The sequence below is a fragment of the Mycobacterium sp. IDUB_37 genome (assembly GCF_055419245.1).
The window spans coordinates 1-57,373 of sequence record NZ_JBVAXG010000013.1; the positions used below are offsets into that span (position 1 = coordinate 1).

Consider the following 57,373-nt stretch of genomic DNA (forward strand, 5'->3'; position numbering starts at 1 on the left):
ACGCCACACCCGCCCATCACTACGCAACTCCAACCGCGGCGGCTCAGAATCGGGCGTTCCCACAGTGTCTTTCATCCATGTCTTCCGTCCGGTGCCTCCGGCACGCCAACCAAGCTGTCCCGGGTTACGAGTGCGAAGCCCACCACTTGTAGAGCTGATCGAGGGTCGGGCTCTGCGCCTTCCCGCCGACGATCGCATAAACCAGGGTCTGCTCGTTGGTCCACATCACCTGCGGGTCGGTGCCTTTATAGACGCCGCACGCGAGTTGACCCAGGATGGTATTCGGGTCCTGGGTGTGCCACCACGTGGCCGGTGATGACCTGTTCCCCGGGCAGTTCTGAATGGTGAAGGTAGTCAGGAATCCGCTGAACGCCTTCTTCACCGAGGCCAAGTCGGGGAACAGCCCGAAAGCCGACACCTTGGGGCCGTTGGCGTCGGTGTTCTGCCCGCAGGTCACTGAGACCAGGGCGCCCGCCATGGGCTTGCCGTCCTGTTTGCACGAACTCGCGGGGTAGCCCGGGGGCAGCAGTCCCATCAGCTTCGTCAGCGCACCCGGCGCGGCGGTGGTCGTCGGCACGGTCGTCCGAGTGGTGGTGGGCGTTGTGGTCCTGGTCGTTGTTCGGGTTGTGGTGGTCGGCCCGTCAGCGTGCGTGTTGTCGTCGTCCCTGGTGGCTGCCCAGATACCGATGCCACCCAGCAACAGGACCAGGACCAGCGCGGCCGCGCCGGCGATGACGGCCCAGTTGTTGCGGCGCGGGGGCGGTTGATTCCACGGCATCGGTGCGGGCAACGGTTGCGGCGCTCCCGGCGGACCGAACCCCGGACCACCGCCGCCCCAGCCCGGCGGTGGTCCTCCGGGTGCGGGCATGGGCCCACTGGGCTGCGCGATTGGTCCGCTGGGTGGCCTGATAGGTCCGCTGGGCGGCATGATGGGCCCGCTCGGCGGTCCGACGGGCCCGCTGGGTGGTCCGGCGGGGCCGGAGTTCGGAGCCCAAGTCTGAAAACCGGCCGGCCCAGGCCGGGCCGGGCCCGGCTGCGGAGTTCGCGCGGGCGCCGGTCTCATCGGGGCGTGGTAATTGGCCGGGCCTTCACGTTCGGTTTGCCGCGAACCGCCCGGCTGCAAAGGCGCCCGGTGCTCAATGGTTTTCGGCTCGACGAACGGCGCCGGCAACGGGTGTTCCTGGCTACGACGCACGATGTCGGCGACATGGTCGCGGTCGGGGTCGCTGAGCGCCGCCTGCGCTGCCTTCGCCAGTTCGCCGGCGCTGGCATAGCGATCTGCCGGCTTCTTGGCCATGCCGCGGGCGATCACCGCATCCAGAGCCCGCGGTATCCCCGGCGCCGCCGCGCTGGGTCGCGGGATCGGATTGATCATGTGAGCGCTGATCAGGACGCCGGCATTGTCGGACGGGTACGGCGCGCTGCCGGTCAGGCTCTCGTAGAGCACGCAGGCCAGCGAATAGATGTCGGCGCGAAAGGACACCTCGTCGTTGGTGAACCGTTCCGGTGCCATGTATTTCCAGGTGCCGACGGCGGTGCCCATCTGGGTGAGCTTCTCGTCGGAGTTCGCGCTGGCAATGCCGAAGTCGACCAGATAGGCGAAGTCGTCATGGGTGACCAGGATGTTCGGCGGTTTGACGTCACGATGCATCACGCCGACGGTGTGCGCGGCGTCCAGCGCCGAGGCGATCTGAGCGATGATCGCCACCGCCCGCGGCGGCGGCTGCGGACCGTACGTCGCGAGCAGGTTGTCGAGGTCACTGCCCTCGATGAGGCGCATCTCGAGGTACATCTGTCCGTCGATTTCGCCATAGTCGTGGATGGGCACCACGTGCGGTTCCTGCAACCGGCCCGCGATCCGGGCCTCGCGTTTCATCCGCTCGCGAAACACCGGATCCTTGCTGACGGACTCCGACATCAGTTTGACCGCGACTGTCCACCCCTTGACGGTGTGCTCGGCCTGATAGACCTCGCCCATCCCGCCTCGACCCAGCGGCCGGATGAGGTGATAGGGACCAAACATCTCCCCAGCACGCGAGCCTGACGCCTCGCCCATCGTTGCCCTCCCACCAACCGCAATCTCGCCGAGATTATCAACAACCGCAGCCACGCCGTGGGTTACGGCAATCACCGAATTCGGCAAATCGCGTCGTCAATCCGTCTCAGGTTGACGTTACGCAAACCGCTGATCGCAGGCTTGATCTCGCAACCCAGTGGGCGCAAACCTACGGGCCAGCCCGGTCAGCAATCGGCGAGTCGGGCTCGATCAGCCGTACTTGGCCCACCAGTTGTGCAAGTCGTCGATAGTGGCCGGGTCCCCGAACACGTCGCTGAGCATGAGCTTGCCCTCGTTGCTCCAGATCACGTTGGGGTGATCCTTATAGGTGCCGCAAGCGATCTGGCCCGCGGTCACCGTCGGGTCCTTGTCGTAGTGCCAGCCGTCCGGGGACGGGCCTTCGCCGGGGCAGTTCGCCAGATCCACCGCGGCGATGTCGTCACTGAAGGCCGACTTCAGCGCCGCGACGTTCGGAAACAGGCCGTAGATCGCGCGACTCGGTCCACCTTGGTTGGTGTTTTGCCCGCAGTCGACCATCGCGATGGTGCCGGTCCACACGCTGTTCGGTTTCGGCGTGGTTGCGGTGCACGTTCCGGAGGGGTAACCGGCCGGCAGCATCTGCAGGAGCTTGCTCTGCGGGTCGCCGGCCGGGGTCGTGGTCGCCGGCGAACCCTTGGTCGTGGTGTTGGGCTTCGTCGAGGTCGTGGACGACGCCAGCGACGACGAGGTGGTGTCGCTGCCCGCTTTCGGGGTGTCGTCACCCTTGGTGGCAATCCAGATACCGACCGCGGCGATCACTAGAACGACCACGACGGCCGCGGCGGCGGCCACGATGGGCCACGGATTGCGCTTCTTGGGAGACTGGGCGCCCTGGTTCCAGGGCGACGGACCGCCTGGCTGCTGGGGTGGGACGCCGCCGGGCGGCGTACCGCCCCAGTTGCCGCTCTGCAGGTACTGCGGTGCCTGCGTGGGCTGGCCCGAGGCCGGAATCGGGCCGCTTGCCGGGGCCCACGACGGTGTATTCGGGCGCTGCATCGGCCCGGAGCCGACCTGGTCGCCGTACGACGGCGGGGCAGAGTACTGCGGAGGCGGCGCGTTTGGCGGTTGGGTGCCGACGGGGAACGTCGGCTGCGGGGCAACCGCGGTGCCCGGCAGCGTCGATTCCCGACTGCGCCGCAGGATGTCCTCGAAGTGGTCTTGGTCGGGGTCGCTGAGCGCGTCGTGCGCCGCGCGCGCGAAGTCACCGGCGCTGGCGTAGCGGTCCTCGGGCTTCTTGGCCATGCCGCGTGCGATGACGGTGTCAAAACCCTTGGGGATGCCGGCGCGCTGCGCGCTTACCTGCGGGATCGGGTCCATCAAATGTGCGGTCACCAGCGTGGTCGCGCTGTCAGCGCGATATGGCGGAGCGCCCGTCAGGCACTCGTAGAGCACGCAGGCCAACGCGTAGATGTCGGCGCGGTAGGTGACCTCGTCGTTGGAGAACCGTTCTGGCGCCATGTATTTCCAGGTTCCGACGGCGGTACCCAGCTGGGTCAGCTTCTCGTCGGTGGTGGCGCTGGCGATGCCGAAGTCGACCAGGTAGGCGAAATCCTCGCGGGTCACCAGGACGTTCGGCGGTTTGACGTCGCGGTGCATGACGCCCGCGGCGTGGGCCGCGTCCAGCGCCGACGCGATCTGGTTGATGATGGCGACGGAGCGCGGCGGCGTCAGCGGTCCGAAACGCTTGAGAACGCTATCCAGGTCGGTGCCCTCGATCATGCGCATCTCGAGGTACATCTGCCCGTCGATCTCGCCGTAGTCGTGGATGGGCACCACGTGGGGCTCTTGGAGGCGTCCGGCGATGCGGGCTTCGCGCTTCATCCGCTCCCGGAAGACCGCATCCTTGCTGAACTCGGCGGTCATCAGCTTGACGGCAACCGTCCACTCCTTGACGGTGTGCTCGGCCTCGTAGACCTCGCCCATCCCGCCCCGGCCCAGCAACCGCTTTAGGTGGTACGGCCCGAACATCGACCCCACCCGCGAGTCTGGTGCCTCGCTCATCGTTGCTCCTCCTCAACCGACCCGAATCCCGCCGACCTTATCAACAGCCTCCGGATATCGCATTGAGCGCAACCACCGGGTTAAGCAGTCATGACGGTAACCGGGCCGGTAGGCCCCTGCCAATAACACTGCCGATAACTTCCGAAACCCCGGTCACGCAACACCACGACATCTCGTTGTGCAGTTGACCGTACCGGTTTGCTCGGACAAGCCCGGGCCACGCCGCTTCCGGTGGCCGAATCCAGCTCAAAAGCGTTGCACGACTGCACAACCGGCCGCAATCGCGAGAGCGTCGCCTCAGGCGTGTGTGTGCGAGGCGATCCGGAAGGTGAATTCGTGGTCGCAGATCCGGATGTTGTCGCCGTCGCTGATCGTGGCCGCGGCGCGAATCCGCTGGTGACGCACATGTACACCGTTCGACGACTTGAGGTCGTTGATGATGTAGTTGGTGCCGGTATCGATGATGACCGCGTGGTGGCGGCTGACATTCGCGCTGTCCAGGACGATGTCGTTGTCGCTGAGACGGCCGATCCGGGTGGCCGCCGAGCGCAGCGGGTAGTCGATGCTCGTCGCGACGTCGTGCAGGTAGGCGACGACTTTCTGGCTGGCGGCCATGGTGCGCTGATCGAGCACCGTGATGGTGCCGGCGGCGGTGACCTTGGCGTTCTGTTTGGCGTCCATCGGCTCCTGGCGCAGGATCCGCTCGTTCAGCGCGCGTAGGGTCGGGCCCGGGTCGATGCCCAAATCGTCGGCGAGCGTTGCCTTCACCCGGCGAAATGCGTTCAGCGCATCCGACTGACGGTCGCTGATGTAGTAGGCGGTGATCAACTGGGCCCATAACGGCTCCCGGTAGGGGTGCTCGACGGTCAGCGACTCGAGCTCGGTGATCACCGACGACGCCCGCCCGCATGCGATCTCGGCTTCGGCCTTCGCGGTGTGCGCGATGATCTTGTCTTCGACCAGGGCGGTGGCGAACGCCTCGACGAACTGAAAGTCGCGTAGGTCGTCGAGCACCGGCCCGCGCCATTCGTTCAGCGCCGCCGACAAGTGCCGGCTGGCTTCTTCGAACCGGCCGGCTGCCGCGGCGTGCACCCCCGCTGTCTTCTCGACGATGAAGCGGCCCAGATCACAGGTGTTCTCCGGGATGGTCAGCCGGTAGCCCGGAGGAGCTGCGGCCAACACCACGCGGGGATCGGCCCCGGCGCCGCCGACCAGCTTGCGCAGGTTGGATACGTAGGAGTGGATGCTCGCCCGCGCTCCTGACGGCGGCCACTCCTCCCAGAGGGCGGTGATCAGTGCGTCCACCCCGACCGGCCGGTTCCGGTTGATGACCAGCATGGCCAGTACCGCCCGCTGCTTGGGGGTGCCCAACGGCACCATGGCGCCGTCGATGTTCATCTCAAGCGGTCCGAGCACACCGAACTCGAGGTGTTTGTCCTCCATCGCGCTACCAGCCATTCCGGATCTTCCGATGCCTGCTTAGTTGCGGATGCGCCAGTGCGGCGCCATTCCTCGTCATTGTGTCGTCACTAGTTTCGGCGATCCTTGAGGATCTTGTCACTAGGGGGTCCTGTCCTGTGCGGTCTTTGCCATTCTGGGCCATTGCGGCGTCTAGATCGTGGACGTTCGCTCAACCCGCATCGCTTACGTCGCGGGTGCTGCGTCCTCGCGGTGTCGACCCTCGCGAATTGTGTTGGCTTTGCGGCGAATCCGTGTCGTCGGTCGGTGGCGCCGGTGACCACCTGAGAAATCTGCTACACGAATTGCGTTAGTGCGCATAGAGATAAATGGGAACGGGCAGCCACCCGGTGGTCCGGATGGCTGCCCGCCTTTGGTGGTGGCGCTAGATCACTTGTGGGTCTCTTGGGTGACGGTCATGAAGTTGTGGCCGGTGGCCCAGGCCTTGACGAAGACGGCCATCGGGATCTGCTCGTCGCGACCGTTGGGGCTGCCGCTGTCGTTGAGGTGCACGATGCCCTTGGCGGTGTCGACCCCGGTCACCACCACCGCGTGGTCGGCGTGCGGCTTGCCGTCACTGCCGTTCTCGACGGGCTGGTTCCAGATCATCTCGGCGTTGAGTCCGACGATGACGGCGTGGCCGCTGCCGAGGTACTGCTCGAGGCCCTCCATGCTGGCGGCCTTTCCGGCCTTGCCTGCTGTGTCGGCGTCGAAGCTGGTCGCGTGAATTCCGTAGTGCGCCAACAAGGTCGGCAGGTCGCCCGGGTTGGTGCCCATGCCCGAGTTCGGGTCGCTCTTGTCAGTGGGCTTGAGGTAGATCGAACCCGGGTGCACGACGCTGGGGGTGTTCTGGGCGACCTTGATGATGGACCGCTCGGAGGGGGATTTGCCGGTGATCTGGCCCACCACGTCGGCGCTGGACATGATGGCGCAGTCGTCGTATTTCTGGTGGACCCAGTACTTGGCCGCTGCGGTCGGGTCGCCGTACATGGAGCCCGTGCCGGCCTCGGCCGGGCTGGCCAAGCTCAACCCTATGGCGGCTGATGCCGCCGTAGCGGCGGTGGCGAAGAGGGCGGTCTTGGCGATCTGGGCGAATTTGAAGGTCTTCATGGTCGGGTCCTTGTCTCGTTTGGCTCTGCATCCGCTGGATGCGGTTGGCTTGTTGAGACAAGATTCCGATGGTGGCCTTTTTGTTATCTGTATGAATCCTTGGAGTGATCAGACTCGCCTTATTGACGCGACAAAACCCGAGCTCAAGGCGATATTTTGGCTGCGATCGGATCAGGCCGATCGGCTCAGTTGCAGGCCCAGGTGTCGATGTAACCTCCGCTGAGCTTGCTCAAAGCGTCCTTCATCGCAGCGCTCAGGTCGGGGCCGACGCCACCCTTGTATTCCTTGTCCTTGGCCGCGACGGCGCCGCATGCGGTGAAGGTGGTCAGCACCTTGCAGTCGGAAAGGCCGCAGGACTTTATGGCGGTGGCCTCGGCGGCCGCCTTCGTCGGGTAGGCATGCGACCTGCCCCACGAACCGGTGGAGGAGTAGGCAATCGCACCATAGGAATCGGCGGCCGCTGCGTTGGGAGCCAGCGCGACTGTCACTGCGGCGGCGGTAGCCACGCGGGCGACAGCGACCGCGAACCGCCGCAGGCGGGTGGTCATCGTCGTCATGGGGGAGTTCCTTTCGATGGCCGGCGCTAGACGGGCTTGGTCGCGGTGACTTGCTTGCCCCAGTCGGACATGGTCAGCGTCACCGAAGTGTTTGGGGTGGGCGCGATCTGGATCTGAACCAGGTGCGAAGACCCGTCCGAGGCCGTCCAGACGGTCGTCGGCACTGTCGAGATGCTCTCATCGGTGACGCGGGTGCCGGCCAGCGTCGCAATGTCGCTGGCAGACGAGTTTCCGGTGATCTTGGTGGTAGCGACGCCGTTGATCTGCGCAGAGCCGGCCACCGCACCGTTCTTGAGATTGGTCAACAGGTTGGCCAGGCCTTTATCGGAATCCAGCACCACTGACACGTTGTAAATCGAGGCACCGCTGCCGAAATCGGTGAATGCGCCGGGTTGTCCCAGATCGGCGTAGAGATGACCGTCGACGAAGACGAACTTCGCTTCCTCGCTGTTGCTGCCGACCAGGACCATCGCGACGCCGGTGGCGACCGTCTGCGGGTTGTTGGAGATATCGCCCTCGAGTTTGGTCACTCGCATGTTCGGCACGTCACCTTGCACCGCGACATTCAAATGCAGGCCGGTTACTTTGCGCATGACTTCGGCAGCCTGCTTGAGCAACGTTGCCGCCTCGCCGTTGGTGGCGGCGGCGGAACTCCCGGGTGCCCTAGCGCCGTCGGACCCGCGAGCGCCGCACCCGCCGACCGCGAGCACGACCGCGAGCCCGACAGCCGCGATCGCGGCAAATTGCCGCGGGCAGGCGCGAGGCAGAGGCTTCATCGACATCTCCTAATGTTGGCCCACAGCTGTGTCCTGCATAGCCACCGCCGTGTAGGACAGTCAACAGCCGCCCCCGAGCATAGTGAGCAGGGGGGTTGGCCAGGCCCAATCCGCTTGTTTCGCAAGATGTTTTGGCGCGCCGATCATGTGAGAATTATTTGAGAATGCAATGTGCGGTCCAGACCTGACGGGCCAGGGCGATGTCACGCCCGAGTCATCTCGTAGTACGCGCCGCGACGGGCCAGCAGTTCTGCGTGGCTGCCTTGTTCGACGATCCTGCCGTCCTCGACGACTACGATGCGATCAGCATCCCGGATTGTTGAAAGTCGGTGCGCGATAATGAAACTCGTTCGATCACGGCGCAGCTCGCGGGTCGCTCGCGCAATGAGTAGCTCGGTGCGGGTATCCACCGAACTGGTCGCCTCGTCCAGGATCAACAGCTGTGGGCGGGCAAGGAAGGCGCGGGCAATCGTAATCAGCTGTTTCTCGCCGACGCTGACTTTGCCGCCGTCGCCGCTGATCGGGGTCTGATAGCCGGCGGGCAGCGTGTGCACGAATCGGTCGACGTAGGCAGCCTTCGCGGCCGCCACGATTTCTGCCGGGCTCGCCTCGGGCCGTCCGTAGGCGATGTTCTCTTCGATGGTGCCGTCGAACAGCCAGGTGTCCTGCAGCACCATGCCGATGCGCGAACGTAACGCCTGCCGGTCCAACGTGGCGATGTCTGCCCCGTCGATCAGGATGCGGCCCATGTCGACGTCGTAAAACCGCATCAGCAGGTTCACCAGGGTGGTCTTGCCGGCACCGGTCGGCCCCACGATCGCCACCGTGCTGCCGGGCTCGGCCACCAGCGAGAGGTCATGAATCACCGGGTGACCCGGGTGGTAGCCGAAGCTGACGTGCTCGAACTCGACCCGTCCGGGTCGGTCGGGATCAGCCGGGCGGGCCGGGGCCGGTGCGGGGTTGGGGGACTCCTCTGGTTCGTCGAGCAGATCGAACACCCGCTCGGCGCTGGCAACTCCGGACTGCAGAGTGTTGTACATCCCGGCCACCTGGCCCACCGGGGTGTTGAACTGACGGACGTATTGGATGAACGCCTGGATGCTGCCGAGCGTGATCTGCCCGGCGGCTATCTGCAGACCGCCGACCACGGCAACCGCAACGTAGCCGAGGTTGCCGATGAATCCGGTCGCCGGACCCACCAGGCCGGAGAAGAACTGGGCGCCGAAGCTGGCTTGATAGACGTCGTCATTGAGCTGGTGGAACTGCTCTCGTGCGGCCGCCTGGTGGCCGAATGTCTTGACCACCGTGAAGCCGCTGTAGGTCTCTTCGATGTGGGCGTTGAGCCGCCCGGTGCTGGTCCAGTGCGCCATGAACAACCGTTTGGAGCGCCGGGTGATCGCCCGGGTCGCCAGCAGCGACAGCGGCACGGTCAGCACCGTGATGAGTGCCAATGGCAGCGAGATCCACAACATCATGGCCAGCACGGTGATCACCGTCAGCACCGCCGTCACCAACTGGCTGATGGTCATGGACAGCGATGACTGCATGTTGTCGATGTCGTTGGTGACGCGGCTGAGCAGTTCGCCGCGCTGGTGCCGATCGAAGTAGCGCAGCGGAAGCCGGTGCAGTTTGTCCTCGACATCGGAGCGCAGCTTGGTGATGGTCTTCTGCACGGTCTTGTTGAGCAGCCGTGCTTGACCCCAAAGAAGCAGGGCGGCAACCAGATACAAGGCGAAGGCGAGCGTCAACGTGCGCGCCACGGCGCCGAAGTCCACTCCCTGTCCCGGCACCACGTTGGTTCCTGACAGCAGGTCGGCGAACGCGGTGTCGCCACGGGCGCGGGCTGCCGCGACGGCCTGTGCCTTGGTGATGCCCGCCGGCAACCGTCGTCCGATCACGCCGTTGAACAGCAGATCGGTTGCGTGCCCGAGGATCCGCGGCACGGCGACCCCGACACTGGTGCCGACGATGCCCAGTGAGATGACGGCAACGGCCAGTCCCCGGTGCGGCGCCAGTCGTCGCACCAGACGACGCGCCGATCCCCAGAAGTCGCGCGACCGCATGTTGGGTGGCGCGATCGCCGCGCCGCGTGGCCGGGCGCCCATCGGTGCGCTCATTGGGCACCCCCGACTCCGGCGCTCACCGATTGGGACGCGGCGAACTCGGCATAGGTGGGGCAGTCGACCAAAAGGAAAGCGTGGCTGCCGACACCGACGATTCGCCCGTTGTCGACGACGATCACCTCGTCGGCTTGTGATGCAGTCGAAATCCTTTGTGTCACAACAATAATAGTGGATTCACCGGCCGACTCGCGCAGTGCGCGGCGCACCCGTACCTCGGTGTGCACGTCGAGCGCGGAGAACGCGTCGTCGAACAGATAAATGGCCGGCCGGCGGATGACCGCTCGCGCGATCGCCAGTCGTTGCCGCTGGCCACCGGAGAAATTGATCCCACCTTGGGCGACGCGCATCTGCAGCCCGTGTGGTCGTACGAAGTCCTCGGCAGCGGCGACGCGAAGCGCTTCCCACATTTCTTCATCTGTCACTGTCTGCCCTGGGCACGCGCCGTAGCGCAAGTTGTCGGCGACGGTACCGGTGAAGAGATAGCCGCGCTGGGGTACCAGACCGACCGCCGACCACAGTCGTTCGGTGTGATAGTCGCGGACGTCGACGCCATCGACGATGACGGTGCCGCCCGTGACGTCGTACAAGCGGCAGATCAATGACACCAGCGTTGACTTGCCCGAGCCGGTACTACCGACGATCGCGGTGGTGGTGCCAGGCAGGGCCGTCAACGAAATGTCCTGCAGGACGGGACAATCAGCTCCCGGATAGGTGAATTCCACGCCGTTGAGGCGGACGATGCCGGTGATGCCCTGCGGCGGAAACTGGGGCTGCGGTGGGCTGTCGATGGCAGTGCGGGTCGAGAGCACCTCGGTGATGCGCTCGGCGCACACCGACGCCCGTGGCAGGACGACGAGCGTCATCGTCGCCATCAACACCGCCATCAGAATCTGGGCGAAATAGGACAGGAAGGCGATCAGCGAACCCACCTGCATCTGGCCGTCATCGATGCGGACACCGCCGTACCAGATCAGAGCGACACTCGACAGGTTGATGGTCAACGTGGTCGCCGGCAGCATCAGGGCCTGCCAGTTTCCCGCGCCCAGTGCGGCATCCGACAGGGCCATGTTGGCCTTGGCGAATCTGTCCTGCTCAAAGCGTTCGCGGGTGAATGCCCGGACCACCCGCACGCCGGAGAGTTGGTCGCGCAGCACCCGGTTGATGCCGTCGATTAGGCGCTGCATGCTGCGGAACAGCGGCAGCATGTGCGAGACGATCCAGTAATTGGCCAACGCCATCACCGGGACGCTGACCAGCAGGAGCCAGGTCAGCGCGGCCTCCTGATGGATGGCCATGATGACACCGCCGACGCACATGATCGGCGCTGTGACCAGGACGGTGGCTGTCGTTTGCACCAGGAACACGATCTGACGCACGTCGTTGGTGCTGCGCGTGAGCAACGTCGCGGCGCCGAACCGCGCCGTTTCCTGCTCGGAGAACGTGATGACATGGTCGAACATCGCTGCGCGCAGGTCGCGGCCGAAACCGGTCCCGGTCCGCGAGCCCAGGTAGGTCGCCCCGACTGCGCACAACACTTGTAAGCCGGTGACCGCCAGCATGACCAGGCCCAGCCTGACGATGGTCGCCGTGTTGCCCGTTGAAACACCGTCGTCGATGATCGCCGCATTGACCGTGGGTAGGTAGAGCGACGCCAGGGTGCTGACCGACTGCAGCACCATCAGCACCGTGACCAGTCGGCGGTACGGCCGGATGTACTGGCGCAGCAGTGCCAGGAGCATTGGGTTACTGTCGCACATCAGATCGGCCACACCGGATCGACATGAGGCGCACCACCAACGAGCAGGTCGGCACCTAGGCCGTGCCTGATCAGGGGGATGAAATGCCTGATCAGGTGGCGTGTCGGTGGTTGACGTGCGGGGCGACGGCTACAGTGCATCGTGTGGAGCGGCAGCAGCCTCAGAAATGGGCAGGTAGTAGTGCGGCGTAATTCGGCTGTGCGGGTCTTGACGCGAGCCTCGGCGGTATTGGCTTTGATGGCTCTGGTCTTTGGGCTCGCCGGCTGCGGCGGTTCGGGCGACAACAACTCCGGCGGTGGGACCGTCCCGTCGAGCGCGGGCAACGCGGAGGGCAAGCACGGCCCGTTCTTTCCGCAATGCGGCGGCGTCAGCGACGAGACGGTGACGGGGCTGACCAAGGTCTCAGGGCTTATCAACACCGCCAAGAATTCTGTGGGCTGCCAGTGGCTGGCCGGCGGAGGTATCTCTGGTCCGCACTTCTCCTTCTCTTGGTACCGCGGCAGCCCGATCGGGCGGGAACGCAAGACCGAGGAACTGTCGCGTGCGAGTGTCGAGGACATCAACATCAACGGCCACGGCGGTTTCATCGCCGTCGGCAACGAGCCCAGCCTGGGCGACTCGCTGTGCGAGGTCGGAATTCAGTTTCAGGATGACTTCATCGAGTGGTCGGTGAGCTTCAGTCAGAAGCCCTTCCCATCGGCGTGCGACATCGCCAAGGAACTGACCCGGCAGTCGATTGCGAACTCGAAATGAGCATTGGGATGCGTCGTGAAAGCAGGCGCGGCAGAAGCGTTTTGACCGTCGCTGCGGCGTTACTCGCCGTGCTGGTGATGTTGACCGGGTGTTCGAAGTCGGTTGCCGGCACGCCGGTCCGGGCCGGTGGGGCCGGTGTCCCGCGCAACGACAACTCCCAGCGGCAGTACCCGAACCTGCTCAAAGAGTGCGAGGTGCTGACCACCGACATCTTGGCCAAGACGGTAGGTGCTGACCCGCTGGACATTCAGAGCACCTTCGTCGGCGCGATCTGCCGGTGGCAGGCAGCCAACCCGGCCGGGTTGATCGACATCACCCGGTTCTGGTTCGAACAGGGCAGTTTGAGCAACGAGCGCAAGGTTGCCGAGAATCTGAAGTATCAGGTCGAGACCCGCTCGATCCAGGGCATCGACTCGATCGTGATGCGACCCAACGATCCCAATGGCGCGTGCGGTGTAGCCAGCGACGCGGCCGGAGTGGTCGGCTGGTGGGTCAACCCCCAGGCACCCGGGATCGATGCATGCAGTCAGGCGATCAAGCTGATGGAGCTGACGCTCGCGACGAACGCGTAGTCGCGGCCATCTAGCCTGATCGCTAACGCGGGACGTGGAACTCCGCCAGTCGCGCACGGCCGGGTTCCAACTCAGCCCAGCTGCCAGGAACCTGCAGCACGGCGATCGCCGAGGTGGGGTATTTGTCGGAGATCCTCTGCGCCGCATCAATATTGCTGTCATCCGGGTCCGCGAGTATCAGAGCCAGCGAGGACGTCGTCGGTTCGTGCCCGATCACCAGCACTGTGCTGACCTCGTCGTCGACCTTATTGATCTCCTCGAGCACCGCTCCGGGAGCTGCCCCGTACAGCCGCGCGACGTAGCGCACCGGCGCGTCGATCTCGGTGCACGCCAGGGTCTCTCGGGTGCGGGTCGCGGTCGAGCACAGCACCGCGTCGACCGCCGGCACATTGTTGTGCAGCCAGTCGCCGGCCAGGCCGGCTTCTCGGCGACCGCGCGACGCCAGCGGCCGATCGTGGTCGGCCACCCCACTCGGGTACGCGGACTTGCCGTGCCGCATCAGCACAAGAGTGCGGTGTCGCTGTTCCATCCGACACACGTTAGCCACCCCGGAATCGGCGCCGCCACGGGTGCGTCCCTCTCATGGATCAGGTTTGTCAGGCGGCCTGTCTCAGGCCCAGCAAGTCGCCGAGGCGGTCGATGCCGTCTTCGAAGTTGGCCACCGCCGGGAATAAGACTGGCGCGGTTGGGAATTGGACAGCCTCAGCCCCGAACGGGCTGCCCGCGGGCAGGAACGGGTTGAATATCGGCGGAAGAATCTGGTTCCCGGTCACGCCGGTCATCCGGACGATGATCTGCGCAGGGATATTCAGCGACTGGTAAACGGCGGCGCCGACGTATGAGACCGGTACCTGCAAGACGCCTGGCACCGCATCGACGACGCTCTGTATCGGGTCGAAGACAAAGTAGGGAATCGAAGCCGCTACCGTGCGCACCTGCAGGGCCACGTTGACCGGAATGTCGGGGAAACCCTGTGCAGCGAAGTCGGCGGCGACCGCGCTGTAGAGATTGGCACCGGGGTTGACGTAGGTGCCGTCGAACACCGGAGACGTCAGGGGCGCACCTTGCATGTAGGCCGGCGTCGGAAGGTGGAATGCGTCCAGAATCGTCGGCGTCGTACTGACGATCTGCCACGAGTTGTTGATCCACCCGTCGTGGACATTGTTGCCGGCCTGATCCCACATGAGGAACGTCGCCGTCTCCAGCGGTGTTTGGAAGCCGTGACCCCGGTTGAACTGGTTTTCATTGATGTGACCGTGGTCGGTGACTATCAGCGTGTTGAATTCCTTGCCAGGGTTTGCCAGTTCCCAGTTGGATACCGCTCCCAGAACGCCAGTACCAGTATTGGGGTTCATGCCATCGCCGTAGTGGCCGAGGTTGGCGTCCATATTGCGCAGGGCCGCGGCGTATTCCGGGGAACCGCCACCGTAGGCATGCCCCATTTCGTCGACGCCAACGAAATACGAGAAGATCAGATTGCCTTTGGTCGGGTCTGCGTTCGCAATAGCCGTTTGCGTCGTTGTGCCGACCAGGTTTTGCGACGCTGCCCAGTAGGGGTCAGTGGCGGCGTCATGCCCGATGAAGATGATGTTGTCCGCATGGTGCGCGCCGGCGCCGGCGATATCGGTGATGACGGGCCAGTTGGCGATGACCGTCGTGTTGATCTGGTCGCCATAGGCGCCCTCGAGCTGGTTGTACACAGTCGGCCAGTTGTCGTACGTCCACGGGGTGAAGACGTTGTTGGTCACGCCGGCGGTCTCGCTCCACACACCCGTTTGCATGGTGGTCCATGAGGGGTTGGAGACCGAGGTGTGCCCGACGATCGTCGAGGCGGAGGTGGTGCTTTGCGTCATGAATAGGTGGAAGTTCGGTGTGCCGGCGGGGTCGGCCAGGATTCTGCTCAGGTTGGTGCCGTCGGTGCCGATCAGCAGGAAGTTCGCGTCTGGTGTACCCAAGGCGTAGGCGGCGGCCTGTTGTTGAGTCGCGAACATCACTGGCAAGAAATTTCCGGTTGCGCCATTAGCGCCCGGGGTGCCGAGCAAGAACGGAGTGCCGCCGAGGCCACCGGCCCCGCCCGCGATGGTTCCGCCGCCGTACAGGTTGCCGCCGAGTCCTCCGGTGCCGCCGGCGCCGCCGTTGCCGAAGAACAAGCCGCCCGTGCCGCCGCTGCCGCCGGCGCCGCCTCGAAGACCGCCGTGGCCACCGAGGCCACCATTACCGAAGAATCCGGCATTGCCGCCACGTCCTCCGGCTTGACCTGGCGTACCCATCCCGCCGGCGCCGCCATTGCCGTACAGAATCCCGCCGTCTCCACCCCTTTGCCCGGTGCCGTCGACGCCATTGGCCCCGTCGCCGATCAGCGGACGGCCCAGCAGCAGGTTTGTGGGTGCATTGATCACACCCAGAAAGCCGTCGAGCACGCCCTGCAACGAGGGGACACTTGTCGCCTCCGCGGCGGCGTACGCGCTGCCGGCCCCGCTCAACGTCAACACAAATTGCTCATGGAACGCTTCCGCCTGCGCACTGACCGCCTGATACGCCTCAGCGTGCCCCGAGAACAGCGAAGCGATCGCCGTCGATACTTCGTCGGCAGCGGCGGACACCAATGTGCTGGTCGGAGCAAACGCTGCCAGGTTAGCCGCCCACAGCGAGGAGCCGATCCCTGACGCTTCTGCCGCGGCCGTGGCTAACAGGTTTGGTGCGGCGATTACGTACGACATGGTTGGTCCTCCACCCGGTAACGTCTTTGTCCTTGGCAAATGTGGCGCTGCTCATAATTGCATGATTTCGTCGCCCTGAGTTCACATTCCGAAGCCAACTGCGAAGAGGCATCAAGTCAACGCCGACCGCTTCCGCCGCGCCCGGGCCAGAGTGACGCGAGTGATTATCGTGACGGAGCTCCCGTCCGACCTGCGATTCCCAGCGGGTCCCCAGCGGACCTGCCGGTCGAGGTCCCCGGACTTGTCGGGGCCCACACCTAAACTCCCAAATCAATGACAATCACGACTCCGGGAGGGGGTGCCAGACATGCGATTCCTGCATACGGCTGACTGGCAACTGGGCATGACCCGGCACTTTCTTGCCGGCGATGCTCAGCCCCGCTATTCGGCCGCTCGCCGTGATGCGGTGGCCGGGCTCGGTGCCCTGGCCGCCGAAGTGGGCGCCGAGTTCGTCGTGGTGGCCGGGGATGTGTTCGAGCACAACCAGCTCGCGCCGCAGGTCATCGGCCAGTCCCTGGAAGCCATGCGCGCCATCGGTATTCCGGTATACCTGTTGCCCGGTAACCATGACCCGCTTGACGCATCGTCGGTCTACACCGGTCCGCTGTTCACCTCGGAATGCCCCGAGAACGTCGTGATTCTCGATCGGGCCGGCGTTCACGAAGTCCGTCCCGGGTTGGAGATCGTCGCCGCGCCGTGGCGCTCGAAGGCGCCCACCACCGATCTGGTGGCCGCGGTACTCGAGGGCCTGCCCGCCAACGGTGCAACCCGGGTGCTCGTCGCCCATGGCGGCGTTGACGTGCTCGACCCTGACCGGGACAAGCCCTCGCTGATCCGGCTCGCGAACGTCGAAAAAGCGCTGTCGGACAGCGTGATTCACTATGTGGCGCTCGGCGATAAGCACTCGCGTACGCAGGTCGGCGGCAGTGGCCGGGTCTGGTACTCCGGCTCGCCCGAAGTCACCAACTATGACGACATCGAAGCCGACCCGGGTCACGTTCTGGTCGTCGACATCGACGAAAGTGACCCTGTTCGTCCGGTGACCGTCGATGCGCGCCATGTTGGCCGGTGGCGTTTTGTCACGCTGCAACGTCAGGTCGACACTCGTCGGTGCATCACCGATCTGGAACTGAACCTGGACCTGATGACCGACAAGGAACGTACGGTCGTGCGTTTGGCGCTGACGGGTTCGCTGAGTGTCACCGATCGCGCGGCGCTGGACGCCTGCTTGGACAGGTATTCGAGATTATTTGCCTGGCTGGAACTTTGGGAGCGCCACACCGACTTGGTGGTGGTGCCCGCCGACAGCGAATTCAGTGATCTCGGCATCGGCGGATTCGCGTCTGCGGCAGTCGACGAACTGGTTGCAACCGCACGCGGAGACGACGCGACGGCCGCGATCGATGCCCAGGCCGCCCTCGCTCTCCTGCTGCGCCTGACGGATCGGGGTGCGGCATGAAGCTGCACCGCTTGGTGTTGAAGAACTACCGCGGTGTCGCGGATCGGGAGATCGAATTCCCCGACCAGGGCGTGGTTGTGGTCTATGGCGCAAACGAGGTCGGCAAGTCGTCGATGATCGAAGCGTTGGACCTGCTGCTGGAATCCAAGGACCGATCGACGAAAAAGGAAGTCAAGCAGGTCAAACCGACCAACGCCGATGTCGGCTCCGAGGTTACCGCCGAGATCAGCAGTGGCTCTTATCGTTTCGTGTACCGCAAGCGTTTTCACAAAAAGCCCGAGACCGAGCTGACGGTGCTGGCGCCCCACCGCGAGCAACTCACCGGTGACGAAGCGCATGAGCGGGTCCGGGGGATGCTGGCCGAAACGGTCGACACCGAGTTGTGGCGCGCGCAGCGGGTGCTGCAGGCGAACTCGACCGCAGCCGTGGACCTGTCCGGCTGCGACGCGTTGTCCCGCGCTCTCGATCTTGCCGCCGAGCAGTCCGCCAGCGACGCCGCCCTGTGTGGCACCGAGCCCATGCTCATCGAGCGGATCGACGCCGAGTTTGCGCGCTACTTCACTCCTACCGGCCGTCCGACCGGCGAGTGGGCCGTCGCGAGCTTACGGTTGAAGGACGCCAAGATCGAACTGGCCGAATGCACACGAGCGATGTCCGAGGTCGACGACCGAGTGCGGCGCCACGCTGAGCTGACCGACCAGGTGGCCGAGCTGTCGAAGCTGCACAGCGCTGCCGGCCCTCGGCTGGCGGCGGCACAGGCTGCCGCCGAGCGCGTCGCCGCACTCGCCGGGGAGGTGCGGGAAGCCAAGCTGGTCGCCGCGGCGGCGGTCGCAACCAGCGCCGCCTCATCCGCCGCGCAGGCCGGCAGGTTGGCACTGATAGCTCAAATCGCGACGCGCACAGCAGCTGTCGTGGATGCCGAGAATCAGGCCCAGGAGGCATTGAGGCAGCAGGTCGCGGCGGCGGCCGACGCCCAGGATTGCGATGCCGCTGCCGAGCACGCCGCGGCGGTCCTCAAAGGGGCCCAGGACCGCGCCGAATTCGCGCGCGATGCCCTCGACCGGATTGCCGAGCGCGAGGAGGCCGACCGATTGAGCATCCGTCTGGCAAAGGTCGACGACATCGAGCGCTACCTCGTGCGCATTGGCAAGGAACTGTCCGGAATCACGCTGACTGAGGACCTGCTGCGTCGAATCGAAAAGTGCGAGACAACCGTCGAACGTGTCGGCGACCAGCTGGAAATGATCGCTGCCGTGGTGGAGTTCACCGCCGCGGCGGACATTGAATTAACGGTGGGAGCGGAGCGGGTCGCGTTGGCGGCCGGGCAAAGCTGGTCGCTGACCGCGACCGGTCCCACCGAGGTCGACGTCGCCGGGGTATTGACGGCCCGCGTCACCCCCGGTGCGACGGCTCTCGATGTTCGAGCCAAACATGTTGCGGCTCAAGCTGATCTGGCCGAAGCGTGCCAGGCTGGCGGGGTCGACGACAGCACCGCGGCACGAGCGATCGATCAGCGGCGACGCGAACTGCTCAGTAGCCGCGACCAACTGACGGCAACCCTGGCCGGATTGTGCGGCGATGAACAAGCGGACCAACTTCGCGCGAGACTGGCGGAGTTGCACGCCGCGCAACCGTCGGAGCTCGATTTGTTTGCGTCAGACACCGTCACGGCCCGCGCCGATCGCGACGCCGCACATGCGGCCTGTACGGCGGCGCAGGCCGATTGCGAGGCCAAGCGCCAACTTGCCGCCGTCGCGAATCGCAAACTCGCCGAAACAACCACCCGGGCAATGGTTTTGCACAACGACACCGTTACGCAGCGCGCCGACCTCGATGCGGCGGTAACCCGGCTGGCGGGGGATCGGGCATCGGTCCCCGACGAGGCCCTTGCCGCCTCGGCCGAGGCCGAGCAGCAAGTTGCACAGGCCGCCCAGCTTCTGCTGGCGGACCTGGACCGGGCGCTGGCAGCCGCAGCACCGCACGAAATAGCCGCTGAACTCGCCGAAGCGGGTAAAGCCGTGGAGGGGTTGCGTCAGCGTCACGACGATGCCGTTGCGGCAAAGCGAGAGATCAGTATCGAGCTCGCGGTACTGCGCAGCGAGGGCCGGAAAGGAAAGCTCGACGCCGCCGAGATCGAACTCGAGCACGCCACCAGCCAGCACGAGCGGGTCGGCAACCGTGCGAAGGCCGCCCACTTGCTGCGGTCGGTGATGGCGCGTCATCGCGACTCCACCCGGCTGCGGTACGTCGAGCCCTATCGCGCCGAATTGCAGCGGCTCGGCCGTCCGGTGTTCGGGCCCACCTTCGAGGTCGAAGTCGACAGCGGCCTGCAGATCCTCAGCCGCACCTTGGGCGGCACCACGGTGCCCTACGAGTCACTGTCGGGCGGGGCCAAGGAGCAACTGGGCATCCTTGCGAGGCTGGCCGGCGCCGCGATGGTCGCCAAGGAGGACACCGTGCCCGTCGTGGTCGACGACGCACTGGGCTTCACCGACCCGGACCGGTTGGTCAAAATGGGCGAGGTGTTCGACACCGTCGGCGAACACGGTCAGGTGATCGTGCTGACCTGCAGCCCCTCTAGGTACGACGGCGTCACGGGCGCGCATCGCATCGATCTCAACGCGTAGTGCTGCAGTTTCGGCAGGCATACACTCGGCAAATGGTTTGCTGTACCCGGTCGATGCCGGGGATGCACGATGGAAATTGAGTGCGACTACCTAGTGGTCGGTACCGGCTCCGCCGGTGCCGTCGTTATCAACCGACTCAGCGCCGACCCGGGCACTCAAGTGGTCGCGTTGGAGGCGGGTCCCGGCGACACCAATCGGTTCATCGGCATCCCGGCCGCCTTCTCCAAACTGTTCCGCACCGATGTTGACTGGGACTATCTGACCGAACCACAACCCGGCCTCGACGGACGCCAAATCTATTGGCCCCGGGGCAAGGTGCTCGGCGGATCCTCCTCGATGAACGCGATGATGTGGGTGCGTGGTTTTGGCGCCGACTACGACGAGTGGGGCAAGCTGGCCGACTCGCACTGGTCCGCCGCGGAAATACTCGAGTACTACCGTCGCATCGAAAATGTTACCGCTGCGTGGCATTTCGTCAGCGGCGACGACAGTGGCGTCACCGGTCCGCTACACATCTCCCGTCAGCGCAGCCCACGTGCCTTGACCGCGTCTTGGCTCAACGCGGCCCGTGAATGCGGATATCCAGTTGCGCAGCCGAATTCTCCGCTGCCAGAAGGTTTTTGCGAGACCCTCGTCACGCAGCGCCGCGGCGCACGGTACAGCGCCGCCGATGGCTATCTCAAGCCGGCGATGAGCCGCAACAACCTCACCCTGCTCACCGAGGCCACTGCCACCCGGATCCTCTTCGACGGCAACCGGGCGGTTGGCGTGGAGTACCAGCGGGCCGGCAAAACCCAAGTCGCCCACGCGCGTCGTGAGGTTGTCTTGTGCGGTGGCGCCATCAACAGTCCGCAACTGCTGATGCTTTCCGGCATCGGCGATCGTGATCACCTCGCCGGGCACGGCATCGAGATCGTCCAGCACGCACCGGAGGTGGGGCAGAATCTGATCGACCACCTGGTGACGCCGGTGGGCTTCGACGTCGACGACGACTCGTTGTTCACCGCCGAAAAGCCCAAGCAGTTGATCAGTTACCTGCTGCGGCGGCGCGGCATGCTCACCTCCAATGTCGGCGAAGCGTACGGATTCGTCCGCAGCAGAGCCGATCTCGAACTGCCCGACCTGGAGTTGATCTTCGCGCCGGCGCCGTTCTACGACGAGGCACTGATTCCTGCGGCCGGCCACGGGGTGGTCTTTGGACCGGTCCTGGTCGCGCCGGAAAGCCGGGGCCAGATCGTCCTGCAGTCCGCCGACCCGCATGACAAACCCATCATCGACCCGCGCTACCTGTCTGACCCCGGTGGTGTGGACCGTGCCGCCATGATGGCCGGGCTGCGGATCTGCGCCGAACTTGCCGAAGCTCCTTCGTTACGGGATGTGCTCGGGCCGGTGGTGCGTCCACGCAACTGCACCGGACTTGACGAGGCGACCCTGGAGTTGGCGCTCAACACCTGCTCGCACACGCTGTATCACCCGATGGGTACCTGTCGAATGGGCAGCGACGAGGCCAGCGTGGTCGACCCGCGGCTGCGGGTCCGTGGCGTCGAGGGGCTGCGCATCGCCGATGCTTCGGTCATGCCGAGCACCATTCGTGGACACACGCATGCCCCATCGGTGTTGATCGGCGAGAAGGCCGCCGACCTGATCCGCGGCTGAGCCAGACCGCGCTTCTTGCGACAATGCACCGCATGGTCGAACAGAGCATCTGGATGCAGAAGGTTGCGGCCGATCCCGGGCATTCGCACTGGTATATCGAACGTTTCCGTTCGATGGCGCGCGCCGGCGACGACATAGTCGGCGAGGCACGCTTGATCGATGCGATGGCGCCCCGCGGTGCCCGCATCCTTGATGCCGGATGCGGTCCGGGCCGATTGGGCGGTTATCTGGCTGCGGTCGGTCACCACGTGGTCGGTGTCGACGTCGACCCGGTGCTGATCGAGGCAGCCGAGCATGATTACCCCGGGCCACGCTGGCTCGTCGGCGACCTCGCCGAGCTCGACCTGCCCGAACGCGGAATCGCCGAACCCTTCGACATAATCGTGTCGGCCGGCAACGTCATGACGTTTCTTGCTCCGAGCACCCGCGTCCAGGTGCTGCGCCGACTAAGTGCCCACCTCGCCGGCGACGGCCGATTGGTGATCGGCTTCGGCGCCGGTCGCGACTACCCGTTCACCCAATTTCTTGACGACGCAGCAGATGCCGGGTTGGTCTCCGACTTGCTGCTGTCCACTTGGGATCTGCGACCGTTCACCGAGGACGCCGGCTTTCTCGTCGCAATCCTGCGAGTCAGCGCATAAAACCGATCGCGCCGTAATCCAGATCGGCCAGTCCCCGCGCGCCGAAATTGGCCAGGTCGCTGCGGACCGCGACGGTCCCCACCGACTGGATGAGCGGCAAGCTGAATCCCTCGGCCCACACCAGCTTGTCGACCTGGTTCGCCAGCTCACGGGCCTTACCGGGATCGAGTTCTCCGAGTGTCTGATCGATCGCCTCGTCGATCTGCGGGCTACCGATCTTGCCGAAGTTGCTGTCGCCGTCGGAGGCATAGATCTGGGTGAGCCCGGAAAGCGGGAACGCGTCGCCGACCCAGCCGAACAGCGCGATATCGAACGCGCCGACGTTTACGTAGTTGCTGAAAAATCCACTGCCGGAACGACCTTGAAGCTCCAACTTGACGCCGATCTCGGCGAGGCTGTGCTGAGCGACCTGGGTGAACACCTTGGCGTTCGGCGATTCGTAGAACAACAGTCGGACGACTAGTTGGTGACCGTCCTTTTCCCGGAATTCGCCGTTCAATTTCCAGCCCTGGGCGTCGAGATCGCGTTTCGCCTGTTCTGGGTCATACGGCAGGCTGTTGTCCTGGTAGCCCTTCTGTCCGGCTACGAAAACGTGATTGTCCAGTGGCACCGGATTGCCGGTGAGGCCGTTCAAAGCGACCTTGGCGATCGTGCGCCGATCGATTCCCTTGCAGACCGCCAGGCGTAAAGCGGGGTCGGCGAGGATCGATCCTTTCGCGCCGTTCATGGTGAAGTGAGTCCAACTCGGACCGGGAGCCCGCCGGATCGAGATGCCCCGGGTGTGCTCGGCGATGATGAGTTGGTCGAGTGAGCCGACTCCAGTCGCGTCGATCGTGTTGTTCTGCAGTGCAGGCAGCGCCGCCGCCGGATCCAGCACCAGGTTGGTGATGGTGTCCAACAGTGGTCGTTTGCCCCACCATCTGGGGTTGCGCGTCAACGTGATTCGCTGCTTTGCCCGGTCTAGGGCCGACACGATGAACGGACCGGCGGACAGTCCGGGGGCATTCAACCAGCCCGTGTTGAACGCCTCGGGGGTGGCGGTCACGGTGGCCGGCAACAGCATGCCGTTGCCGGCGAACATGCCGCGCCACTCGGCGTAGGGCTTGGCGAAGGTCATGATGGCCTGACGGTCGTCGACCCCACGGGTTACTGATGCCACTCGGTCGGAACCGTTGGGAGAGGCGATCTCAAAGCTCTTGTCCGCACCGCTGGTGGCGTGGATCTGACTGGCGATGTCCTGCCAGGTGATCGGAGAACCGTCGGACCAGACGGCCTTCGGATTGATCGTGTAAGTGATGACCTGCGGGTCGGTCCCGGTCAGCTCCACGCTGGTGAAGTAGTCGGTGTTGACCGTGGCCGAGCCGTCCGCGCTGATGATGAATGCGCTGGGCAGCGTCGGCTTGAGCAGGCTGGCGGTTTCGGAGCTGTTGCCGTCGATGTTCAAGATGTTGAAATTGGGCGGGAAATCGCTGAGCGCAAGCCGCAGGTTGCCGCCCTCGCGCAGGGTCGCGGGGTTCTGCGGGTTGATGTCGCTGCTGGTACCCACTGTCGCGTTGCCGGAGCCCGAGGGGTTGCTGGACGAGCATCCGCACAACACCAGCGCGGCGACGAGCAGCGTCGCGGCCACCCGAGGAATCAATCGGTTAGCCACGTCGGCCGTCCAAGCCCGGTTCCGGTTGCGGCACCGCGCCCAGCAGTCGCCGGGTGTACTCGTGTTGCGGATTGCCGAACACCTCCTCGCTCTCGCCCTGCTCGACCACGACGCCGCGATGCATCACCACCACCTGGTGAGCAAGATGCTTCACGACTGAAAGATCATGGGAGACAAATAGATACGACAGGCTCAGACGGTCCTGCAGATCCAGCAGCAGGTTGATGATCCCGGCCTGTATCGAGACATCCAGGGCGGACACCGGTTCGTCGAGCGCGAGGATCTTGGGCTCTAGTGCCAGTGCCCGCGCGATGCCGATGCGCTGCTTCTGCCCCCCGGAGAACTCCGCAGGATAGCGGCTTGCGTCGGTGCGGCGTAGTCCGACGGTGTTAAGCAGTTCGGCGACCCTGCCGTTGGTGTCGTTCTTGTCGAATCCGTTGGCCCGCAACGGTTCCGATAGCAGCTCGAAGACGGGCAGTCGCGGGTCCAGCGATGCGACCGGGTCTTGGAACACGACCTGGATATCGCGCCGCAACTCCCGTCGGCTCGCTTTGTTCAGGTTGGCGACGTCGGTTCCGAGCACCTCGATCGAACCGGATTGCGGCGCAGTGAGTTCCAGGATCTGGTGCAGTGTGGTCGACTTGCCCGAACCGGATTCGCCGACGATGCCCAACGTGCGACCTCGCTGAAGTTCGAAGCTGACGCCGTCGACCGCCCGGACTTCCCCCACAGTGCGACGGAACAACACGCCCTTTGTCAGCGGATACGTCTTGACCAGATCACGCACCCGCACGACGGGGGCCGGCTTGTCCAGGGCCACGGCGTCGACCTCGGTACTGACTCCGTAAATATCGGCCGCGCTGCGTCCGACAACCTGATCGGTACGAACGCAGGCGGCACGGTGCTCGGCGCCCACTTCCAGCAGTTCGGGCTCGGCAGTGCGGCATTCGTCGATGACCAACGGGCAGCGTGGCCCGAACGGACACCCCGGATCCAAGCCGGCCAGCGACGGCGGAGCGCCCGGTATGGGGACCAGCCGAGCGCCCTGCGGGGCGTCCAGTCTGGGCACCGAGCCCAATAGTCCTACGGTGTAGGGCATTTGGCGATCGCGGTAGAGGTCGCCGACCCGGGCCGATTCCACGATCCGGCCCGCGTACATCACCAGCGCCCGATCGGCGAACTCGGCGACGACACCGAGGTCGTGGGTGATGATCAGCACTCCGGCGCCGGTGACGTCGCGGGCTTTGCGCAGTACTTCCAGGATCTGGGCCTGTACGGTGACGTCGAGTGCGGTGGTCGGTTCGTCGCAGATCAACAGGTCGGGATCGTTCGCGATCGCGATCGCGATCACCACCCGTTGCCTTTCGCCGCCGGACAGCTCGTGCGGGAACGCGCGGACACGTTGCTGTGGTTGCGAGATACCCACCAGTTCAAGCAATTCCACGGCCCGGGCGCGCGCGGCCTTCTTGTTGACATCGGGCTGGTGCACCCGAATCGCCTCGGCGATCTGATCGCCCACCGTGTAGACCGGGGTGAGAGCGGACATCGGGTCCTGGAACACCATGCCGATCGACTTGCCGCGGAATTGTGACATCGGGCCGTCGTCAAGCCCCAGCAGCTCGGTGCCTTGCAACTGCACCGAGCCTGCCACCTTGGCGTACTCAGGCAGCAGGCCCACCACGGCCATCGCCGCCGCGGATTTGCCTGACCCCGATTCGCCCACCATGGCGACGACTTCGCCGGGATTGACCCGGTAGCTGATGCCGCGGACGGCGGACACCGGAGTGCTGTCGGTCGCAAAGTTCACCGACAGATCGGTTACCTCGAGCAGTGCGCTCATTCGCCACCACGCAGGTTTCTGGCGCTGGGGTCCAGGGCGTCGCGCAAACCGTCGCCGGTCAGGTTGGCGCACACCAGAATCAGCACCAACACCCCGGCCGGCACGAGGAAAACCCAGGGAAAGGTGGTCGCGGACTGGGTGCCGTCGGCGATCAGCGTCCCCAATGACACATCTGGCGGCTGGACGCCGAATCCGAGGAAGCTCAACCCGGTTTCGGCCAGAATGGCGAATCCGACATTCAGCGTCGCGTCGATGATCAGGATGGAGGCCACGTTAGGTACCACGTGCCCGGTGATGATCCGCCAGCTCGAGACGCCCATATACCTTGCCGCTCGGATGAATTCGCGCTCGCGCAGGCTGATCGTCATGCCGCGCACAATCCGTGAGCTGACCATCCAGCCGAAACCGGCCAGCAGCAGGACCAGCGCGATGATGCTGCCCGAGTTCTTGGTCCGCGGGGTGACGATGGCGATCAACAGGAAGCTGGGCACCACCAGCATCAAGTCGACGATCCACATCAGCACCGCGTTTCGTACTCCGCCGAAGTATCCCGCGATCGACCCCACGGTGGCCGCGATGCCGGTCGAGATCACCGCGACGCAAACACCGATCAGCATCGACTTCTGCATCCCGCGCAAGGTCTGGGCGAGCAGGTCCTGTCCCAGGGAGTTGGTCCCGAGCCAGTGCCGGGTGTTCGGCGGCTGCATCAGCGCGTCGAAGTCGAGGTCTTGGTAGGTATAGGGCAGCAGTGCCGGCAACGCGTAGCAGCCGACGAACAGCAGCACCAACAACGTCAGTGCCGCCACCGCGGACTTGTTGCGCAGGAATCGGCGCAGTACCAAGGTCCGACGGGACGCGAAATCGGCCGTGTCCTTCAGTTCGGTCACAGTCATGACATCCGCACCCTCGGGTCGAGCGCGGCGTAGAAGACGTCGGAGAGCAGGCCGGCCAGCAATACGACGACGGCCGAGAAGAGTGTGATCGCCGCCACGATATTGGTGTCCTGGGTGGAAATGCCTCGGATCACCCACTCGCCCATGCCGTGCCAGCCGAAGATCTTCTCGACGAACACCGCTCCCGCGACAAGTCCCGCCACGCTGTAGGCGAACAGCGTGGCCAGCGGTATCAACGCGGTGCGCAAGCCGTGCTTGAGCAGTGCGCGCCGACGGGTCAGCCCCTTGGCGCGGGCGGTCCGAATGAAATCCTGGCCGAGCACGTCGAGCATCGCGTTGCGCTGATAGCGGCTGTAGCCCGCCGCGGCACCCAGCACCAGCGTGAAGGTCGGCAGCACCAGGTGTTTCAACCGGTCGCCCAGAGCCGCCCAGGTCCCATCGGTCACGCCCGGCGATGTCTCCCCGGTGTAGTCGAACAGTTGATAGCCCAGCCCCCAGTTGATCCGCAGCGCCGCCATGATCAACAGGTTCGCGATCACAAATGTCGGTGTGCTCAGCACGAGCAACGCGAACGTGGTGACGACGCGGTCGCTCAGCCGGTACTGGCGAATCGCGCCCCACGCGCCGAGCGCGATGCCAAGCAAGGTGCCGATCACCGATCCAAGGACCAGCAATCGCAGGCTGACTCCGATGCGGCGCCACAGCTCGGTGGCCACCGGCTGGCCGGTGATGGTCTTGCCGAAGTCGCCCTGTACGGCGTGCGTAACCCAGTTCGCGTAGCGGACCGGAATGGGCCGATCCAAGCCGAGATCGTGGGCCTTGGCGTCGATAACGGACTGTGGTGGCCGTGGACTGCGTTGCATCAGACTTTCCAGCGGCGAGAAGGCAACCGAAGCCAGGCAATAGGTCAGGAACGACGCCAACGCCAGCAGCACGATGTAGTTGAGCAATCGGCGCAGGAGAAAACGAGTCATGCCCAATCACCGTGCCGCATTGGGACAGGGTAGCGCCTGCCCGGATTCCGATCCGGCTGATCCGCAGGGGTGTATTCCGGCTGGTCCGTTGTTAAAATCCAGCGCGTTGCCGAACCGTGCAGCAAATGAGATTCCGCTATAGCCAAGGAGACTTGCGTGACGGTTACCGACGACTACCTGGCCAACAATGCCAACTACGCGAGCGCCTTTCAGGGGCCGCTGCCGCTGCCGCCCAGCAAACAAATCGCAGTGCTGGCATGCATGGACGCGCGCATAGATGTCTATCGGGTGCTCGGCATCAACGAGGGGGAGTCGCACGTCATCCGCAACGCCGGTGGAGTGGTCACCGACGACGCGATCCGATCGCTGGCCATCAGCCAGCGTCTGCTGGGAACGCAAGAGATCATCCTGATTCACCACACCGACTGCGGGATGCTCACCTTCACCGATGACGACTTCAAGCGCGCGATTCAGGACGAGACCGGCGTAAAGCCGCCATGGTCGGCCGAGGCCTTCCCGGATCTGGCCGAGGACGTTCGGCAGTCGCTGCGCCGGATCGAGAACAGCCCATTCGTCACTAAGCACGTGTCGCTGCGGGGGTTCATCTTCGATGTTGCCACCGGCAAACTCGAAGAAGTCACAATCTGATCGCTCACCCGACCTTGTAGGTCGCCAGGGCCTTCGCCAGCAGCTTGCCCTGCGGGTCGACGATCTCGGCCTCGCAGTTCACCAACGAACGCCCGCGTCGTAGTGCGCGGCCCACCCCGATCACATCCGTGGCCCGCGCCGGCGCCATGAAGTCGATAGTCATCGACACTGTGACGCCGCGCAATTCCGGCGGTGCCGCGACGCCGCACCACGCGGCCGCCATCACGGCGAGGTCGGCGAGGGTGGCTATCGCCCCACCGTGCACCATGTCGCCGAGGGTGGTGTTGGACGGATCCCACGGCAGTCGCAGCCTGACCTCGTCCTCGCCGAGATGCTCGACGACGACGCCAAGCTTGATCACGAACGGTGATTGCGGGAGGAACGCGGCGATGACGTCGCGGCCGCTGGCCGGAGCGGCGGAAGTGTCGGTCATCGGTCCATGCTCGCGCTAGTCCGCCGCGCGCAACAGGGGTGAACCAGCGGGTGTCCTAATCCGTCCGCTGCCCGTCGTTGCGGCGATTCATTGAGGCTTCGTTGACACCAGGGTGCCGGACTGGTTTTATGTCTGGTTATAACCATAAATATGGTCAATCCAACCAACTTAATCGGGAAACGATGCTGATGACCACCGATGTGACGTCCGGCCCCGCCGCGGGCCAGTACGAACTGAGCCATTTGCGGTCGCTGGAGGCGGAGGCGATCCACATCATTCGGGAAGTAGCCGCCGAGTTCGAACGACCGGTGCTGTTGTTCTCGGGCGGCAAGGACTCGATCGTCATGCTGTATTTGGCGCTGAAGGCTTTTCGGCCGGGCCGGCTGCCGTTCCCGGTGATGCACGTCGACACCGGCCACAACTTCGACGAGGTCATCACCACCCGTGACGAGTTGGTGGCCGAGTCCGGTGTGCGTCTGGTGGTGGCCTCGGTTCAGGACGACATCGACGCCGGACGTGTGGTGGAGACCATCCCGTCGCGCAATCCGCTGCAGACCGTGACGTTGCTGCGGGCCATCGCGGAGAACAAGTTCGACGCCGCATTCGGCGGAGCCCGGCGCGACGAGGAGAAGGCGCGGGCCAAGGAGCGCGTCTTCAGCTTCCGCGACGAATTCGGTCAGTGGGACCCGAAAGCCCAACGGCCCGAGCTGTGGAGCCTTTATAACGGGCGCCATCACAAGGGCGAGCACATCCGGGTCTTCCCGCTGTCCAACTGGACCGAGTTCGACATCTGGTCCTACATCGGTGCCGAGAAAATCAAGTTACCGTCGATCTATTTCGCCCACCGCCGCAAGGTCTTTCAACGCGACGGCATGCTGCTGGCGGTGGACAAACACTTGCAGCCGCGGGCCGATGAGAAGGTGTTCGAGAAATCAGTACGGTTCCGCACCGTCGGTGATGTCACCTGCACCGGGTGCGTGGAATCGGAGGCGGTCACAGTGTCCGAGGTCATCGCCGAGACCGCCGTGTCGCGGTTGACCGAACGAGGAGCAACCAGGGCCGACGACCGGATCTCCGAAGCCGGCATGGAAGACCGGAAGCGACAGGGGTACTTCTGATGGCCACACTGTTGAGGCTCGCGACGGCCGGGTCCGTCGACGACGGCAAGTCCACCCTGATCGGGCGGCTGCTGTATGACTCCAAGGCCGTAATGGAAGACCAGTGGGCGTCGGTGGAGAAGACGTCGCGGGAAGCCGGTCACGAGTACACCGACCTGGCGCTGGTCACCGACGGCTTGCGCGCCGAGCGTGAGCAGGGCATCACCATCGATGTCGCGTACCGCTACTTCGCCACGCCCAAGCGGAAATTCATCATCGCCGATACTCCCGGCCACATCCAGTACACCCGCAACATGGTGACCGGCGCGTCCACCGCGCAGTTGGTGATCGTGCTCGTCGACGCACGGCACGGCCTGTTGGAGCAGTCCCGCCGGCACGCCTTCCTGGCCTCGCTGCTGGGCATCCAGCACATCGTGCTCGCCGTCAACAAGATGGACCTGATCGATTGGGACCAAAAGAAATTCGAGGAGATCCGCGACGAGTTCCACGCGTTTGCCGCGCGACTGGATGTGCAAGACGTCGCCACCATCCCGATGTCGGCGCTGCACGGCGACAACGTCGTGACCAAGTCGGACAAGACGCCGTGGTACGAGGGTCCGGCGTTGCTGTCGCACCTCGAAGAGGTCTACATCGCCGGTGACCGCAACCTGGTCGATGTGCGTTTCCCGGTGCAGTACGTCATCCGCCCGCAGACGCACGAACATCAAGACCACCGCAGCTACGCAGGCACCGTGGCCAGCGGCGTAATGCGGCCCGGTGATGAGGTGGTGGTGTTGCCGATCGGCAAGACGACCACAATCGCGTCGATCGAGGGCACAAAAGGCCCTGTGGCAGAGGCATTTCCGCCGATGGCCGTGTCGGTGAGCCTGGCCGACGACATCGACATCTCGCGTGGCGACATGATCGCCCGCACCAACAACCAGCCCAGGATCGCGCAGCAGTTCGACGCGACCGTGTGTTGGATGGCCGATGCGTCGGCATTAGAGCCCGGTCGCGACTACGTCATCAAGCACACCACCCGGACCACCCGGGCGAGAATCGCGGCGCTGGACTATCGGCTCGACGTCAACACCCTGCACCGCGACAAGACGGCAACCGCGTTGAAGCTCAACGAACTTGGACGCATATCGTTGCGCACCCAGGTGCCGTTGCTACTCGACGAATACTCGCGCAACGCCAGCACCGGCTCGTTCATCCTCATCGATCCCGACACCAACGGCACAGTGGCGGCGGGCATGGTGCTGCGCGATGTGGTGGCGCAGAAGGCAAGCCCGAACACGGTGCGGCACAAGTCGCTGGTCACCGCGGGTGACCGGGCGATCCAGGGTAGAACGATATGGCTCACCGGCCTGTCCGGAGCGGGCAAGTCGTCGGTGGCCATGCTGGTCGAGCGGAAACTTCTCGAAAAAGGTATCCCCGCATACGTTCTCGACGGTGACAACCTGCGGCATGGTTTGAACGCCGACCTGGGTTTCAGCATGGGTGACCGGGCGGAGAACCTGCGTCGGCTGGCGCATGTGGCGACGCTGCTGGCCGAATCCGGCCAGATCGTGCTGGTCCCGGCGATCAGCCCGCTGGCCGAGCACCGGGAGCTCGCTCGTAAAGTGCACGCCGACGCGGGATTTGAATTCTTCGAGGTGTTCTGCGACACGCCACTGCAGGAATGTGAGCGTCGTGATCCCAAGGGGCTGTACGCCAAAGCTCGCGCGGGGGAGATCACTCACTTCACCGGGATCGACAGCCCGTATCAACGGCCGAAGGACCCGGACTTGCGGCTGACCGCGGACCGCGATGTCGAAGAGCAGGCGCAGAGCGTGATCGACATGCTCGAGGTGCGCGCATAGTCAGCGCCGCCGGCGGCGGGTGGCACAATCGGTGAACATGCGGATGTCGGCCAAAGCGGAATACGCTGTGCGGGCCATGGTCCAGCTGGCGACGGTGCCCACCGGCACACTGGTGAAGACCGACGACTTGGCGCAGGCTCAGGGGATACCACCGCAGTTTCTCGTCGACATCCTGACGAACCTGCGCACCGATCGCCTGGTGCGGAGTCAGCGGGGGCGCGACGGCGGCTATGAACTGGCGCGTCCGGGCAGTGAAATCAGTCTCGCCGACGTGCTGCGTTGTATCGACGGGCCGCTGGCCAGCGTGCGCGACATCGGACTCGGCGACCTGCCCTACTCGGGTCCTACCGTCGCGCTCACCGATGTCTGGCGAGCCTTGCGTGCCAGCATGCGGTCGGTCCTGGAAGAGACGACCCTGGCCGATGTCGCCAACGGGGCCTTGCCCAAACATGTGTCGCAAATGGCCAATGACTACCGCGACCAGGAGAGCGAGCGGAGAGGCTAGCTGCCCGAACCGTAGGGCCGGGTCAAGATCTCGAGCGCATGGCCGGACGGATCCCGGAAATACACGCCGCGGCCACCGTCATTGGTGTTGAACTCGCCGGGGCGTTTCGCGCCGGGGTCGGCCCAGTGTGGCAAGCCGCGCGACTTGATCTTGCCGTAGATCGCGTCGAACTCTTCTTCAGAAACCAGGAAGGCGTAGTGCTGCGGTCGGATCTCGTCGCTGCCCGCGAAGTCGGCGAAGTCCAGGGATGCGCCGTGCTCGAGCGCGACAACCATGAACGGCCCAAACGACGTCGCTGCGGGCAGGTCGAATAGTTCGGTCAGAAACTCCGCGGACTTCCGCTTGTCCCGCGACGCGACGATGGTGTGGTTGAAGCTGATGGGCATGGTGTCCAGGCTCCCCTCTGCTCGACGAGCGTGCACAGAATTACCGGGACACGCCGTAAATCTGGTAATTCTGTGCACCCTCGCGAGCGGGCCAGTGGCCGCTCAGGGTCTGCGGATAGCGCGGGCCCCTAGAGCTACTTCGGCGCGGTCAGCTCCAGCGCGATGTTGTCCGGGTCGCGGAATTCCAGGATGTACGTCGGCCCAATGTCTTTGACCGGTTCGTGCGCAATGCCGAGGTCATCCAAATGTGTTGCTGCATCATCTAACTCGGACTTGGTGCCGATCCGGAAAGCGATGTGGTCCAGACCGGTACGGTCCTCGTCAAAGCGGTCTTCGGACACCGGCCGCAACCCGAGCAACGCGCCGCCCAGGTCGTAGATGACGCCGCCGTACAGGAAGCCCAGTCGGTTGCGGGTGGCGTCATCGGCATTCTCGGGAACCTCGACCAGAACGGGCCATCCGAACACACTCTCGTAGAACTGCCGTGATCGCTCAATGTCGGTGACGGTGAGTCGGACATGCGCGATTGAGGAGCTCGTTAAGGCCATCCGCCCCATGGTGCCAGAATCGGTTGGGTGCAGATAGGTATGACCATGCCCGTGATGGAGCCCGACCTCGACGCGGCATTGCTGAAGGACTGGGCGCAGGCCATCGACCAAGGCCCGTTCTCATCGCTGTGCTGGGGCGAGCGCATCGCGTTCGACAACCCCGACAGCCTCACGTTGCTCGGCGCGCTCGCCGCCTGGACCGACCGGGTGCGGCTGGTGACGACGGTGATCGTGCCGCAGCTGCACGACCCGGTCATGTTGGCCAAGGCATTGGCGACGGGCGACGTGCTCAGCAATGGTCGGCTCACCGTGGGAATCGGCGTGGGCGGGCGGCACGAGGACTACAACGCCGTCGGCGCCGACCCGAAGACGCAGACGATGCGCAGGATGGCCGAAAGGGTCGCGGTGATGAAACGGGTGTGGGCGGGGGAGAAGACCACCGATTCGGTGCTGCCGGTCGGCCCGGCGCCCGTGCAGGCGGGAGGTCCGCCGCTGCACGTCGGCACCATCGGGCCCAAGACCGTCCGCAGCGCCGCAACCTGGGCCGAAGGAATGGCCGGCACCACCTTGGACCTCGACGTCGCCAAGCAGAACGAGCTGTTCGACGTGGCACGGACGGCCTGGGCCGAGGCCGGTAAGCCCGCGCCTCATCTGGCGACCTCGTTCTGGTTCGCGTTCGGTCCGGCGGATGAGGCTCGCGCTCAGGTGCACCATCACCTGCGCCGCTACATGAACTGGATCCCGGCCGAGTACGTCGACGCAATGGCGCCGATGACCGGGTGGGCGGGAACCGAGGACCAACTAGTAAAGGTGCTACGCAACTTCGCCGACGTCGGCACCGATGAGGTCCACCTCATCCCGACCAGCTCGGACATCGATCAGCTTCGTCGCGCGGCCGACGTCGTCGCTGCTCTGTGAAGTCACCCCGCGGCGGCCTCGGGCACCGACTGCTCGGGCACCTGTCCCTTGCGCAGCGTGGCCAATAGTTCGCGGTAGGGGCCGACGAGGTAAACGGTGTCGCCACCCCGCAACTGAGCGTCCCGCCGGGGATGCAGCGTGACCTGCTTGTCAGGCCGGGTGATCGCGATGACGCGGGTTTGGGTGGACAGCTCGTGCATGGGCGTGCCATCGAGTTCACTGCGCGCCGCGACATGCATGCCGCCGACCATAAAAGTGCGCTGACCGACGGAGAACGTGCCGAGGGCCTGAAGGCCCATCGCGGCGCCGATGAACCACGGGGCCGCCAGGTCGACGGTGGACCGGACGTTGTCGAACCCGAACCGCTGCGCCACCGCCGACCCCAGCGCCCGGTCGTACACCCGCAGCACCAGCGGCACACCGCGGCGGTTGTGCCCCGGCGAGTAGCGAGCCCCGAGCATCTCGCGCAGTACGATTCCGGTCTCGATGTTGATCATGTCGTCGTGGGTCAGCACCGCCACCGCCCGGGCATGCTCTATCCCGGCCGATTGCAGCGTCTGCCGCAACGTGGCGTCCCCGAAAATCACCGGCACATCCAACTCTGCGGCCGTGGACAGGAACCGGTTGTTCTCGTCGAGTTCGATTGCCGCAACGTCGTATCCGGCGGCCGTCAGATCGCTGGCCACCCGGATGCCGAATGAACCAAGCCCGACGACAATGACGTGGCCACGCAGATACCGCGCCTTGCGCGGACCGGCCGAGTTCAGTAACCGTCGCGAAATCATGAGCTCGGCGAGAAACGCCACCAGGACCGCTGTGGTGATCACTCCCGCGAACATCAGCAGGATGCTGAACAAGCGCAGCCAGGTCGGCTGGTTCATGAAGCTGAAATCGCCGTAGCCCACGGTGGCAACGGTTTCGGTGCTGAAATACAGCGCATCTACCCACGTCATCCCCGGTGGCAGGCGGTAGGAGTACCGGAGCAAGACGGTGGATCCGACCATCAGGAACAGCAGCGCGATCAACGAGCGATAAAACATCGGATGGAGGTCATTGCGCAGCGCGCGGGCGGCATCGGCTATTCGACGTAACCGGGATCGGCGGGAGCGGGTGGCGCCGGAGTGCGGCATCTTGATGCCTCGTGCGGCCAGTTCCTCTGCGCTGCCGATCATCACCGTCCAGTCGCCGGCGTGCACGCGGTGGTCACGTCCGGGACAGGCGACCACTTCGCCCGGGTTGGCGGAATTCTTCCCGTGGATCACCGCGACCGGCGCCAGATCCCCGTAGATTTCGCGCAGCGTCGCCTCGCGTGGCGCCTCGGCGCCCGAGACGACGAACTCCATGCCGGTTGCCTCGAACGGGTGCGCGGTTCGCGCCAGGCACGCTTCGACTACCGAGGGGGCGGCCAGGTCGGCGACGTCGAGGATGGCGCCCGGACCGTTGTCGGCGGCAACCGCTTCGCGCAGCACGTCGTTGGCCAGCCGTGCCACCACCCGCATGTCGGGGTTGGCTTTCCTTGCCAGCAAAGCGATTTCGAGATTCTTCGCGTCGTCGTCGCCAGTGCAGACCACGGTTTCAGCTTGATCCAGCACCGTGTCGAGGGGGGTGTTGCCGACGAGGGGAACGACGTCCGCGCCAACCTCTTTGAGTTCCTCGATGATGGTCCTGGCCAGCGCGTTTTCGCCGCTGACGATGATGCGACGCCCCAGGTCGCGGCCGTTCGGCAATGCAATGTCCGGCATCGACACCCACCTCTATGACGCGTGCGCTTGAGATGACTCGGCCACCGTACCGGTTAACGCCGTCAAAACGTATCTGGTGGTCAAATGGTCGCGACCCGCTGCGCCGCGCTTGCGATCGCTCTCCGGCTACTCGGCAGCCAGCACGCAGAACTCGTTGCCCTCCGGATCGGCGAGTACTACCCAACTCTGCTCACCTTGCCCGATATCCACATGACGAGCGCCCAACTCGAGCAACCGCCGCACCTCACTCGCCTGGTCATCGGGTTTGAAGTCGAAGTGAATGCGGTTCTTGACCACGCGTTCGTCGCCGACTCGCAGAAACATCCAGGACGGGCCGGAGCCGGGTGGTGCCGACAGCCGCACGTCGCCGTCATCATCAATATGGTGTGACCAGCCCAGCGCCTGCGCCCACCATTGGCCCAGCGCGGTCGGGTCCGCCGCGTCGATGCAGATCTCGTCGAACATCAACATCGTCAGCTCCTGGATACTTGCAGCGTGCCCTTCATCGAACCCGTTGCGTCCCGCGAGATCTACCGAAACCCGTGGATGGTGCTCCGCGAGGACGACATCCGCCGCCCCGACGGCAGTCCCGGCATTTACGCGGTCGTGGACAAGCCTGCGTACGCCCTGGTGATGCCCTATGACGGGCAGCGCTTCCGGTTGGTCGAGCAGTACCGATATCCCATCGGCGCGCGACGCTGGGAGTTTCCGCAGGGAACCGCTCCCGATCTGGCGGATCTCGAACCCGCCGCGCTCGCCGAGCGCGAGCTGCGGGAGGAGACCGGCCTGCGGGCGGCGTCGTTCGAGGTGTTAGGCCAGATTGACGCTGTTCCCGGGATGAGCAGTCAACGCGGGTGGGTCTTCTTGGCCACCGGAATCTCGGTGGGACAGGCCGAGCGCGAGCATGAAGAGCAGGACATGCGCAGCGCTTGGTTCGCTCGGGAAGACGTCGAGCAGATGATCCGTGACGGAGTGATCGTCGACGCACAGTCCATCGCGGCCTACGGGCTTCTGCTGCTGCACGGGCGATGAGTTCTGCGGCCCGTGAAGGTCGGTATTGGTATGACGATCACACGACGAAACCTCGACGGATACAACGCGCCGCCGATCGAGTGGGACCGCGTCTACGCGGTACTGGACAGCCAGTTGCCGCAGGCACCGGAAACCGGTGGTCCCCAACGACACACGACCTGGCTCACCACGATCAATGCCGATGGCAGTCCGCATGTGATGCCAGTGGGAGTCATTCGGTATGACGGCAGTTGGTATTTCACGTCCGGACCGGCGACCCGCAAGTCACGCAACCTGGCGCGCGACGCCAGATGCGTGATCAGCGTTGCCACCGAACCTTTCGATCTGGTCGTCGAGGGGACCGCGACCCGTGTCATCGAAGCCAGCGAATTGACTTCTGTGGCAGCCGCGTTCGCGGCAGACCAATGGCCGGCCAAGGTCGAAGGCTATGCCTTCACCGCGGAATATAGCGCCCCATCTGCCGGCCCGCCGCCTTGGTATTGCTACCGCGTCCAGGAGTCGACGGTATTCGCGCTTGCCACATCGGAACCCGGCGGCGCTACGAAATTCACTTTGGACTGACCAAGATCGTTCGGGGATCGTGCCAGGGTCGATATCGCATTGCGTCATCGACCCGACACCATTGACAAGATGCGTCCGGGGCCCACATCCGCACTGCTCGCCGTCATCGCGACAGCGGTGCTCGGCGTCACTGCGGAGCCGGCCCATTCGGCGACCCCGTCCTGGACCGGCAAGTACTCGCTGGTCCGATACGCCGTTCAGAAGTCCGGCACCAGCGTGGCGGCCAATCAGGCCGAACACACTTTCAGTGCGGACTACGTCTTCTCGACTGCCTGCTCGGCCGCATCGTGCGTTGCGACCGCCAACAACGGACCCAAGCCCAACAACCCAACCATCTCGGTGCCGTCGCACTACACCTGGGACGGCACCCGATGGGTGGAGCGCTTCGACTTTCAGTGGGATTGCTTTATGGGAGAAGGGGTTCCGAAAGAGTGGGCGCCCGCGAAGTCTTGGGCCTTCTACGCTCCACAGTCGGACGGATCATTGCGTGGCACATGGCACACCGACATCTCATCGGGCCCTTGTCAGGGCAGCGTCGAGATGCCGGTGGCTGCGTTTCGTGCGGGCTAGTGATCAGGCGTTCGAGATCAGGTGGACGTGACGTACTGCGGGCAGTAGGCCGACGCGGCGTCGACGGCGAACGTCTTCGAGCCGCTGGCGCTCAGGCCGGTTCGCTTGGCTACACCGCTGTAAACCTGCGCGCTCGACTGGCCCTGGTTGAGGGCGTCGCAAACGGCGTGTCCCTCGCTGATTGCGCGGGCGTTGCTGGGCGGGCTGATCCCGTCGGCCTTGATCTGGGCGATGAACGCGTCATCGGCCGAGCTCGCGGCGGCGGTGCCGGCCAGGCCAAGAGCGGCCAGGCCGAGAGCGCCCGCGGTCAGAGCGGTGCCGGCGAAGGAAGCGGCGAAGCGACGAGTGAACATTTTTGCCTCCGGTGGTGAGGTTGTTGGTGGACGCTTGATTGCGTTGAACCAATACTCGGCACCGGGCCTTTATGGATTCTCAATAGATTCTTGATGCCCTTGTGGCCATACTTGTGGGCCGCTACGTGACGTCTACGTCCCAATGATTCTGCTGAAAACAGATCGAGAGCGGCCCCTGCAACACCCGTGCCAGCCAAGCTACCTCATCCTTGGTCAGGAAACATTGCTCCCGCTCTTGAGGGCCGCCGTATTTGTCGGTCTCGATGTCAATTGCGATGCCGACCATGCAGAACTGGACGTCGACGTCCTGAAACCGTGGTTGCGTGTCGGGGCGGGCGCTGACCCTACGGCGGACTTTTCGCGCTGGAAGTCCAGGGCCCACCTGCCACTGCCAACCACGGGCGGCCAGGAATTCGAACTGGCACTGCTCACAGGTACCGTTCAAGCCGGCATTCCCCGGTCTGGGGCTGACCAATCCCGGTAGCCGCTGCGGATTCCGGCCGTCACGCACCGGCTGACCGCAGCGCGGCGTCTTGCCATTGTGACGCGCGACTCCGGGACCCGCGCTAACGTGACGTTCGTTTCGGGTTTGCGATCGGAGTGCCCATGCTCGAGGTGATTCACAAGGGGTCGGCCACCGAATCCCATCGGGTACCGCTGCTGTTCGTGCACGGTTCGTGGCACGCGTCGTGGTGCTGGGACGAGCACTTCCTCGACTACTTCGCCGACCGCGGATACGCCTGTCATGCCCTGAGTCTGCGCGGTCATGGCAGTAGCCCAGGCCGGGAACGGTTGCGCCGCACAGGAATACAAGATTACGTGGCTGACGTCGCGGCGGTCGCGGAGCAATTGCCGACAAGGCCGATCCTGGTGGCGCATTCAATGGGTGGCTTCATCGCGCAGAAATATCTGGAACGCCACGCCGCGCCCGGGGCGGTCTTGCTCGCGCCCGTCCCACCCAACGGCGTACTGCGGGTGACGCTGAACATCGCGCGCCGCCATCCCGTGCCGTTCGTCAAGGTCAACGCCGCGATGCGGTTGGGTCCGCTGGTCACCACCCGAGATCTGGTGCGCGAGTTGTTCTTTTGCGCGTCCACACCGGACGACATTGTCAACGCCTGCTACCAGCGGGTCCAAGACGAGTCGTACCGGGCCTTCCTGGACATGCTCGCGCTCAATCTGGTGCGGACGAAACGAGTCGACCGCATACCGATGCTGTTCCTCGGAGCCCAGCATGACCCGATTGTTCTACCGCGCGAAATCCGCCGCACCGCAGCGCTATACGGCGCGGAGGCGGAGGTCTACCCGGATATGGGCCACAACATGATGCTGGAGCCGGGATGGCCGGCCGTCGCCGAGAGAATCGATGCTTGGCTGACAACTCGGGAGTTATAGCCATAGTTGACGCAGTCGGGCGAATGAATCGTGGTCACGGATCGCGGTGACTACCCGCTCCAGCACCGGGCGCACCGCTTCCTCGCTCTGCAGACGTTCGGCGAAAACCACCGTGACTGCGGCGGCGAGATACCCGGTGACGATCAACAGCCGATACTGTTCCCACGCCGCGGATTCGGTCAATTCGGGACCTTGCGCAGCCGTGACGACGTCGACGTACTCACGCACCAGGTCACGCTCTATGGAGCGCCGTAGATCGGGTTCCAGTGAACCTGCGGCGAAATATGCCAAATCCTTAAGCGCAGGGCCCTTTCCGGTCACCTGCCAGTCGAACAGCGTCACCCCGCGATCGTGGAAGCCCAAATTGCCGCGGTGCGTATCGCCGTGCAGCAGTGACTGCGGCAGCGACCGCCATACTCTGGCGACCTCGTCCCTCTGGCGGTGCAGGATCAGCGATTGCCGGCGGAAGTCGGCATCGACCAAGTCGTCGTAGTTGTGCGGTACCCGGGTGATAAAGCTGCTCGTGTATGCGCCGAACCATTGTGCGGGACTACCTTTCGGGGAGAACCGACGCAGATCGGTGTCAAACCTCGACGAATCCCAGAATTTCTTGTGCAGACTGGCCAGCGCTCGCGTCATCGCCGCGGCTTCGTCGGCGGTGCACGCCACACCGGCATGCGCGAATCGAATGTCTTTGTCCGCCAGATCCTCGATAACCACGACCGAACGGCCGGTGTGGGGGTCCCACCGCGCGCCGTATGCCTCCGGTGTCAGTTCGGGAACTTCCCGTGCCACCGTCTGATAAAAAACGGCTTCGGTTTCGCCCAGCCCGTAGACGTTGTTGAAGAGCCGTTGGACCAGTGCCGACGGCGTGGTCTTGACAAACACGGTCGCCGGCACGCGATCGCCACTGAGAGCCAGTCGCGCTCGGGTGGCTGTGCCGTGGTCTTCGTCGCACACTCTGACGTCAAACACGCTGCGGCCCAGAAGTTCCGACAGCCAGGTCGCAGTAATTTCGGTTGGGCTGCGCGGCACCACGCCACGGCGCCACCGCTGGGCAACGGTGCGCGCATATTCGGCGGCTATTCGGCCCGCAAACGCGCGCCGCGTCGCGTGACTCCGCGTCACAAGCGTTGACTTTATCCCGTTGGCGGAAATCGCCAAATATGCGTGACTAAGCCGCGGCGATCGTCGACATCAGCGGTCGCAGTGTCTCGAACAACGGCTGCCGGTCCCGCAGGTAGAAGTGGCCGCCCCGGAGCATCTGCACTGAGAAGTCCGCCGTTGTGCGCGAACGCCATTCGTGCAAGTCGGACTCGCTGACGATGGGGTCCTCATTGCCGCCGAAAACATGGATGGGGCAGGGCAATTCAGCCGCGAATTCTTCCTCGTCGGTCGAGCACAGTCGCAGGTCGTGCCGGGTGATCTTGACGGCCTGCTGGTGCAGGGTGGGCCAGCGTGTCAGCTCGGCAGGCATCCCGCCGATGTTCGAGAGGAAGGTCGCGAGCTGAGCGTCGTCGAGCTGGTCCACTGCGTAGAGCGGCGGCGGAAGATGCGGTGGAGCGTAAGCGGACAGGAACACCGCCCGGGGCGTCACTGCGCCGGCCGCCGCGCGTGCGGACGCCAGCCGGTAGGCGACCAGCGCGCCGAAGCTGTGGCCGAAGAACATGTGCGGCTCGTCGAGGAGCGGGCCGAGTTGGTCGTTGACCTCATCGACGAGGTGACGCAGGGTGGCGAACCGCTCGCGGTTGGCGATCTCTACCGGAATCACTTCGATAGCGGGCGCAAGGGCACGCTGCCAGGCCTTGAATGCCAGTCCGCCGCCGCCGGCGTGATGAAAGCAGAACAGCCGCATGATGATCCTCGTCCTGTCGTCGTGAGTTGCTGACACCACGATCGCGGAGGAACCTTGACGGATTCTTGGATATTTCTTGCGCGCACTATCGGATAACGCGATAGCGCAGGTGGGCCACACCCGGCGCCTCGAGAACGCGCACTGATTCGAGTTCGGGCATACCCGCCGGGAAGCCCTCGAACAGGCGCTCACCCGACCCGAGGATCACGGGATTCACCTGTAGGTCGATCTCGTCGACGAGCCCTGCCGCGATTGCCTGCCTGGCGCACGAGGCACCGCCGGCAATCGAGATGGGCCGGTCCCAGCGGCCGCACTGGCCTGCCGGTGGGCGGATTCGATGCCATCGGTGACGAAATAGAAGGTGGTGCCGCCCTTCAGTTCGATCGGGTCGCGCGCGAAGTGGGTCAGGACGAAGACAGGGCAGCGGTACGGCGGCTCTTCGCCCCACCAGCCTTGCCAGTCGGAGTGTCCCCATTCACCTCGGATCGGGCCGAACATGTTGCGGCCCATGATTGTTGCCCCCATGCCATCGAGCATGTCCGCCATGACCTGCTGATTGGCCGGGTGATCCTTGGTGGGCCCGAGGTGCCACCCATGCAGCAACTGGCCGCCGACACCGAGCGGGTGTTGCGCGGACTGGCCGGGTCCCGCGACGTAGCCGTCGGCCGAGATCGACATCGAGAGATTTGTTCTGGTCACGGGTAGAAAGACCAGAGCCGGCCGCGATTCTCATCGGTCGGCCCGAGATGATGGCAACGTGACCGCGAAGAAGACCAACGAAGTGCTGCGGATCGGCCGCTGGGAGTCGACCTTCCAAGCCGAGCTCGTCGCACGCTACGACATCCCCGAGCTTCCCAACGGTTCGGGTCGGGCGGAATTTCTCGAGGAGCACGGCGCTGAGGTCCGGGTGGCGGTGACGTCGGGCGGACCTGGGGTCGATGCCCAGACCATCGCGGCGCTGCCCAATCTGGAGGCGATCGTCAACAACGGCGCGGGTGTGGATGCAATCGATCTCGAGGCGGCCGAGCGCAGGGGGATCGGCGTCAGCAACACCCCCGATGTGTTGTCGGACACCGTTGCCGACACGGCGCTTGGACTGATTCTGATGACGCTGCGCGGATTCGGCGCCGCCGATCGTTACGTGCGGGCGGGTCGATGGATGAGCGAGGCGCCGTTTCCTTACGCCAGGGACGTCACCGGCCTTGAGGTCGGAATACTGGGTCTGGGCCGAATCGGTTCGGCGATCGCGACCCGCCTGCTCGGATTCGACTGTGCCATCGCCTATCACAACCGTCACCAGGTAGACGGGTCGCCGTATCGCTACGCGGAGTCGGCGGTGGAGTTGGCCCGTTCGGTCGATGTGCTCGTCGTCGCTACGACGGGTGACGTGGCAACGCGCCATCTTGTCGACCGCACCGTTCTGGAAGCATTGGGCCCCGAGGGTTATCTGGTCAACATCGCTCGGGGCAGTGTGGTGGATCAGGACGCTCTGGTCGAGTTGCTGGCCGACGGCGGTCTGGCCGGAGCGGGTTTGGACGTATTCGCAGATGAGCCGAATGTGCCGGCCGAGCTGTTCACTTTGGACAATGTGGTGCTGTTCCCGCATATCGGCAGTGCCACAGCACGGACGCGGCGGGCGATGGCGTTGCTCGCGATCCGCAACCTCGACAGCTACCTCAGCACCGGTGAATTGGTGACACCGGTGCTCCGGCCGCGCCGATAGGAAGCGTCGTCCGGCCGTCAGGCCAGGTCGCTGTCGGCCGGCGTGTAGTACCGGTACTGACGGACGCCTGTCTGCAGCGCCGTGCGCATCAGTTCCGGGTGGTAGTCGTAGGGCTCGGTCGAGTCGATGAAGTCCTCGATGATCTTCACGAAGCGGTCCGGGTGATCGCCGTGCGGCATGTGGCCGGACTCCTCGAGGATCTCCAGGCGCGACCCGGGGATCTGCTGGTGGGCCAGGCGAGCGTGGCTCGCCGGGATGATCATGTCGTCCTCGCCCCAGATGATCTGGACCGGAAGGTCTTGCATCAGGTAGGTGCGGTCCAGCATGGTGACGAACTGGCCCTGGGGGTCGACCACCGCACGCAGCGTGCGAGCGAATGCTTCGACGGCGCCCGGTTTGCGCAGTCCGCCGATGAGACGCGGGAGGCTGGCGACATCGCGGGTGAATCGTGTGGAGCCCACGATGTTGCCGACGGCGCGGCTGGCGAGTTCCAGCGCGGGGGCCGCGCCGGGTACGCGCAGCACCGAGAGGGCCTCGGCGCCCAGCGGCATCGCGGCGAAGCGCAGGGCCGGGCTCACGTCCTTGGTCACGCCGCCGGCGCTCACCAGCACCACCCGCTCGACGAACTCCGGGTACTGGTAGGCGAACTGCGCTGCGATGCCGCCGCCGAGCGAATGCCCGACGAGCGTGATGCGGTCGATCTCGAGCGCGGTGAGCAGGTCGCGCAGGCCGTTGGCGAATGCGGCCAACGAGTAGTCGGCGCGCGGCTTGTCCGACTCGCCATGACCCAGCAGGTCGGGAGCGATCACGGTGAAGCGTTGGGCGAGCTTGGAGTGCACGGACTCCCACGTGGTGGAGTTGTCGCCGACGCCGTGCAGCAGCACGATGACCGGGCCGGATCCGGCGATCCGGAAGGCCCGGCGGTGGCCGTGGATGGTACGGAATTGCAGTGACGGCGCGCTGACGTCCCGGACTGGCCGCAGGTGGCGGTGTGAACGGTTCGGCATGATGTCGTCCCCTTCCTGATAAGCGTCTCGCCCGCCGAAGCGGGGTGTTGAAGAGAAGCTTGCAGGGGAGTTCTTGCGGACTTCTTGCGGAACCCTTGGCAGTGACGCGCCGTCAGCGGTCCGGTGAAAGGATCCTGATCGCCGACCGTCAGGGCTGGGCCACGGGGTTGAAGTATTCGCGCCACGCGGTGATCTTCTGGCCCTTTACCTCGTAGGCGCCCATCACCGGCCAGTGCTTCTCGTGGCCGTTGACGATCCAGAAATCGTCGCGCTCCATCAAGACGACGTCGCCGTCGACCGCCAGGTTCACGATCTTGAGGTCTACGCACGTTCCCCGACTGAAGTACGCGTTCATGGTCTTTCGGATCGCGTTGCGTCCCGCGACCGGCGGATACGGACCGATGTGTAAGACGAGGTCGTCGGCAAAGTGACTCATCACTTCGTCGACATTGTTTCGAGCCCATGCGGCCAACTCGGCCCGAATGATTTCCTCAGCGCTCATTGTTTGCATCCCCCCGGGTGCTAACGGTTGAAAGATCCCCAGACGAATGTACGCGGAGTCGGCCGAGCAGAACGGTGCTTTGCTAGCCTTCCTGCCAATCTCTGGCGGCAACCCTCGTCGCTGGGCCCGTCGGTGGTGTCAGACCGCGAAGAGTGACAGACGATTAACCCGGACCACGGGTTATTGCAGGCCGCGTTGTTTTGCATGCGCACCAATTGAATGGTGCCGTGGCGCGGCGCTGACGAATGCAGCACGCACTCGCATTCCGCACTTATTAGTTTCGCAGTCTGACCGCCCGCCCGAGGCGGTTGCTTAGCCGATTCTGGTGAGGGTGAATGAGTCGCGTAGATCATGGAGACCGCACGGCGCGTCGGTTTCCAAGAAGTCCACTTCGCCGGCGAGCGTTACCGGGTCCCACCATTGATAAACGTGAACCGGATGCGCCCCACCATCGAACACGGCGGCGTTGTCCCCGAGGGTGTACCCAGGACAAACGGCGCCCTCTGGAACCACCCGTTTCACGGCGTAACGGCCGTTGACCAGCGGTGCCGTGAATCCTTGGCCGGGTGCAGTCGTCACGTGAGCGGCGCAACCCGGCGTACATGTAGTCCTTATCGACCAGGTGGCAACAACGCCGTCTTCGTCTTGGTAGGTGTAGTCACCGTCTGTCATAGTGGGGGTCTCGGCTGAGGCAAATGGGGCGGTGGCGTTGAGCCCTGCGGCACAGGTAAGCGCAATTGTCGCGATGAACGCGTTGATTTTCATGGCGCCGCCTTAAGTCGCGCTAAATTGCAACTGAGCAATTGAGGCGACTGTAACAGCGGAAACGCAGGTGAGGTCTCGTGCGGCGAGGTTCTCATAGGGGACTCCTATGGCCCGCATTCGGCGATAATTCGGCTTGCGAAGTGCACGCCCACCGACAACGTGTTGCCACGGCGACCCATCGGTGGTTCTACGCGACTAGTTCCCGCGGCTGAGAAGATCGGTGGCTAGCGCAGCGAGTGGCCTGCCGCTATGTTCACCCGACTTTGCTCAGCGTGAACGTGCTGTACGGGTTGGGAATGCCGCACGGCGAGGGGCTGTCCAGGAAATTCACTCCACCGGCGAGTGTGCGCGGATCCCACCACTGCTGAACGGTGACCGCGTAGGTGCCCCCAGCCCATAGGGAGCCGTTGTCCCCGAGCATGTACGAGGGGCAGGTCACGCCGTCCGGGACCACTCGTGTGACGGTGTGACGACCGTTGATCAGTGGGGCGGCAAACCCATGGCCGGGCGTGGTTGTCACATAGGCAACGCACTGAGGCGTACAGGTGGTTTTGATGGTCCAGGTGCCGGCTACGCCATCCGATTCGACGTAGTTGTAGACACCTTCCGTCGTCGGGGCGTCTGCGCTGGCTATTGGCGCCGCGCCCAGCCAGGTGGCGGAGCATAGCGCAATCGCAGCAAAAATCCTACCTATGCTCATTGGTCCGCCTCTCGCCCAGGACATCATTGCCTAGGGACAATGTTTTCGCAGTGTATCAGTGGTCATCGCAGCTCAGATACCATGTCAAGGGTTTTTCATAGCAAGAACCTAATTTTGCGTGCCGCACCTGTAGATAGGCTGGCAAGTTACATTCAGCCTGCGTAAAACTCTGGTCGAGTAGAGATGGCAGTCACACCTGACGAAACGCCGTCGGAGAATGCGCCGTCAGGCAGTGCGTGCCACGACGCGGATGAGATCGGCAGTGCGACCCGGTTTTTCGACCATGACCAGATGTCCTGCGGGAAAGATGGTCCGGTGTTCTGCATCAAGCATTTCGGCCATCAGAATCTGTTGGGTGCGCCAGCGACCGGTGCGCCAACCGGTGTGCGCCGTAACCACGACCCGCGGGACCGGCGGTAGGGGACACCGGGTCCGCAACGCCAGCAGTTCTGCCGCGAATTCGTGATATAGGAGATATTCGGTCAGCAGGGCGGGTGCGAAATCGGATTCGGCTGCGGCCCTGCGTATCTCAGAGCGCATCCGCGCGTCCAGTCCGCCGGGACGTCGGCGCTGCGCGATAGCTAGGCCCGCGCGGCCCAGCGCTGCGCGCACGTGCAGCTGGCTGAGCAGCGTTGACGTGACATCGGCGGCGGCGAGCTTGGCCTGGGCGGGCAGCGCGGGGCGCCGCCGGTCGGCGGCAATGCTGGAATCCAGGAGCAGCAACCCGCTGGTGCGGTGCGGATAGAGCCGCGCGAATGCCTCGGCGAAAAATCCGCCAATCGAATGCCCCACCAGCACTGCCTCGTCCTGCCGGTTCACGGCATCCAGTACGGCTGCGACCCGCTCGGCCTCGCCTCGGACCGTACGACGGCGACCAGCACGTGTGCGCGTGAGCGATATTCCGGGCCGGTCGAATCGGACGACCGTGTGGTCAGTTGCGAGGTTCGCCGCCGTGTCACTCCAGTGCAGCGCGCGACCTCCTAGTCCACTGCACAGCACGACTATCGGGCCGCTGCCGTCGATGAGAATCCGAACCCGACGTCCGCCAACCTCGACGTCGGTACTTTCTGTCACGGGCCGGGACTGGTCGGGGTCCGAGCGGTCCGCAGGCCAATGTAGATGAGCCAACCGGCGAACGCCGCCAACTCGGCCCGCTGCGCGATCCCGACGACGCCGACTACGTCAGCGTGGTCGATGAGAATCGCGACGCCGGTCAAAATCGCTGTTCCCACTAACGCTGCCAACATGAAGCGTCCGACGTGTTGCACCAACGCCGGAACCTCGTCCCGCCAATCAGCGATGACGAAAGCGAACAATGACACGATCGCGGCGGTCAGAACCAAACCGCTGCTGAGCCAGTGCAGTTGGTGTCCTATCGGCACGGCGCCCGAAGATTCGCGGGCCTTGCAAACGGCATCCGAGGTCGGTGCGCACACCAGCTTCCATACCGTGCAGTCCAGGCCCGTTGCCACGGCGAACACGCCCAGTGCCCACCAGCCACGGTTACTCCAACGGTCGTGTTGCCCACCGGCGAGGGCGGCGGCTGTCGCGATGATCAGGACGACCGCGGCGGCCAGATCGCCACGCCGAAACCACTCGCCATACGGTTGATCCGCTGCGGCGAGTTCGCTGATGTAGAGGTCCGGATCGGGCAATGTGCGGGTGAAGACGACCTCGAGCACCCAGTTGGAATACAGGACGGCCCCGATGGCGGTGCCGGCCACGGCGATCCAGCTCAGCGGGATCGGCCGCGGTTCGCGCTCTCTTCTTGCCAGGCCGGGTTTTGGCGTCGTTGCCATAAATCCATCATGCCGTGCGCTTCGGACTACTTGACCATCATCGGAATCTCCGGGCGCGCCGTGCATTCGGTGCAAGCGTTGTGGCGACCACCACCCGAGCCACCGGACCGTACTGCTCTGGGAGTGTCCTCCTGCCGAATTGAAAACACCGAATCCGAAACGAAGGCGACGTCAGATTTCGTTGCGTTTGGCCTCGCCGGGGACACGAGACGCAGGTAGCGGCGGGTGTCTGCGCGGCGCGGGGAGTCGGCGCGGAGCACATCGCAACCATCATTGGTCGTAGCCTCACGCCGAACCGGTAGCAACTGTCAGCTAATAATGCCGCCAAAGCGGAACGGGCTGTGCCCAAATTGGAGGTCGGCTCTGATCCGTCGGCTTAGTGGCTGTTGAAAGGGCGTGCGAGATGGTCAAGGTGTCGGCCGCCATCGGGTGTCCCGCAGCTAATCAGCGATGGTGAGCTAACCCGCGTAAGCGCCTATACGCGTAGTTCGTTGTCGGTGAATTGTGCAACTTGTCGACACCTTCGGCAGCGAATTAGGCTAATGAAAATTCGGACGGTCCGGTGAATTTCTGTCCGTATGCAGCCTGCGCGCTGACCGTTATCGCGATAGCGGGGAACGCTCAGCGAACCGCTGTAGACGCATCTTCTGCGGCGTGTCTTGGAATGCCGATCTATTCGCCGTCGCAGTCCGTCCGATGACGCTTGAGCCTGGATCGCACGTTGCGCGCCGAAAGCAACGGCACCAAGCTCGCATCCCGTCGGCGGTGCGGTGTTAGCGCCCAGGCATCTGGCACGGTACCGAAATATGCTGAACAGCAATTGATTTGGTGAAGCGTCGAGCACATGATGCGCGTGATGTTCCCAACGTTGAATGGCATCAGGCCAATGTCGGGGTCATTTGATACATCTCGGGGGCAGGTCACGATTTCACTTCGCGGAATTCGTTTGGCTGCGGCAGGTCCCTGCGGCTGACACTGTCAGAGCGAGCCAGTGCAGATGGATCGACACCAAAAGTAAATGACCTCGTGCCGATGGATTGATAGTAAAAGTATATGAGCGGCATTGCCGCACACCACTTCGTTCCGTGTACACGGACTGGACACGACTCTGAAGATTTACTGGCATCTTTCTAATAATGTTGTGATCTGAGCGTGATTGTCGGTAAACATGAAGTCTCTATGAAGTAGTTATGCGTTCGTTATAAGCGGGGGCTTAGGAAGGGTCGAGTATGACGTATTTGGTAACCGCGCCGGAGGCGCTGGCGACAGCGGCGGCGGATGTTTCCGGGATAGGTGCGAAACTGACGGCGGCCGGTGCCGCCGCTGCCGGTTCGACGACGAAGATCGCGGCTGCAGCCGCCGACGAGGTGTCCGCCTCGATCGCGGCAATGTTCGGCACGCACGGTGTGGACTTTAAGGCGGCGAGCGCCCAAACGGCGACGTTCAGCGAGAATTTTGTCCAAACCTTGGCGTCGAGTGCGGGTCTGTACCAGGTCGCCGAGGCCGTCAATGCTTCGCCGCTGGGGACCTTCGCGCAGGACGTGTTCGGTGCTGTGAATGCGCGCCTGTTCGGAACCGACGGCAAGCCCGCGCCCGCTGCGGATGCTGCCTCCGACAAGGCCACCAGCAACGCGAGTAATGGCAACGCCACCAATGCAACTGGGACACAGGCGAAGGCCGCAGCGACGACTAACGGATCCACCTCAGGCACCACGGCTAACTCCACCTCCGGCAGCACGACGAACAGCGCTGCGGCCGGCAATTCGGGTGCCGCAACCGCTTCCGCGGCAGCCGCCGGCGCGTCAACCGCCGCCACGACCACCGCGACGGGTGGTGCGACGGCGACGTATGCGACGACATCGAAGTGGAACAACGGGTTCGTGGCCAACTACACGATCACGAACACGGGCACGACTCCGCTGACCAACTGGCAGCTGCAATTCAACATGCCTGCAAACGAATCCGTGACCAACCTGTGGAATGGGCAGGTTCACCAGTCCGGGACGCAGTACACCGTCACTCCGGAGAGCTACAACGGCACGATCCAACCCGGTCAATCGGTGACTGTGGGCTTCCAGGCCGCGCAGAACGGGGCCTATTCAGCGCCGACGAATGTGCTGGTGAACGGGCATCCAATCGACACGGGCACAGGCACAGGCACGGGTACTGGGACGGGCACGGGCACGGGCACGGGTACTGGGACCGGGACCGGGACCGGGACCGGCACCGGGACGGGCACGGGAACGGGCACTGGGACTGGGACCGGAACGGGTACAGGCACCGGCACGGGTACAGGGACTGGCACTGGCACGGGCACGGGCACTGGGACCGGCGCTGGCACCGGCACCGGCACTGGCACTGGCACCGGCACCGGCACCGGCACGGGGACCGGCACCGGCAGCGGGTTGACGGGGACCTACACGCCGACATCGCAATGGAACAACGGCTTCACGGCGAACTACACGATCACCAACAACAGCTCGACTCCGGTAAATAACTGGCAGGTCCAATTCGACTTGCCCTCAAACGAAGCCGTCACCAACGCCTGGAGCACGGACCTTTCTCACACGGGGACGCACTACACCCTGACCCCGGAGAGCTACAACAACACGATCGCGCCTGGCCAGTCGATCACCATCGGCTTCCAGGCCACGCAGGCCGGCGCCTACTCGGCACCGACCAACATGCTGGTCAATGGTCAGCCGATCACCGGCACCGGCACCGGCACGGGCACGGGCACCGGAACCGGAACGGGCACCGGCACCGGAACGGGCACGGGCACCGGCACGGGGACCGGGACCGGCACTGGGACCGGGACCGGCACTGGGACCGGAACCGGTGGCACCGTGATCTCCAGCCAATACGGGACCACCACGATCCAGAACGCCTACGTGGTTCAGAACAACGCCTGGAACAACGGCGGCAACCAGGCCATCACCGTCAGCTCCACCGGGTTCACGATCACCACCGAAAACGGCTCCGCCCCAACCAATGGCGCCCCGCTCGGATACCCCTCGGTCTACACGGGTGTGCACTACGGCAACGCGTCACCGGGCACCAACCTGCCCATCCAGCTGAGCCAGATCCACTCCGCGACCAGCAGCATCAGCTACACCTACCCGACCACCGGTGTTTATGACGCTTCCTACGACATCTGGATGAACCCCACGCCGATCACCACCGGCGTCAACCAGCAGGAGCTCATGATCTGGTTCAACCACCAGGGTCCAATCCAGCCGGTCGGCCATGTGGTGAGTAACAACACCGTGGTCGACGGCAAGAGCTTCACGGTCTGGCAGGGCAGCAACGGTCAGAACCAGGTGGTCTCCTACGTGGCCAACACCCCGATCAACTCGTGGGACAACTTCGACGTGATGGGCTTCGTCAACAACACCGAAACCATTGAGCCGGTGAACAATTCGTGGTACCTCACCAGTATCCAAGCCGGCTTCGAACCATGGAGCGGCAGCACCGGCGCCAGCGTCAATTCATTCGACGCCACCGTCAACGGCGTTCACTGAGAATCACCATGAAGACGATAGATAGCCGGGCGTCGGCCTAACCCCCGCGCTATCTTCGCGTTGCCCTGCCTGAGGTTTGGAGAGACCTCAGGCAGGGCAGACGCGTATCACCACTCCTACGGCGCAAACTCGCGAGATATAAACCACCGCTACCGATTTCGGCGTGTCGTGTCCGCCAGTTATATGTCGCCATCGGCCCATTTGCTCGCGAGTACCGGTCGGCCCGCTCAAACGGTGTTGGGGTCGACCACCTCGACGCCCGGCGCCACATCACCTACCCGCGTCGCGTTGAACGGAATGATTATCGGGGGGCACGGGGCCTCCAGTTGGGTGCTGACACCGACGAATGTTCCGTCGGGTTTCACTTGGAACGCGAGCGTTTCGGTGCCCTGTTTGGTGGTGTTGTTGCAGGTGAACATCTTCCACCTGGTCGCCACCCACTGGTCCCGGTTCTCGCGGAAGACGAGCGCGCCCTCCTCGGGTGGTTGCAGCCACGTCGGACCTATCGAGGTGTCCCACGCCGTCGCGACGCACCCAGAAGGATGGCAGGCGGAGCGCATCGCTATCGATGTGGAATGTGGGGCGGTCGGTTTGGGGACGCCGTCGATGGTCTGCTTATTGCCGTCAAAGTCAAATCGGTAGGTGCCATCAGCTAATGCCGATGCGGATGCGGTGCCAGGCGCGGCCAGGGTGATCATCGGCCCCGTGCCGACAACAAAAGTGGCTGCTAGAAGTAGACGAGAGATACTCATTACGTCGGCTCTCAGTTGATTGCGATGTCACTGATCGTGCGCGCAATAGCTAACAACCGCAAGGACTGTTTGTTGGGATCGGTAGCCAACCGCACGGTGTCTGCTCCATACATGAGGAGAGCACTCATTGCGGGGCTTGCGACGTCAGCTTTGCTGTCCAACGGGATCGGCCCAAGCGTTGCCCCTGCCCACGCGGACAATCAAGGTCCATACAACTGGTGCCCGGGGCAGAGCATGGCGTTCCCGCCGGGGCCCGGTCGAGACATGTTGTGGGACATGAATATCTGTCACACCTTCTACTTTGTCGACTACGGGAAGGGCAACGTTCCCCGTAACAAACCGGGACCACCAGAGCCTTGGGTTTGGGACGGAGAAAATCCCCCACCGAGTGATCGGTGCTATCCGCGGTGCCTGTAGGGGACTACTGATCGAAGACGATCACCTTGCGGCCCACGACGTCGCCGTGCTTCAGCGCATCGAGGTTGGCATTGACGTCATCGAGGGTGACCTCACTGATGGTGTGCTCGATCAGTCCTTGGGCTGCCAGTGCGAGCACTTCGGTCAGATCCTCGTGGTTGCCCCAGAAAGAACCGGAGTACGTGCGCTCGCCGTTGGTGAATCGCAGTAGAGGCAGGATGATCTGATCTCCCATCAGGCCTACCGACACCATGGCGCCTTCAGGGCCAAGCAACGCTGCACCAAGTTGCAGCGACTCCTCGGCGCCTGCGCAGTCCAGCCACGCTTCGACCTCTCGGCGGCCGGTTGCTTCCTCGAGCGCGTCAGCGACCTTTTCGGCATCCAGGCCACGCGTGTTGACGGTGTGGTGTGCGCCGTATTTCGTTGCCAGTGAGAGCTTTTCATCGCTGCGCGCGAAGGCAACCACCGTGGCGCCGCCGCTGAGCAGGCGGGCATACTGCACGCCGTAGCTGCCGAGCCCGCCGATTCCGTTGACCACGACCGTGCGGCCGGCTTCCAGCTTGCCCGCGGCACGCAGCTTCTTCATGCCGCGGTACGGCGTGAGGCCCGCGTCGGCCAGCGGGGCCAGCGACTTGGCCGAGACGCCCGGCCCGTCGGGCACGACGATGACGCTGCGGTAGGGGACCGGCATGTATTCCGCGAACCCGCCCGGTGGGCCGAACCCCGCCATCTGCCCGTTCGCGCACAGCTGTTCTTTGCCTTCGCGGCACTGCCGGCACGACCCCTCGCCCCAGTTCGGATTCACCACCACCAACTGGCCCTCCGACAGGCCCGCCGACTTGGGGACCTCGCTGCCGACCCCCGCGATCCTGCCCGCGACCTCATGTCCTGGCGTTATGGGAAAGTCCATCGCTGACCCGAAGTAGCCCTCGATGAGCTGAACGTCGCTGCGGCACATGCCCGTCGCCGCCACCTTGACGAGCACCTGGCCCGGGTCGGGGTCTGGGACCGGAATCTCCTCGATCCGCAGCGGTTCGTTCAATCCGTACATCAATGCGGCGCGCATCGTCATGTGTGAATCCAATCACACGAATGTCGGAACCGCGTGCTGCGTCGCTGCCCAATCAGTCTCCAACTCAACCCATCTCGTGGGACGTCGCTTGAGCAACGCCGAGACGAATTGGTAAATATCGCAATCAGCCCAGGCTCTTAAGCAGCTGGAGAATGCTGAACAAGCCCGACAGTCCGGTTCCTGTATTGAGCAGTCCTGAGTCGACGCCGCTGTACACGCCGCTCGGGATGTTGAAGATAGGACCGGTGACGCCGGTGTTGAAGAAGCCAGTGAGATAGCCGTTGAGGGCAGTTCCTCCGCTGGCATGGTTGAAGAAACCCGACACGTTGCCCGCGCCATTGCCAGTCGCCGTGTTGTTAAAGCCTGACACACCGCTTCCCGTGTTGTTGAAGCCCGAGTTGATGGCTCCGGTGTTGGTGGTCGACCCAAATGCCGTATTCGTATTGCCGGAGTTGTAGAAGCCGGTGTTGATGCTGCCCGAGTTGCCGTCGAAAGTGTTCAATAGGCCGGAGTTCTCCATGCCGGTGTTCAAGCTGCCGGCATTGCCGAAGCCGGTGTTGTAGCTGCCCGCATTACCGAAACCGGTGTTGAGCGCGCCCGCGTTCCCGAAGCCGAAGTTGCCTTGGCCCACGTTTCCGAAGCCGATGTTGCCGTAACCGGTGTTCCCGATGCCTATGCCCTGGAGTTTGCCTAGGTCAGCCGCAGGGGTGTTGTAGCCCGAGCTGAAGATGCCGACGTTTCCGTCGCCGGAGTTGAAGAATCCGATGTTGCCGGTGCCCGAGTTGAATAAGCCGATGTTGCCGCTGCCGGAGTTGAGTCCGTTGAACACGAACTGACCGTTGGCGGTGTTGTAGTAGGCGTTGCCGAGCCCGACGAGATTGTTGCCGGTTAGGCCGAAGCCGATGTTGTTGTTGCCGCTATTACCCCCACCCACGTTGTGGTCGCCATGGTTACCGAGGCCGGTGTTGTTGAAGCCGAGGTTGCCCAGGCCGACGTTCCCGCCACCGTTGGTGGTGAGGGCGCGGTTGCCGAAGCCGATGTTATTACTGCCGATATTGCCGAAGCCGACATTGCTGTTCCCGACGTTTCCACTACCGAAGTTGCTGTTGCCGCTATTGCCGCCGCCGACATTGCCGCTGCCGGTGTTTCCGTTGCCGAAGTTGCCGGCTTGGTTGATGCCGGTGGTGCTGTTATTGCCGTTACCGACGTTTCCGCCGCCCTTATTTCCGATGCCGAGGTTGGGGTCGCTGTTGGCTGCCGGCGCCGCACCCGCCGCCCGGAAAAGCTGCCCGATGCCCGGTAGGCCCTGCAGGGTCTGTTGCCAGGACGACAACTGTGCGGCCGCCGCCGACGCCAAGCCGTGGTAATCGACCAGTGCGGCGACGTCGGCGGCCCAGAACTCCTCATAGGTGCTTTCAGCCGCCGCGATCGCAGGAGCGTTGAGCCCAAAGAAGTTGGAGCGGACCAAATTCACGAATGCGTCGCGGTTGGCCGCCACCGCTTGCGGGTGAATTGTGGCGGCCTTGGCCGCGTCGAAAGCACTCGCCACGGCGTTGGCCTGGCCGGAGGCCGCAACGGCTTGCCCGGATGCGGCCTCTAGGAACGCCACATACGGTGCCGCGGCGGCGGTCATCGCCTTCGCCGCTGGGCCTTGCCATGCCTGTCCGGTCAAGTTCGATGTCACCGAGGAGAAGGAGTTCGCGGCGGTGCCGAGTTCGTCGCCCAGACCTGCCCAGGCCGCCGAGGCCTGCAGCAACGGCGTCGAACCCGCGCCGAGGAACATCCGCCAGGAATTAATCTCCGGTGGAAGAGCGAAAAAACTCACGTTGACCTCCAATAAGACGCATGCCCGATACTGATCACGTCCTGAACTTCTCAGACCATACGGCGTGAACAGCTGACTGTCAGCAACTTCTTCGCGCTGGGGGTTTGCGGCGCGGGTTTACGGCGTGGCGGAGGAGCCTGATTCGCTACGGCAACAATCGACTGAGGTTGAGCAAGCCCGTTATGGCGTAGCCGGCGTTCAATAGGCCCGAGTTATTGCCGCCCGAGGTAGGGAACAAGCTGCCCGGGACCCCGGTATTGAAGAAGCCCGACGTGAAGCCGTTATCCGAGGTGCCGCCGGTGGCCGTGTTGAAGAACCCCGACATAACGCCGTTGAAATTATCGCCGCCGGAAGCCGAGTTGAAGAAGCCCGAGCTTCCCCCAGGTCCGCTACTGGTATTTCCGAAGCCCGAGTTGGTCAGGCCAGAGTTGGTGGTGAAACCGAGTCCCGTGTTCACGCTGCCCGAATTCCAAATGCCCGTGTTGGTGCCGCCCGAGTTCCCGCTCCCGGTGTTCGTACTACCTGCATTCCAGAAGCCCGTGTTCCAACCTCCTGAGTTGCCGAACCCGGTGTTTCCACCGGCTACGTTCCCAAAACCCGTGTTGTAGTTGCCCGCGTTCCCGAAACCGGTGTTGCCGTCGCCGGAGTTCCCGAATCCAACGTTGCCGAAGCCCGAATTTCCGAAGCCAACGTTGTTGAACTCCGGGCCGAGGAACTGGTGGCCCGTGTTGAAAATGCCGATGTTGCCGCTACCGGAATTGAAGAAGCCGATGTTGTTGGTGCCCGAATTCCCGAAGCCGATGTTGCCGCTGCCTGAGTTCAGCAGGCCGGCCAGGTTGATGCCCCGCTGATTGTTGCCCGTGAGGCCGATGCCGATGTTGTTGTTGCCGGTGTTTCCAAACCCGAAGTTTCCGTTGCCGGTGTTCCCGGCGCCGGTGTTTCCGTTGCCGACATTGCCACCGCCCCTGTTTCCATTGCCGAGGTTGCCTAGCCCGATGTTGTTGTCACCGCGGTTGCCCATACCAACGTTGTGGCCCGTGGGTTTGTCGAAGGTGCTGCCCAAATTGCCGAAGCCAATGTTCCCGGCGCCGGAGTTGCCGGCGCCGAAGTTGCTGTCGCCGGAGTTGCCGCCGCCGACATTGGCGTTGCCCGTGTTTCCGCCGCCGATGTTTTGGTTGCCGCGATTTCCGCTGCCGACGTTCTCGCTGCCCCTGTTGCCGTTGCCCAGATTGGCGCCGCCTCTGTTGCCGAGCCCTAGGCTGGGCAAGCTCGCCAGAGCGTCTTCGGTGGCCGCCGCGAACGTTGTCAACTGCGTGGCCGCCGCCGACGCTCCGGTGTGATACCCCACCATTGCCGAGACATCGGCGGCCCACATCTCTTCGTACAGGCCCTCGCACGCCATGATCACCTGTGCGTTGAGGCCTAGGAAATTCGTCCGCACCAATTGCACAAAGGCGTTGCGGTTGATCGCGACCGCTAGCGGATCAATCGTGGCGGCCCGCGCGGCTTCAAACACGCTGGCCACATCCCTGGCCTGCGCGGACGCGCCCGCGGCGTGAGTTGATGCCACGCTCAACAACGCTGCGTAGGGCGCCGCTGCTGCCGCCATCGCCGCCGATGCCACACCCTGCCAGGCCTGACCGGCCAGCGCGGAGGTCACCGACGAGAACGACGAGGCCGCCGTCCCCAACTCCGACGCCAGCCCGTCCCAGGCCGCCG

The 57,373-nt window shown here is 64.3% G+C and carries 49 protein-coding genes and 2 pseudogenes (1 of these 51 cut by a window edge); 17 read left to right on the forward strand and 34 right to left on the reverse strand.

Translation table 11 applies throughout. The annotated features are described in order from the left end of the window. Positions 1-124: 124 nt before the first annotated feature. The 8 genes from ACZY1I_RS28985 to ACZY1I_RS29020 all read right to left on the reverse strand — a co-directional run bounded on the left by ACZY1I_RS28985 (position 125) and on the right by ACZY1I_RS29020 (position 11,859). A complete protein-coding gene (locus ACZY1I_RS28985; protein WP_463760776.1) occupies positions 125-2,056 on the reverse strand; it encodes a serine/threonine-protein kinase in 1,932 nt (643 codons plus the stop codon). 210 nt (positions 2,057-2,266) lie between these two features. Continuing rightward, entirely contained in the window at positions 2,267-4,096 is a 1,830-nt protein-coding gene (locus tag ACZY1I_RS28990; protein WP_463760779.1) for a serine/threonine-protein kinase, read from the reverse strand. 297 nt (positions 4,097-4,393) lie between these two features. Then, positions 4,394-5,554 (reverse strand): ATPase/transcriptional regulator EmbR, encoded by a 1,161-nt coding sequence (gene embR, locus ACZY1I_RS28995; protein WP_463760782.1) that lies wholly within the window; start codon positions 5,552-5,554, stop codon positions 4,394-4,396. 390 nt (positions 5,555-5,944) lie between these two features. Further along, a complete protein-coding gene (locus ACZY1I_RS29000; protein ID WP_463760784.1) occupies positions 5,945-6,664 on the reverse strand; it encodes a C39 family peptidase in 720 nt (239 codons plus the stop codon). A 185-nt stretch (positions 6,665-6,849) separates the two neighbouring features. Continuing rightward, positions 6,850-7,221 (reverse strand): DUF4189 domain-containing protein, encoded by a 372-nt coding sequence (locus tag ACZY1I_RS29005; RefSeq protein ID WP_463760787.1) that lies wholly within the window; start codon positions 7,219-7,221, stop codon positions 6,850-6,852. Positions 7,222-7,247: 26 nt separating this feature from the next. Then, entirely contained in the window at positions 7,248-7,997 is a 750-nt protein-coding gene (locus tag ACZY1I_RS29010) for an LppX_LprAFG lipoprotein (protein WP_463760790.1), read from the reverse strand. Between the two features lie 203 nt (positions 7,998-8,200). Then, a complete protein-coding gene (locus ACZY1I_RS29015; protein ID WP_463760792.1) occupies positions 8,201-10,114 on the reverse strand; it encodes an ABC transporter ATP-binding protein in 1,914 nt (637 codons plus the stop codon). Continuing rightward, positions 10,111-11,859: an ABC transporter ATP-binding protein gene (locus ACZY1I_RS29020; protein WP_463760794.1), complete on the reverse strand. Its 1,749-nt coding sequence runs from the start codon at positions 11,857-11,859 to the stop codon at positions 10,111-10,113. Before ACZY1I_RS29020 ends, ACZY1I_RS29015 begins: the two co-directional genes overlap by 4 nt. 198 nt (positions 11,860-12,057) lie before the next feature. On the opposite strand from ACZY1I_RS29020, the gene ACZY1I_RS29025 reads away from it, so the two are divergent. Further along, entirely contained in the window at positions 12,058-12,630 is a 573-nt protein-coding gene (locus ACZY1I_RS29025) for a DUF3558 domain-containing protein (RefSeq protein WP_463760798.1), read from the forward strand. 8 nt (positions 12,631-12,638) lie between these two features. Further along, positions 12,639-13,202, forward strand: a complete 564-nt coding sequence (locus tag ACZY1I_RS29030; RefSeq protein ID WP_463761008.1) for a DUF3558 domain-containing protein — start codon at positions 12,639-12,641, stop codon at positions 13,200-13,202. Positions 13,203-13,224: 22 nt separating this feature from the next. Here ACZY1I_RS29030 and ACZY1I_RS29035 read toward each other — a convergent pair whose 3' ends face one another. Continuing rightward, positions 13,225-13,731 (reverse strand): SixA phosphatase family protein, encoded by a 507-nt coding sequence (locus ACZY1I_RS29035; RefSeq protein ID WP_463760800.1) that lies wholly within the window; start codon positions 13,729-13,731, stop codon positions 13,225-13,227. 67 nt (positions 13,732-13,798) lie between these two features. Then, positions 13,799-15,922 carry a PE domain-containing protein gene (locus tag ACZY1I_RS29040; protein WP_463760804.1) on the reverse strand — a complete coding sequence of 708 codons (2,124 nt, stop codon included), beginning with the start codon at positions 15,920-15,922 and terminating at the stop codon, positions 13,799-13,801. 307 nt (positions 15,923-16,229) lie between these two features. Between ACZY1I_RS29040 and ACZY1I_RS29045 the strand changes: the two genes are divergently transcribed. From ACZY1I_RS29045 to ACZY1I_RS29060, 4 genes are all read left to right on the forward strand, one after another. Continuing rightward, positions 16,230-17,381, forward strand: a complete 1,152-nt coding sequence (locus ACZY1I_RS29045) for a metallophosphoesterase family protein (protein WP_463760808.1) — start codon at positions 16,230-16,232, stop codon at positions 17,379-17,381. After that, positions 17,378-20,008 (forward strand): AAA family ATPase, encoded by a 2,631-nt coding sequence (locus ACZY1I_RS29050; protein WP_463760813.1) that lies wholly within the window; start codon positions 17,378-17,380, stop codon positions 20,006-20,008. The genes ACZY1I_RS29045 and ACZY1I_RS29050 overlap by 4 nt, the downstream gene beginning before the upstream one ends. A gap of 69 nt (positions 20,009-20,077) precedes the next feature. Next, on the forward strand, positions 20,078-21,664 hold the full coding sequence (locus tag ACZY1I_RS29055) for a GMC family oxidoreductase (RefSeq protein ID WP_463760816.1): 1,587 nt from the start codon (positions 20,078-20,080) through the stop codon (positions 21,662-21,664). 32 nt (positions 21,665-21,696) lie between these two features. After that, entirely contained in the window at positions 21,697-22,305 is a 609-nt protein-coding gene (locus ACZY1I_RS29060) for a class I SAM-dependent methyltransferase (protein ID WP_463760820.1), read from the forward strand. On the opposite strand, the gene ACZY1I_RS29065 is transcribed toward ACZY1I_RS29060, so the two are convergent. From ACZY1I_RS29065 to ACZY1I_RS29080, 4 genes are read right to left on the reverse strand one after another with little or no spacing between them, the layout of a single operon-like run. After that, entirely contained in the window at positions 22,295-23,956 is a 1,662-nt protein-coding gene (locus tag ACZY1I_RS29065; protein ID WP_463760825.1) for an ABC transporter family substrate-binding protein, read from the reverse strand. The two genes, ACZY1I_RS29060 and ACZY1I_RS29065, sit on opposite strands and share 11 nt — an antisense overlap. Then, positions 23,949-25,796, reverse strand: a complete 1,848-nt coding sequence (locus ACZY1I_RS29070) for a dipeptide ABC transporter ATP-binding protein (RefSeq protein WP_463760828.1) — start codon at positions 25,794-25,796, stop codon at positions 23,949-23,951. The genes ACZY1I_RS29065 and ACZY1I_RS29070 overlap by 8 nt, the downstream gene beginning before the upstream one ends. After that, entirely contained in the window at positions 25,793-26,689 is an 897-nt protein-coding gene (locus ACZY1I_RS29075) for an ABC transporter permease (RefSeq protein WP_463760830.1), read from the reverse strand. Before ACZY1I_RS29075 ends, ACZY1I_RS29070 begins: the two co-directional genes overlap by 4 nt. Continuing rightward, positions 26,686-27,663, reverse strand: coding sequence for an ABC transporter permease (locus ACZY1I_RS29080; RefSeq protein WP_463760832.1), 978 nt, complete (start codon positions 27,661-27,663; stop codon positions 26,686-26,688). The genes ACZY1I_RS29075 and ACZY1I_RS29080 overlap by 4 nt, the downstream gene beginning before the upstream one ends. A 156-nt stretch (positions 27,664-27,819) precedes the next feature. Between ACZY1I_RS29080 and ACZY1I_RS29085 the strand changes: the two genes are divergently transcribed. Continuing rightward, positions 27,820-28,311: a beta-class carbonic anhydrase gene (locus ACZY1I_RS29085; protein ID WP_463760834.1), complete on the forward strand. Its 492-nt coding sequence runs from the start codon at positions 27,820-27,822 to the stop codon at positions 28,309-28,311. Between the two features lie 4 nt (positions 28,312-28,315). Here the strand turns inward: ACZY1I_RS29085 and ACZY1I_RS29090 are convergent, their stop codons facing one another. Further along, positions 28,316-28,744, reverse strand: coding sequence for a PaaI family thioesterase (locus ACZY1I_RS29090; RefSeq protein ID WP_463760836.1), 429 nt, complete (start codon positions 28,742-28,744; stop codon positions 28,316-28,318). 132 nt (positions 28,745-28,876) lie between these two features. Between ACZY1I_RS29090 and cysD the strand changes: the two are divergent. The 3 genes and pseudogenes from cysD (at position 28,877) to ACZY1I_RS29105 (ending at position 32,211) form a co-directional block, all read left to right on the forward strand. Further along, positions 28,877-29,862 (forward strand): annotated as a pseudogene (cysD, locus tag ACZY1I_RS29095) (sulfate adenylyltransferase subunit CysD). Further along, the gene (cysC, locus tag ACZY1I_RS29100; protein ID WP_463760838.1) at positions 29,862-31,706 is read left to right on the forward strand and encodes an adenylyl-sulfate kinase; all 1,845 of its coding nucleotides are present in this window, start codon (positions 29,862-29,864) and stop codon (positions 31,704-31,706) included. Before cysD ends, cysC begins: the two are co-directional and overlap by 1 nt. A gap of 37 nt (positions 31,707-31,743) precedes the next feature. Then, complete coding sequence (locus ACZY1I_RS29105; RefSeq protein ID WP_463760841.1) at positions 31,744-32,211, forward strand: Rrf2 family transcriptional regulator; 468 nt, start codon at positions 31,744-31,746, stop codon at positions 32,209-32,211. Here ACZY1I_RS29105 and ACZY1I_RS29110 read toward each other — a convergent pair. After that, positions 32,208-32,597: a VOC family protein gene (locus ACZY1I_RS29110; RefSeq protein ID WP_463760843.1), complete on the reverse strand. Its 390-nt coding sequence runs from the start codon at positions 32,595-32,597 to the stop codon at positions 32,208-32,210. The two genes, ACZY1I_RS29105 and ACZY1I_RS29110, sit on opposite strands and share 4 nt — an antisense overlap. Positions 32,598-32,731: 134 nt before the next feature. After that, the gene (locus ACZY1I_RS29115) at positions 32,732-33,145 is read right to left on the reverse strand and encodes a VOC family protein (protein ID WP_463760846.1); all 414 of its coding nucleotides are present in this window, start codon (positions 33,143-33,145) and stop codon (positions 32,732-32,734) included. Positions 33,146-33,184: 39 nt separating this feature from the next. On the opposite strand from ACZY1I_RS29115, the gene ACZY1I_RS29120 reads away from it, so the two are divergent. Beyond that, the gene (locus ACZY1I_RS29120) at positions 33,185-34,063 is read left to right on the forward strand and encodes an LLM class flavin-dependent oxidoreductase (protein WP_463760848.1); all 879 of its coding nucleotides are present in this window, start codon (positions 33,185-33,187) and stop codon (positions 34,061-34,063) included. A gap of 2 nt (positions 34,064-34,065) precedes the next feature. Here the strand turns inward: ACZY1I_RS29120 and ACZY1I_RS29125 are convergent, their stop codons facing one another. After that, complete coding sequence (locus ACZY1I_RS29125) at positions 34,066-35,805, reverse strand: NAD-binding protein (protein ID WP_463760852.1); 1,740 nt, start codon at positions 35,803-35,805, stop codon at positions 34,066-34,068. 126 nt (positions 35,806-35,931) lie between these two features. After that, positions 35,932-36,276 carry a VOC family protein gene (locus ACZY1I_RS29130; protein WP_463760855.1) on the reverse strand — a complete coding sequence of 115 codons (345 nt, stop codon included), beginning with the start codon at positions 36,274-36,276 and terminating at the stop codon, positions 35,932-35,934. Positions 36,277-36,351: 75 nt separating this feature from the next. Here ACZY1I_RS29130 and ACZY1I_RS29135 point away from each other — a divergent pair, with 75 nt between their 5' ends. The 3 genes from ACZY1I_RS29135 (at position 36,352) to ACZY1I_RS29145 (ending at position 37,968) form a co-directional block, all read left to right on the forward strand. After that, positions 36,352-36,837 (forward strand): NUDIX domain-containing protein, encoded by a 486-nt coding sequence (locus ACZY1I_RS29135; protein ID WP_463761009.1) that lies wholly within the window; start codon positions 36,352-36,354, stop codon positions 36,835-36,837. A gap of 30 nt (positions 36,838-36,867) precedes the next feature. After that, positions 36,868-37,398, forward strand: coding sequence for a DUF447 domain-containing protein (locus ACZY1I_RS29140; RefSeq protein ID WP_463760859.1), 531 nt, complete (start codon positions 36,868-36,870; stop codon positions 37,396-37,398). Positions 37,399-37,467: 69 nt separating this feature from the next. Continuing rightward, positions 37,468-37,968 (forward strand): Rv2253 family sensor-like surface protein, encoded by a 501-nt coding sequence (locus ACZY1I_RS29145; protein WP_463760861.1) that lies wholly within the window; start codon positions 37,468-37,470, stop codon positions 37,966-37,968. Positions 37,969-37,985: 17 nt separating this feature from the next. On the opposite strand, the gene ACZY1I_RS29150 is transcribed toward ACZY1I_RS29145, so the two are convergent. Continuing rightward, a complete protein-coding gene (locus ACZY1I_RS29150; protein ID WP_463760865.1) occupies positions 37,986-38,321 on the reverse strand; it encodes a DUF732 domain-containing protein in 336 nt (111 codons plus the stop codon). Between the two features lie 121 nt (positions 38,322-38,442). Further along, complete coding sequence (locus ACZY1I_RS29155) at positions 38,443-38,832, reverse strand: hypothetical protein (protein ID WP_463760867.1); 390 nt, start codon at positions 38,830-38,832, stop codon at positions 38,443-38,445. A gap of 95 nt (positions 38,833-38,927) precedes the next feature. On the opposite strand from ACZY1I_RS29155, the gene ACZY1I_RS29160 reads away from it, so the two are divergent. After that, complete coding sequence (locus tag ACZY1I_RS29160; protein WP_463760871.1) at positions 38,928-39,716, forward strand: alpha/beta hydrolase; 789 nt, start codon at positions 38,928-38,930, stop codon at positions 39,714-39,716. Here the strand turns inward: ACZY1I_RS29160 and ACZY1I_RS29165 are convergent. From ACZY1I_RS29165 to ACZY1I_RS29175, 3 genes and pseudogenes are all read right to left on the reverse strand, one after another. After that, positions 39,711-40,844, reverse strand: a complete 1,134-nt coding sequence (locus ACZY1I_RS29165; RefSeq protein WP_463760873.1) for a phosphotransferase — start codon at positions 40,842-40,844, stop codon at positions 39,711-39,713. The genes ACZY1I_RS29160 and ACZY1I_RS29165 overlap by 6 nt on opposite strands. A 46-nt stretch (positions 40,845-40,890) precedes the next feature. Beyond that, a complete protein-coding gene (locus ACZY1I_RS29170) occupies positions 40,891-41,610 on the reverse strand; it encodes a thioesterase II family protein (protein WP_463760875.1) in 720 nt (239 codons plus the stop codon). Positions 41,611-41,656: 46 nt separating this feature from the next. Next, positions 41,657-42,270: pseudogene (locus ACZY1I_RS29175) on the reverse strand (dihydrofolate reductase family protein). Positions 42,271-42,328: 58 nt separating this feature from the next. Between ACZY1I_RS29175 and ACZY1I_RS29180 the strand changes: the two are divergent. Continuing rightward, entirely contained in the window at positions 42,329-43,294 is a 966-nt protein-coding gene (locus ACZY1I_RS29180; protein ID WP_463760879.1) for a 2-hydroxyacid dehydrogenase, read from the forward strand. 17 nt (positions 43,295-43,311) lie between these two features. Here the strand turns inward: ACZY1I_RS29180 and ACZY1I_RS29185 are convergent, their stop codons facing one another. The 6 genes from ACZY1I_RS29185 to ACZY1I_RS29210 all read right to left on the reverse strand — a co-directional run bounded on the left by ACZY1I_RS29185 (position 43,312) and on the right by ACZY1I_RS29210 (position 48,067). Continuing rightward, positions 43,312-44,301, reverse strand: a complete 990-nt coding sequence (locus ACZY1I_RS29185) for an alpha/beta fold hydrolase (RefSeq protein ID WP_463760882.1) — start codon at positions 44,299-44,301, stop codon at positions 43,312-43,314. A 148-nt stretch (positions 44,302-44,449) separates the two neighbouring features. Continuing rightward, a complete protein-coding gene (locus ACZY1I_RS29190; protein ID WP_463760886.1) occupies positions 44,450-44,803 on the reverse strand; it encodes a limonene-1,2-epoxide hydrolase family protein in 354 nt (117 codons plus the stop codon). 312 nt (positions 44,804-45,115) lie between these two features. Next, on the reverse strand, positions 45,116-45,568 hold the full coding sequence (locus ACZY1I_RS29195; protein WP_463760888.1) for a hypothetical protein: 453 nt from the start codon (positions 45,566-45,568) through the stop codon (positions 45,116-45,118). A gap of 253 nt (positions 45,569-45,821) precedes the next feature. After that, a complete protein-coding gene (locus ACZY1I_RS29200; RefSeq protein WP_463760890.1) occupies positions 45,822-46,268 on the reverse strand; it encodes a hypothetical protein in 447 nt (148 codons plus the stop codon). Between the two features lie 225 nt (positions 46,269-46,493). Next, positions 46,494-47,342 carry an alpha/beta fold hydrolase gene (locus ACZY1I_RS29205; RefSeq protein WP_463760894.1) on the reverse strand — a complete coding sequence of 283 codons (849 nt, stop codon included), beginning with the start codon at positions 47,340-47,342 and terminating at the stop codon, positions 46,494-46,496. Next, a complete protein-coding gene (locus ACZY1I_RS29210; protein ID WP_463760897.1) occupies positions 47,339-48,067 on the reverse strand; it encodes a DUF998 domain-containing protein in 729 nt (242 codons plus the stop codon). Before ACZY1I_RS29210 ends, ACZY1I_RS29205 begins: the two co-directional genes overlap by 4 nt. A 1,229-nt stretch (positions 48,068-49,296) precedes the next feature. Here ACZY1I_RS29210 and ACZY1I_RS29215 point away from each other — a divergent pair. Next, on the forward strand, positions 49,297-51,588 hold the full coding sequence (locus ACZY1I_RS29215) for a cellulose binding domain-containing protein (protein ID WP_463760900.1): 2,292 nt from the start codon (positions 49,297-49,299) through the stop codon (positions 51,586-51,588). 227 nt (positions 51,589-51,815) lie between these two features. Here ACZY1I_RS29215 and ACZY1I_RS29220 read toward each other — a convergent pair whose 3' ends face one another. From ACZY1I_RS29220 to ACZY1I_RS29235, 4 genes are all read right to left on the reverse strand, one after another. After that, entirely contained in the window at positions 51,816-52,340 is a 525-nt protein-coding gene (locus ACZY1I_RS29220; RefSeq protein ID WP_463760903.1) for an Rv2253/PknI dimerization domain-containing protein, read from the reverse strand. A gap of 421 nt (positions 52,341-52,761) precedes the next feature. Beyond that, the gene (locus ACZY1I_RS29225) at positions 52,762-53,829 is read right to left on the reverse strand and encodes an NAD(P)-dependent alcohol dehydrogenase (RefSeq protein ID WP_463760906.1); all 1,068 of its coding nucleotides are present in this window, start codon (positions 53,827-53,829) and stop codon (positions 52,762-52,764) included. Between the two features lie 124 nt (positions 53,830-53,953). Then, the gene (locus ACZY1I_RS29230) at positions 53,954-55,612 is read right to left on the reverse strand and encodes a PPE family protein (protein ID WP_463761011.1); all 1,659 of its coding nucleotides are present in this window, start codon (positions 55,610-55,612) and stop codon (positions 53,954-53,956) included. Between the two features lie 187 nt (positions 55,613-55,799). Beyond that, on the reverse strand, positions 55,800-57,373 hold the 3' portion of the coding sequence (locus ACZY1I_RS29235) for a PPE domain-containing protein (RefSeq protein WP_463760908.1). Its footprint extends 85 nt past the window's final position; the window shows 1,574 of its 1,659 coding nt (coding positions 86-1,659); the start codon falls outside the window, past its right edge — the gene reads right to left on this strand; its stop codon occupies positions 55,800-55,802.

What these genes read in the sequence shown, in the direction of transcription:
- ACZY1I_RS28985 (WP_463760776.1), bottom strand. Translation starts at nt 2,056, where the DNA reads ATGGGCGAGGCGTCAGGCTCGCGTGCTGGGGAGATGTTTGGTCCCTAT.
- ACZY1I_RS28990 (WP_463760779.1), bottom strand. Translation starts at nt 4,096, where the DNA reads ATGAGCGAGGCACCAGACTCGCGGGTGGGGTCGATGTTCGGGCCGTAC.
- embR (WP_463760782.1), bottom strand. Translation starts at nt 5,554, where the DNA reads ATGGCTGGTAGCGCGATGGAGGACAAACACCTCGAGTTCGGTGTGCTC.
- ACZY1I_RS29000 (WP_463760784.1), bottom strand. Translation starts at nt 6,664, where the DNA reads ATGAAGACCTTCAAATTCGCCCAGATCGCCAAGACCGCCCTCTTCGCC.
- ACZY1I_RS29005 (WP_463760787.1), bottom strand. Translation starts at nt 7,221, where the DNA reads ATGACGACGATGACCACCCGCCTGCGGCGGTTCGCGGTCGCTGTCGCC.
- ACZY1I_RS29010 (WP_463760790.1), bottom strand. Translation starts at nt 7,997, where the DNA reads ATGAAGCCTCTGCCTCGCGCCTGCCCGCGGCAATTTGCCGCGATCGCG.
- ACZY1I_RS29015 (WP_463760792.1), bottom strand. Translation starts at nt 10,114, where the DNA reads ATGAGCGCACCGATGGGCGCCCGGCCACGCGGCGCGGCGATCGCGCCA.
- ACZY1I_RS29020 (WP_463760794.1), bottom strand. Translation starts at nt 11,859, where the DNA reads ATGCTCCTGGCACTGCTGCGCCAGTACATCCGGCCGTACCGCCGACTG.
- ACZY1I_RS29030 (WP_463761008.1), top strand. Translation starts at nt 12,639, where the DNA reads ATGCGTCGTGAAAGCAGGCGCGGCAGAAGCGTTTTGACCGTCGCTGCG.
- ACZY1I_RS29035 (WP_463760800.1), bottom strand. Translation starts at nt 13,731, where the DNA reads ATGGAACAGCGACACCGCACTCTTGTGCTGATGCGGCACGGCAAGTCC.
- ACZY1I_RS29040 (WP_463760804.1), bottom strand. Translation starts at nt 15,922, where the DNA reads ATGTCGTACGTAATCGCCGCACCAAACCTGTTAGCCACGGCCGCGGCA.
- ACZY1I_RS29045 (WP_463760808.1), top strand. Translation starts at nt 16,230, where the DNA reads ATGCGATTCCTGCATACGGCTGACTGGCAACTGGGCATGACCCGGCAC.
- ACZY1I_RS29050 (WP_463760813.1), top strand. Translation starts at nt 17,378, where the DNA reads ATGAAGCTGCACCGCTTGGTGTTGAAGAACTACCGCGGTGTCGCGGAT.
- ACZY1I_RS29055 (WP_463760816.1), top strand. Translation starts at nt 20,078, where the DNA reads ATGGAAATTGAGTGCGACTACCTAGTGGTCGGTACCGGCTCCGCCGGT.
- ACZY1I_RS29060 (WP_463760820.1), top strand. Translation starts at nt 21,697, where the DNA reads ATGGTCGAACAGAGCATCTGGATGCAGAAGGTTGCGGCCGATCCCGGG.
- ACZY1I_RS29070 (WP_463760828.1), bottom strand. Translation starts at nt 25,796, where the DNA reads ATGAGCGCACTGCTCGAGGTAACCGATCTGTCGGTGAACTTTGCGACC.
- ACZY1I_RS29075 (WP_463760830.1), bottom strand. Translation starts at nt 26,689, where the DNA reads ATGACTGTGACCGAACTGAAGGACACGGCCGATTTCGCGTCCCGTCGG.
- ACZY1I_RS29080 (WP_463760832.1), bottom strand. Translation starts at nt 27,663, where the DNA reads ATGACTCGTTTTCTCCTGCGCCGATTGCTCAACTACATCGTGCTGCTG.
- ACZY1I_RS29090 (WP_463760836.1), bottom strand. Translation starts at nt 28,744, where the DNA reads ATGACCGACACTTCCGCCGCTCCGGCCAGCGGCCGCGACGTCATCGCC.
- cysC (WP_463760838.1), top strand. Translation starts at nt 29,862, where the DNA reads ATGGCCACACTGTTGAGGCTCGCGACGGCCGGGTCCGTCGACGACGGC.
- ACZY1I_RS29105 (WP_463760841.1), top strand. Translation starts at nt 31,744, where the DNA reads ATGCGGATGTCGGCCAAAGCGGAATACGCTGTGCGGGCCATGGTCCAG.
- ACZY1I_RS29110 (WP_463760843.1), bottom strand. Translation starts at nt 32,597, where the DNA reads ATGCCCATCAGCTTCAACCACACCATCGTCGCGTCGCGGGACAAGCGG.
- ACZY1I_RS29115 (WP_463760846.1), bottom strand. Translation starts at nt 33,145, where the DNA reads ATGGCCTTAACGAGCTCCTCAATCGCGCATGTCCGACTCACCGTCACC.
- ACZY1I_RS29120 (WP_463760848.1), top strand. Translation starts at nt 33,185, where the DNA reads ATGACCATGCCCGTGATGGAGCCCGACCTCGACGCGGCATTGCTGAAG.
- ACZY1I_RS29125 (WP_463760852.1), bottom strand. Translation starts at nt 35,805, where the DNA reads ATGCCGGACATTGCATTGCCGAACGGCCGCGACCTGGGGCGTCGCATC.
- ACZY1I_RS29130 (WP_463760855.1), bottom strand. Translation starts at nt 36,276, where the DNA reads ATGTTGATGTTCGACGAGATCTGCATCGACGCGGCGGACCCGACCGCG.
- ACZY1I_RS29135 (WP_463761009.1), top strand. Translation starts at nt 36,352, where the DNA reads ATGGTGCTCCGCGAGGACGACATCCGCCGCCCCGACGGCAGTCCCGGC.
- ACZY1I_RS29140 (WP_463760859.1), top strand. Translation starts at nt 36,868, where the DNA reads ATGACGATCACACGACGAAACCTCGACGGATACAACGCGCCGCCGATC.
- ACZY1I_RS29145 (WP_463760861.1), top strand. Translation starts at nt 37,468, where the DNA reads ATGCGTCCGGGGCCCACATCCGCACTGCTCGCCGTCATCGCGACAGCG.
- ACZY1I_RS29150 (WP_463760865.1), bottom strand. Translation starts at nt 38,321, where the DNA reads ATGTTCACTCGTCGCTTCGCCGCTTCCTTCGCCGGCACCGCTCTGACC.
- ACZY1I_RS29160 (WP_463760871.1), top strand. Translation starts at nt 38,928, where the DNA reads ATGCTCGAGGTGATTCACAAGGGGTCGGCCACCGAATCCCATCGGGTA.
- ACZY1I_RS29185 (WP_463760882.1), bottom strand. Translation starts at nt 44,301, where the DNA reads ATGCCGAACCGTTCACACCGCCACCTGCGGCCAGTCCGGGACGTCAGC.
- ACZY1I_RS29190 (WP_463760886.1), bottom strand. Translation starts at nt 44,803, where the DNA reads ATGAGCGCTGAGGAAATCATTCGGGCCGAGTTGGCCGCATGGGCTCGA.
- ACZY1I_RS29195 (WP_463760888.1), bottom strand. Translation starts at nt 45,568, where the DNA reads ATGAAAATCAACGCGTTCATCGCGACAATTGCGCTTACCTGTGCCGCA.
- ACZY1I_RS29200 (WP_463760890.1), bottom strand. Translation starts at nt 46,268, where the DNA reads ATGAGCATAGGTAGGATTTTTGCTGCGATTGCGCTATGCTCCGCCACC.
- ACZY1I_RS29210 (WP_463760897.1), bottom strand. Translation starts at nt 48,067, where the DNA reads ATGGCAACGACGCCAAAACCCGGCCTGGCAAGAAGAGAGCGCGAACCG.
- ACZY1I_RS29215 (WP_463760900.1), top strand. Translation starts at nt 49,297, where the DNA reads ATGACGTATTTGGTAACCGCGCCGGAGGCGCTGGCGACAGCGGCGGCG.
- ACZY1I_RS29220 (WP_463760903.1), bottom strand. Translation starts at nt 52,340, where the DNA reads ATGAGTATCTCTCGTCTACTTCTAGCAGCCACTTTTGTTGTCGGCACG.
- ACZY1I_RS29225 (WP_463760906.1), bottom strand. Translation starts at nt 53,829, where the DNA reads ATGACGATGCGCGCCGCATTGATGTACGGATTGAACGAACCGCTGCGG.
- ACZY1I_RS29230 (WP_463761011.1), bottom strand. Translation starts at nt 55,612, where the DNA reads ATGTTCCTCGGCGCGGGTTCGACGCCGTTGCTGCAGGCCTCGGCGGCC.